We start from the raw sequence: 57,671 nt of genomic DNA, 5'->3' as shown, positions 1-57,671 counted from the left end.
ACGGCCGAAGGCTACCAAGTCGACAAACTGATTGAGCGTATTAAACGCTTTCAGGAGACCTATGGACTACAGGTATACATCGAACCTGGAGAGGCCATTGCCATCCAGACTGGTGTTTTGGTGAGTGAAGTGCTGGATGTGCTCGATTACCAGCAACCCCTGGCTATCCTGGACACTTCTGCGACCTGCCATATGCCGGATACTCTCGAGATGCCCTATCGTGCCGAGATCTTTGGTTCCGGCCAACAGGATGAGAAAGCCTACAGTTACCGCCTGGGCGGTCAAACCTGCCTCGCGGGTGATGTGATGGGAGACTACAGCTTTGATCATCCCTTGCAGACAGGGCAACGGCTAATGTTTGATGATATGTCCCACTACACGATGGTGAAAACCAGCACCTTCAATGGTATTGGTCTACCCTCGATAGCTCTGTGGAATTCAGAGACGGATGATCTGAAAATCGTTAAACAGTTTGGCTACGAAGACTTCAAACAACGTTTGTCGTAACCCGTTTTTAGACGCTTGCGAACAAACAGATTAACTAATAGACATGCTACAGGGCCAGGTCAATACCGCCTGTAGCGTTCCGTCAGCGCCCCCCAGCTCATCCAGAAAGCCAACAAAGTAGCTGAACTCCCCCTGAGGCCGAATTGTCAGGTAGACCCACCCCTCGCTGGACTCGCCCATTCTTGCACGATCAACACTGATCGCATCGCTGGAAGACACTTCTTGTAAAAGTGAATCCAGTTCGCTCACTTGGGATACGGACAAAGAATCTGAGCTTGCCGTGCAATTTTGCAATCTCGGCACAAGCGACAATTCAGGATGCCCCTCAGGAGGATCGTTGGATATCGGCACCAATATGCCTTCTGCCTGAAAACGCGGGTCAGCATCACCGGTTTTATTCCAGTAAGTGACGCCGCTCTGGGATAGCACAACAATCCCGGGTTGTTCGAGAGAATACAAACACACTTTTTTCATAATCTACCGACCGTCACTGATCCCCGGCGGGTGCCAGCCCTTGCATCAATTTGTCGTAAACACCGTTTTCCCGGATTTTCAGCAAACCTTGATCCAATAGCGCTGCGTATTTTTTTGCCTCAGGACTCTTCAGGGAAAAGGCCACATAAATATCACTGGTATGGTTAACAGCACCTCGGGTGAGAATATCCGCAGGTAAATTCATCTCGGCCAGAGTGTGTTCTACCACGCGATCAAACATAACCCCCACATCGACCCGATGGGCCAGCAGCATACGGATTACCTGCTGTTGACGGGCAACACTCACCTCATTAAAACGCTCTCGCTGAGACTCATAAGTATTGCCATATTCATAGTCGATAATGGAGGCTACCCGCGCTTCGCTGGGAATGTCCCTTGCGGTTTGATAGACCTTGGGGCGATCTGCTGCATAATAAAATGAGGCACTGGCTGTCAGGATCGGGAATTGGCCAAAGATAAACCGCTTCTCGGTAGAGGTCTGACGTGTCACATTGTAGCCACCATCCAAATGTCCGGCCTCGACATCCCTGAGCACACGGGCATACGGCATCACACTGATGGTAACCTCCTGCCCCATCACTGCAAAAGCGGCCTTGATGATGTCGGTACTTAACCCTTGCCCGCGCTCATTGGCATAGGGTGGCCAACCATCCTCGACACCAAGATGAATGACAGAATTCGGTGAAGAGTTCGTTTGAGCCATGGCTTCCGCGTGGGCTCGGTCTACTCCCACCAGAAAACACAGAGAAACTACGCCAAACAATCCGACGATAAAATCTTTAAGTGCTGAATTGCGATGAAACATGGCTGAGCATTGCGCCACTGTAGATATCCGTCCTTAAATCGTTATGACTCAGCCACTTCCAGTTACCGAAAGCTCCTGTTGTGATACATCTGACACATTTGATGAGAACTCAAACCAATTAGGATGTCAAACCTTGAAGAACTCCTGAATATTGTCTTTTTCCCACATGGCATCCTGATAACCAAGCTCCATGAGTTCATCAAGGTAGGGTTTCTCAAACAACAGATAGCTGGTTGTCGCCGCACCGCCCGCTTTGTTTGTGGCCCCCGTAGAACGTAAAAACATCCTCACACTTCTTGGCATGTGACGAATTTTTCTTCCGGCCAGCTTGTCGAGGGCTTTGCTGGGCGAAATCACCATGGTTTCCACGGGTCGCAATCGGGTTTTGTTTTCCTGCAACACTTCATCCGGGATCAGGTTTAACAGGGAGTTGACTCTCTCAAGGTGCTCAAGGTCACCTTCCAGGCTGTCAATAAAGGCACTGTTGAACAGTTGCCCAAAGACTTGCCCGATTGACGGAGAATATTTCAGTCGGCGGGAATACTGACTTCTGCTTAGGGGATCACGATTATTGGACACCCCGATCACAAAGATGCGATCGGCCCCCATATGCAATGCCGGACTGATTGGTGCTACCTGACGTAAGGCACCATCGCCGTAGTAATCCTCATTAACCTTGACGGCAGGAAATAACGCCGGAATGGCCGCTGAAGCCATCAAATGATCCAGGGTTAATTTGGCCGAGACACCAATTCGGCGGTAGCGACGCCAGCTCTCAACCGTTTTATCCCCTTGAAAAAAACTAACCGACTCCCCGGTGGAGTAATTCATCGCGGTGGTGCAAATAGCTTTCAAGTCACCCCGCTTCAACCCCATCTCCAGCTGATCAAAATCGATATATTCCGCAAGAAACTCCCGCAATGGCTCGTTATCCAACAAGGCCAGTGATTGTTTTTTGCTCACACCTTCATTGAACAGAGAGAAAAACAAACGCATTGCTCCGCCCAGCAAAGCTCTCCAGGAGGTTTTGAATACCTTATCGGTCCTTAAATCGGCCCAGATGTGATTGAGATCGGCGACCGCTTCGTAAAAACTGCCACTGTGTGAGGCCAGGGCCAAAGCATTGATGGCTCCGGCGGATGTACCACAAATAATCGGAAAAGGATTGCGAGTCGTCGCTGGTAATAATTCATTTACCGCAGATAGAACACCCACCTGATAGGCTGCTCGGGCGCCGCCGCCTGATAAGATCAGGGCATTTGTCACTTCACTAACTCCTTAAACCGTTGCTTTCCGACCGAGTGGGCGTAGACGGGATGGTATCCACCTTCTACGGTGAATACCAGAGAGCGAGTGTACTATGGGCGTGAGGTTCTATACTAGAAAGCATTGGGCAGGATAGGAAAACTTGTTAACCCCGTCTGAACAGAACGTTAACTTTCTATTTCAGACTTGATCAGAGTGACTTTTTCCATCAGTTCGGCAAGTCGCTTGACCTTCATTTTTGACATGACCCGACTGCGGTGGATCTCTACAGTTTTAATGCTGATATCTAGCTTTTCGGCAATTTCACGATTCGCCAAACCGGAAATTACCAGCTTGGCAACATCCAGCTCTCGACGGCTAAGCTGATTCCAGCACGCCAAAGCAGCATTGGCCTCTTTTTGTTGATTGAATTTTTCACCAACGTCGTCGAGGGTTTTTTGAATCAACTCCAATATGGCGGTATCTTCAAAAGGTTTCTCGATAAAGTCCACCGCCTGATTCTTCATGGCCTGTACCGCCACAGGGACATCACCATGTCCGGTAATCATAATCACCGGGATGATCTCCCCACGCTTTATCAACTCCTGCTGCAAAGCCAGGCCGCTCATGCCGGTCATTCGTACATCGAGCAACAGACAACCCGATTCCTGTCTGTATCCAAGCAAAAAGTCCTCGGCGCTTTCAAAGGCTTTCACCGTGTAACCTGCACCCTCAAGGAGCCAGGCCAAAGACTCGCGAAAGTCCTGATTGTCGTCGACGATAAAAACGGTGTGTTGGGTGCTCACAGGTGTTCCTTATTATTTTCTCTTGGTAAACGTATCGTAAATTGTGTTGATCGCGTACTGTCCGTTTCCACCAATATTTGACCACCATGGGATTCGATGATCGAACGGGAAATAGACAGACCCAACCCCAACCCAGTCTGCTTCGAGGTAACGTAGGGCTCAAAAATTGTGTCCCGCAATCCTTCCGGAATGCCTCCGGCATAGTCTTCGAGAATCAAATCGAATTGTGATTCGGAGACCTGCATCCGCACAGACACCTTGCGGGCATCTTCTTTCATGTCCTGATAGGCGTCCATGCTGTTACGAATTAAATTAAACAGAACTTGTTGGATCTGAATGCGATCGCCCACCATGTAGACTTCCTCAGGCGGTAGTTTAGATTCAATACGTACGCCATTGCTCCACAGGTCGTGTCCCAGCAACTCTTCCACTTCATCCAGAACCCGTTGAACACTGAATACACTCCGCTGATAAGGTGTTTTTTTAACCAGACTGCGAAGCCGTTTGACAATATCTGCCGCTAACTGAGTCTGCTTGACCAGAATATCGAACACCGAAAGCAGACTACTTTTCGGTAATTCCTGGCCTGATTCCAGTTTTCTCAGGGCTCCGCGGGCGTAATTAAGTGTGGTGGCCAACGGCTGATTAATTTCATGAGCCAAGCCACTGGCCATCTCTCCCAGCGTCATAAGCCTGGAGGCATGTATCAATTCAGATTGCTGATCGCGAACACGTCGCTCAATTTGCTTTTGTTCCGTGTTATCCCGCAAGATCAGAGAGAAGTAATTGCCCTCTTTACCCAACTCAGCTCGAGAATGGGTCAAAACTTCTTCCAGCAGTAAATAACGCTCTGGGGCCTGCGGCGCGCGAATCCTCAATGCGCCATTCCAACTCCCCTTCTCGGCAGCCACCGAGAAAGCTTCATCCATCATCTTTTGGTAGCTTTCTTCTCCAAACAAATCCCTAATGTGCATCCGCTCACTCATCTGTTGTACTTTCAGCACATCGCGGGTTGCCTGATTCATATGGCTTACCCTCTGGTGACGATCACAGAAAAGCATCAGGGCGAACGAAGCCTCAACCACAGAAGCCAGACGCTGATTGGCTTCTTCTGATTTGACCTGTGCGGTGATATCCCGGGTGATCGCAATCACCTCCAGTAAATTGCCATCTTCATCACGAACAGAGCTGTGAGTAGATTCCATCCATGAATAATGGCCATCTTTGTGGCGACTGCGATAACGGAATGTCCGGGCCCCGTGATGATAAATGGCCGGAATCAACTTGTTTCGCATCGCCTCCGCATCGTCGGGGTGAAAGAGTTCATAGGCCGGCATGCCCATTAATTCTTCGCGGGTATAACCAGACATTCGCTCCAGAGCGGGATTAATGGAGGTATAAGCCCAGTCGCCAGGGCGATGGGTAGTGATAATGTCACCTGAACGCTCAATCAGAAACTGATAACGGGCATCGGAAGTCTGAGGAATCCCAGTAGCGGATTTTTTCATGGGCTCTTGCGCATCGCAGGCTTTCATTTTTTCATTTTGATCAGTACCGGAGCTCTGCGTCGATACAGGAGTACCTTGCTGCATCTCTTCAGAAGCTACCTGAAAGGCTGTTTGATGTGAATCTTGCCTAGAACCCGCCATTGCTACAAAGATCCAAGTTGTCTACAAAACCTCAATCTACCCGTCTGTATGAACACATTCAATCACCATAGCCCTCCTGGACATGCGTAAATACCCCTAGAGAAGGTAAAAACTCATTCAACTAACCTTTTGCCTAGTACTCGACGCATACATACCAAAGTGCCTGTTAATCACCAGTGGGATATATTACCACCTTGGATTGTTGTAGAAATCGTTGAAACAGCCTATATCGGGATTAATCTTGGGCAAAAAAACCTTTAAAAGTGTGGAAAATCACTTTCAATCATCCCGCCACACCAAAATACGTAACAACCCCTATTTTCACTTGAACAGACCTCTTGCGCTCAATATAGTTAACAAAAACCAATAAGAGACATATACGACACCTGGTTGACCAAGGTGCCAGCACAGTCCCCTGCAATGAAAACCTCTGAGAGAGCACTCATGAGCAACACTCAATTTACCCTGACAAACCGAACAGCCCTGATCACGGGAGCTTCAAGTGGTATAGGTGCCACACTGGCCAAAGGCTTATCAACAGCCGGGGCAACCGTTGTCTTAGCTGCCAGGCGTGCAGAGCGTATAGAACAACTGGTTGACGAGATTGAATCCGAAGGTGGTAAGGCTGTTGCTGTAAATATGGACGTTACCCAGCGGGAAAGTGTGAAAAGTGCTTTTGATCTGGCTGAACGCTTCGTTGGCAAGATTGATACAGTGGTCAACAATGCCGGTGTGGCCGCGCCTAAAAACTTTGCACGAATCAATGATGAAGAGCGTGACTTTGTCATGAACACCAACTTTAACGGTGTCTGGAATGTTGCACAGGAGGCTGCTCAGCGCATGATTCAGGCCGGCAAAAGCGGCAGTATTGTAAACATTGCTTCTGTTTTGGGGCTAACTGCAAAACCAGGGCAAACTTCTTACTGTGCCTCAAAAGGTGCGGTTATACAGCTGACCAGAGCCATGGCTCTTGATCTGATCAAATACAATATTCGGGTTAACGCCATTGCACCGGGATGGTTTAAAACCGAAATGAACGAAGACTTTTTCAACTCGGCTGCAGGTCAGAAGCACATCGAGCAAATGCCTGCTCGACGTCTGGGCGACATTCAGGAGCTGGTAGGCCCTGTCATAATGCTCTGCAGTGACGCAGGCTCTTTCGTGAATGGCGCGGTTCTACCGGTGGATGGGGCCATTTCCGTTGCCGGAATATAACCATTCCGGCAACGATGTCTCAATGACAAAGCTCTTCCAACAGGCCTCGCATCCACATATTCGCCCGATCCTGATCAGCACTGGTGTGCCAGTATAGGCTCCAGTCCAGTGCCGGTAGGGAAAACGGCAGCTCCAGTATTTTCATATCGTATTTTTGAGCCATGCTCATTGGAATCGTCAATGCCAGATCCGTACTGGCAACAATCATGGGGGCCACCTGATAGTGCTGTACCCGTGTTTTGACGTTTCTGCGACGGCCTAGCCGATTCAAAGCCAAATCCACATAACTCAGGCCTTTACGACGTGAAGATACCGCAATGTGATCCAGTGCCAGGTATTCATCCATGGTCAACGTCTCCCCCACTTTCGGATGATCCTTACGGACCATACATGCGTAACGCTGTTTTATGAGGGGCTTGTTGCACACCTGGTTTCCGGAAATCAGAGGAACATCAAGCGCAAAGTCCAATGTGCCGGCTGCCAGTTCTCGCTCCACAAGCTCTCTGGGCACGTTGTAGCACTCAACGCTGACACCGGGGGCAACTTCCTGCAAATGTTCCAGCAGGCCCGGCAAAATCATGGCCTCTCCCATGTCATTCATGCTCAGTCTGAACACCTTGTCAGCCTGATCCGGACGAAAGACTTCACCTTCGGTTACACTGGTATTGAGAAGCTGAAGAGCTTCTTGCACGCGTCCGACAATATTTTCAGCCATCGGCGTAGGACTCATCCCTTGAGAAGTTCTGACAAACAAGGGGTCATTCAGTGTATTTCTGAGGCGCCCCAGTGCATTACTGACTGCGGGCTGAGTGATACACAGCACTTCGGCTGCTCGCGTCAGATTACGCTGCTGATAGATCGCATCAAAGACAATAAAAAGATTCAGATCAACCTGGCTTAATCGCATATATCTTCCTATACCTTTCCAGAACAGCTTTCTGCTGAATCGAAATGCGACTCAGACTTCAGCCTTTTCTGAGAGGTGCGTTCACTATTCAACCACCCTATTGAATGAATCATTAGCGAAACTGACACCCCAATCAACATGTCAGTGCAATAAGATACATGAATATTGCCAGATTCACATAATAAATTTTTAATATAGTAATGGCCGCACTATGCTCTGTAACCTACTTAATGACCTCGACGGACAGCAGGAGCAATCTGGATGTCAGAACTTTATCTTGTCAGGCATGGGCAAGCGTCCTTTCGATCCGACAACTACGACAAGTTATCACCACTTGGCCACCAGCAGGCTGAATGGCTCGGTGAACATTTCCGTGAGCGTGGCTTTCATTTCGACAGCATCCTGACCGGAGAACTGGTTCGCCACCGAGAAACCGCAGAAGGTATTGCCAAGGGTCTGCAATTGACCGCCCCTGAATTTAAGGTGTTTGCCGGCCTGAATGAATTTGATTTTCACAAACTGTTTGATGCCTATGTCAGACAACACCCGGAAGAAGCCCTGACCGACGATGCCCCTGCTTCTGACTTCTACAAGCTGCTGAAAAAAGGCATGCATAAATGGTCTACCGGCGAATTGACGGAAGGCGTCGGTGAAAGCTGGCAAAACTTCGAAGACCGTGTTCGCAGCGTTATTGACAACATCCAAACAGAATTTCACGGTCAAAAAGTACTGGCCGTCAGTTCGGGTGGTGCCATTGCCATGGTTCTTCGACAGATTCTACAGGCTCCCAGTCAAACTGTGATTGAGCTGAATCTACAAATCAAAAACACCGCCCTAGCCCACTGTTTCTTCAACCCTAAAGCCATTCGCATGACCAGTTTCAACCATATCCCGCATCTGGATATTCCAGAGCGTGAGCAACACATTACATACAGCTAATTAATAAACCACCTGCTGACAATGTTCAGCCGTTGAGTGGCAAGCCGACAACAAAACCAAGCACTCCGAGGGAGAATTTTATGGATTTTGAATACAGCGATAAAGTAAAAGGCCTGATTGAACAAGTCCGAGGCTTTATGGAAGAACACGTCTACCCAAATCAGGATCTGTATAACGATCAACTGTCCAAAGACCGCTGGTCTACTCCGCCCATCCTTGATGAGCTTAAAGCCAAAGCGAAAGCTCAGGGATTGTGGAACTTCTTTTTACCGCTGTCTTATGGCGAATACAGTGGTGGTCTCACCAACCTGGAATACGCTCCCCTGGCTGAAGAAATGGGCAAAGTAGGCTGGGCACCCGAAGTATTTAACTGTGCCGCACCTGATACCGGAAATATGGAAGTTCTGGCCAAATACGGTAATGAAGAGCAGAAAAAGCAATGGTTAGAGCCCCTTCTGGCGGGTGAGATCCGCTCTGCTTTCGCCATGACGGAGCCCGATGTTGCTTCCTCTGACGCCACGAACATTGAAACTCAAATCGTACGCGACGGTGATGAGTATGTAATCAATGGTCGCAAGTTCTACATCAGTGGTGCTTGTCGCAAAACCTGCGAAATTATGATCGTGATGGGTAAATCCGATCCACAAAACCCTAACCGCCACATGCAGCAGTCTCAGGTACTGGTTCCGGTCAACACCCCAGGAGTGAAAATTATTCGCCCCATGCAGGTTTTTGGGTATGACGATGCACCCGAAGGCCACGCAGAAGTTATTTTTGAGAATGTACGTGTTCCGGTTAAAAACATTATTCTTGGTGAAGGCCGTGGCTTCGAAGTAGCACAAGGCCGTCTCGGACCTGGTCGTATCCACCACTGCATGCGTTCAGTCGGTGCAGCACAACGTGCGCTGGAACTGATGTGTAAGCGTGCGAACAGCCGAGTGGTGTTTGGCCAGCCCATGTCGAAAAACCAATCTGTGCGTGAAGACATCGCCCGCTCTGCCTGCCAGATTGAACAAGCGCGCCTGATGACCCTCAAGGCTGCTCAAAAAATGGATACCGTAGGCAACAAAGAAGCCAAGGATCTTATTGCGATGATCAAGATTGTGGCTCCTAGTATGGCTCTGGACGTTATTGATCGCGCCATCCAGATTCACGGCGCTGCAGGTGTCAGTCAAGACACCAGTCTGGCCCATGCATACGCAGGACAACGCACATTGCGTCTGGCTGATGGCCCCGATCAGGTACACATGATGCAACTGGGTCGCAACCTGATGAAGCAGTTCGAAGACTGATTATTACAGTTCTCAGCTTCAGCCCTGTCTCTCTTTCGAGAGGCGGGGCTTTGGACGTTTAAAAACCGGTAAAAAATATAGTAAAACTTATGGCGATTAATGCAGAAATCACGAGTTAGGCACTTCCTCTAACCATATAAGAGACTGCAAAAACTTACGTCATACTGATTACGCAGAAATTGCTAATTTTAACGGAGACAAGAATGAGCACTGCCGTAGACACTCTCGATACAGAAGTCTTAAGCCGTTATCTAGAAGCCAATATCGAAGGTTTCAAAGGCCCGATCACCGCTGAAAAATTTGCCGGCGGGCAATCCAATCCAACCTTCAAAATTACAGCTGCTTCAGGCACCTATGTGCTGCGTCGCCAACCTCCAGGAAAACTTCTGAAGTCTGCTCACGCAGTTGATCGAGAATACCGGGTTCTGAATGCTTTAAAAGACACGGACGTTCCCGTAGCCCGGGTTTATCACCTGTGTGAAGACCGTGATGTTATTGGCTCGATGTTTTACATCATGGAATTCTGTGATGGCCATATATACTGGGGGGCCGCCCTGCCTGAAATTGAGAGTAACGAAAAGCGCGCAGCCATGTACGACGAAATGAATCGTGTTCTGGCCGCTTTGCACAGTGTTGATCTTGAAGCCACTGGTTTGTCTGACTACGGTAAACCCGGCAACTATTTTGAGCGTCAATTCGGACGTTGGTCTTCGCAATACAAAGCATCTGAATTGCAGCCCATTGCGGAGATGGATCAACTCATTGAGTGGCTGGACGCTAACCTTCCCGCAGACGACGGCAAGGTTTCACTGACTCACGGTGACTACCGCCTTGATAATGTCATGTTCTCTCAGGACAACAGCAAAATCATCGCAGTTCTTGACTGGGAGCTCTCAACTTTAGGGCATCCATATTCAGATCTTGCTTACCAGTGCATGCAATTGCGACTGCCAACCAGCAACGAAAAGAACACCATGTCTGGGCTTCTGGGCATCAATCCGACCGAACTTGGCATTCCAACTGAAGAAGAATACGTTGCGGCTTACTGCAAGCGCATGGGTATCGAAAAGATTGATAACTGGTCATTCTACCTGGCCTTCAGCTTCTTCCGTTTGGCTGCTATTTGCCAGGGTGTTGCAAAGCGTGCCGCAGACGGCAATGCGTCCAACAAAGCTGCAAATCGTGTAGGTGCCATGGTACAGCCACTGGCACAGACTGCACTCGACATTATCAAGGCATAATCCCCTAAAACCGTATTGAGGAGAGTTTTATGAAAGCGATAGTTTGCGAAAAGTTCGCTCCGGTTGAAGAACTTCTGTACAAAGATGTACCCGATCCTGTAGCCGGTAAAGGGCAAGTATTGATCGATATTACTGCGATTGGGGTGAATTACCCTGATGGTTTGCTGGTACAGGGCCTATACCAAATGAAACCGCCCTTTCCTTTCATACCCGGAATGGAAGTGGCTGGTGTTATCAGCGAAGTTGGTGAAGGTGTCGAACACCTTAAGGTGGGTCAGCGGGTAATTGGTTTGGCAGGACTTAATGGCTATGCAGAGAAAGTGGCTATCGATGCGATGACCGTTATGCCACTGCCCGATGCAATACCCGATGAGGAAGCTGCCGGTCTGATTACAGCTCACGCCACTGCCCATCATGCCCTCAAGCAACGTGCAAACCTGAAACCCGGTGAAACTCTGGTAGTTACAGGTGCTGCGGGGGGTACTGGGCTTGCTGCCGTACAAATTGGTAAAGCCATGGGTGCAACCGTGGTTGCAGTTTGCTCAACCCAGGAGAAACTGGACATTGCCAAGGCCAACGGTGCCGATATCCTGATTAACTACAGTGAATCCGACCTCAAAACCGAGCTGAAAAAACTCAACGATGGTAAAGGTGTCGATGTGGTTTACGACGTAGTTGGTGGCGATGCTTTTGATGCCTGCAGTCGTTCCATGGCCTGGAATGGTCGCCTGCTGGTGATCGGTTTTGCCTCTGGCACCATCCCGAAATTTCCAGTCAACCTGTCATTGGTTAAAGGCTACTCTGTAGTTGGTGTTTTCTGGGGAAGTTTCACCAAGCATGAGCCCAAAGCCTTTATGGAAAACATGGTTGAACTGATGGACTGGTACGTCAAGGGCAGTGTCAAAGTGATTGTCGACGAAACCTTCCCATTGGCAGACACCGCCAAAGCGCTTCATAAAGTGATGGATCGTGAGGTCAAAGGTAAAGTTATTCTAAAACCCTGATGCATAGGCCCGTGACTTCAACGGACCAATTTTCACAAGTTATGAGCATTGCGAATAGCTGATTAGACAGATTTACGAGATAAGATTATGGCTACCAAATTATTTGATTTGACCGGAAAAATTGCACTGGTTTCAGGTGCCAGCCGTGGCATTGGTGAAGAAATTGCCAAATTGCTGGCAGAACAAGGCGCACAGGTTATTGTCTCCAGCCGGAAGATTGAAGACTGCACGGCGGTTGCAGAAAGCATCCAGGCCAGTGGTGGAAAAGCAGAAGCTTTCGCCTGCAATATCGGCAACATGGATGATATCAGTGCCGTGTTTGAACACATTCGTAACACCTATGGAAAACTGGACATTCTGGTCAACAACGCTGCGGCCAACCCCTACTTCGGACACATTCTGGATACCGATCTGGGTGCATTCAATAAAACCGTTGATGTCAATATCCGCGGCTATTTCTTCATGTCCATTGAAGGTGGCAAGCTGATGCGTGAAAACGGTGGCGGCGCCATCCTGAACACGGCTTCTGTCAACGGTTTGAAACCTGGCATGGGCCAAGGCATCTATTCCATCACCAAGGCGGCTGTCATTAACATGACAAAAGCTTTCGCCAAAGAGTGTGCACAATTTGGCATCCGCTGTAACGCCCTGCTACCTGGCCTGACAAAAACAAAATTTGCCGGTGCCCTATTCACCAATGACGACATCTACAAGACTGCCGTGCAATCCATTCCAATGGGACGTCACGCTGAACCTGAAGAAATGGCAGGCACTGTGCTTTACCTGGTTTCCGAAGCCAGCAGTTACACCAACGGTGAATGCATTGTCGTCGATGGTGGTATGACCATCTAAAAAAACCAACAAATAGCACTAGTGCAGAAAGAGAGAATGGCAGAATGAACAACTACCAAAATCAGGTTGTTTTGATAACCGGTGCCAGTGGCGGTCTTGGTCAAGAGGCCGCCAGACAATTTGGCGCTCAGGGAGCAAAGCTGGCGCTTGGCGACATCAATGAAGAAAAGCTGGAACAGCTGGCCAACGAGCTTCGCCAGAAAGATATTGAGGTACTTACCCGCCTTTGTGATGTACGGGACGAAGAGCAGGTCAAAACCTTCATTGAAGATACAGTCAATCACTTTGATCGTCTGGATGCTGCGATTAACAATGCTGGAATTGATCCCGCCCACAATCTGCTTGCCGATACGCCCTTGGAAGATTATCAGCGCACCATGGACATTAATGTCCAGGGCGTTTTCCTCTGCATGAAATACCAGATCAAGCATATGCAAACTCAAGGTGGTGGCGCTATCTGTAATATTGCTTCTGTTGCAGGGGTTGGCGGAGCCCCCTTTATGTCAGCCTATGCGGCCAGCAAACACGCGGTGATTGGTTTAACCAAGAGTGCGGCATTTGAATATGGCAAATTCAATATCCGGGTTAACGCAGTTTGTCCATTTATCACGATGACCGATATGTTTGAACAAACGCTGAAAAAATTTCCGGATCGTGAAGCAGCATTAAAGCACTTTGGAAAGACCGCGGCGTTGAAACGAGTGGCTCAGCCCGAAGAAGTTATTCAGGCTGTGCTCTTTGCTTGCAGCAAAGAGAACTCTTACATGACCGGTCACGAACTGGTTGTCGATGGCGGCATGACCGCTGTTTAAGTTAATTTTTCTAGAGAGATAATAATGGATCCTTTACTCGACTTTACTGACAAAGTGGTTCTGATCACAGGCGCTGCCAGTGGTTTTGGTAAACAACTGGCCATGGATTTTTCCAGCCGTGGCGCAAAACTGGTTCTGGGTGATGTCAATGAAGAAGGCGTGCAAGCCGTAGCTGCCAGCCTCTCCGGCCCAGCCATTGCCATGAAGTGTGACGTGTCTCAGGAAGCTGAGTGTCAAGCCATGGTAGAAGCCGCCACGGAAATTTATGGCAAGCTGGATATTGCTGTAAATAACGCCGGTGTTGGCCAAGGCTTCATGGCCTTCACTGACATCACCACAGAAATTACTGACCGCCAGTTCGACATCAATGTCAAAGGTGTTATGTACGGGATGAAACACCAGCTTAAAGTCATGAAGGATCAGGGCGAAGGTATCATCCTCAACGTCAGCTCTATGGCTGGACTTGGAGGCGCCCCCAAGATTGCAGCCTACTCAGCTGCCAAGCACGCGGTCATCGGTTTGACCAAAACTGCTGCTGTAGAATTTGCAAAGAATGGTATCCGTGTTAACGCAGTGTGTCCGTTCTTCAGCCTGACTCCGCTGGTCACTGAATCTGAACTGGGTGCCGGTGGAACCGAACAACTGGAGTCATTCCTGAGTCGCGGTGCTCCCATGAAGCGACTGGGCCAGCCTGAAGAAATCACCAATGTCATGTTATTACTCTGCTCTCCGGGCAATACCTACATGACAGGCCAAACTATCGCTATTGATGGTGGTGTATCAGCGCTCTGATCCACGACTCAATGCCGGGCGGAAACCCGGCAAGTACTCAAGACTAGGCAACCTGAGATAATTGAATGACCAAGATGGAAGACTCATACCTTGTAGTTAATGGACTTCGCTATCATCTTGTCAGTTGTGGAAGCGGTCCTCTGGTTCTGTTCACGCACGGCTTTCCGGAATCCTGGTACTCCTGGAGAAATCAGCTTCCTGCTCTGGCTGAATCAGGTTTCAAAGCAGTAGCAGTAGACATGCCGGGTTATGGCGAAACCGACAAGCCAAACGAAACTGATCGCTATAATCAAGTCTCACTCAGTAATGACATGGCAGACATAGCCACTCAACTGGGATATGAAACTTTTGTCTGCGTTGGCCACGACTTTGGAGCACCAACCGCCTGGCACACCACGTTGCGTTTTCCCGACCGCGTCAGAGCCGTTATCTGCATGAGCGTTCCCTACGGAGGTCGCTCCAAGCGCCCGCCGACAGAGGGCTTTAAACGGCTTTTCACTGATCGTTTTTATTATATTTTGTACTTCCAGCAACCTGGCATCGCAGAAAAGGAACTGGAAAGTGATATACCTCGCTTTCTACGCAGTTTTTGGTGGCCCGTCAGCGCCAATGGCGACGGCAAGTTTACCCTTTCCGATTGTCCAGCGGATGCAAAATTGTTTCAGGCCATGCCTGACCCGGGGAAGCTCCCTGACTTTATGACGGAAGCAGAAGCTAATGTCTATATAGAGGCTTTTACCCGCAACGGTTTAACAGGGCCTCTGAACTACTATCGCAACATAGATCGTAACTGGGCCTTAAGTGAGAGCTATGGTAACAACACCATCACTCAACCTGCCCTATTTCTCTACGGTGATCACGATCCGGTGCCAGAGGTTGGTGGCGAGCTGGAACGCATGAAAGAAATTGTCCCCAATATAGAGATAAAAAAACTGAAAAACTGTGGCCACTGGATTCAGCAGGAAAAACCAGAACAAGTGAATACGCACTTAATACGGTTTTTAAAACAGCTATAAAACAACATCCCTTTTCAAGAGGTTTTTATTATGAGTCAGTATCAAAATCGCTCGATCATTCTCAGCAAACGCCCACAAGGTGAATTACAAGACGGTGATTTGACTCTCACGTCCACCCCGGTCAGAGAGCTGAAAGACGGAGAATACCTGATTCAAATATTGTGGCTCTCCCTGGACCCCTATATGCGCCCTCGCATGAACGATACTGAAAGTTATGTAGACCCGGTGGCGATTGGCGATGTCATGGCGGGAGAATCCGTAGGCAGAGTGATTGAATCAAAGAACGAGAACTTCAGTGTCGGCGACCTGGTGACCAGCTATTCAGGCTGGCAGGAATATTACATCGCTGATGACACTGAAACCATGATTTACAAGATTAAACCCAACGGTATCCCCCTGCAGGCGTATCTGGGTGTGGCAGGCATGCCCGGACGAACCGGTTATTGTGGCCTCACCTACGTTGGTAAACCGCAAGCCGGTGAAACCGTAGTTGTAGCCGCGGCATCGGGCCCAGTGGGCACAGTTGTTGGACAAACAGCCAAACAATTAGGTTGTCGAGCTGTAGGCATCGCCGGTGGCCCGGAGAAATGCCGCTACGTCGTTGAAGAGTTGGGTTTTGATGCCTGCGTTGACTACAAAGAAGGCGATCTTCTGGAAAAACTAAAAGCTGCTTGCCCCGATGGCATTGACGTCTATTTCGAGAACGTCGGAGGAGATGTTACTAAAGCTGTAGCTCAACTATTGAACAAAGGCTCTCGTGCTCCTATTTGCGGTTATGTCTCTGCTTACAACTCAGAGAATATTGGGCAGGTTGAAACCCCCTTCCATATTCTCGGGGCACTGCCCGAACCACCTGAGCATCGCTTTTTTGTGGTCACCGAGTGGCAGGACCAGCATCAGGAACTTACGGAACTTCTGGCAGAACAGGTTAAAAGTGGAAAACTCAAATACCGTGAGTCAGTTGCAGAGGGCCTTGATAATGCCATCGAAGCTTTTAAAGGCATGCTCAAAGGCAAAAACTTTGGCAAACAACTGGTGCATATTGCTGACTAACAGCCAGTCACAGATTCCAAAGATACAAAAAAGGCAGCGCGAGCTGCCTTTTTTGTAAACGTAGAAAAGATACTTAAACATTAAGCAGCTTTACCAGCCTGCTTCGCGGACTCTTCATCTTTCAGTTCACGACGCAGAATCTTGCCCACATTTGACTTCGGCAGGTCTTCTCTGAATTCAATCTGGCGAGGCACTTTATAAGCGGTCAACTGCTTGCGGCAGAATGCAATCACATCATCAACGGTCAATGACGCATCTTCTTTAACTATAAACAGCTTAACCGCTTCACCCGTTTTCGCATCAGGCACACCGATCGCTGCAGCTTCAAGCACACCGGGATGTTTACACACTTCATCCTCGATCTCATTTGGGTAAACATTAAACCCTGAGACAATGATCATGTCTTTCTTGCGATCAACGATCTTGATGTAGCCGTCATCAGTAATAACAGCCATATCACCAGTGTTCAACCAACCGTCTTCACTCAAAATCTCGGCTGTTGCTTCAGGACGCAGCCAATAACCTTTCATAACCTGAGGGCCACGAACCAGCAGCTCGCCAGACTCACCTTTAGCGACTTCATTGCCGTTATCATCAACCACTTTGATTTCGGTGTTCAGAACTGGAGTACCAACAGTACCAGGATGAATCGCATCTGGTGGATTGGTCGATATCACCGGTGATGTCTCAGTCATGCCATAACCTTCAGAGACCTGACAACCGGTAACCTTTTTCCACATTGCACCTACATCACTGGTAAGCGCCATCCCACCCGATGCAGTTGTTTTAAGATTGGAGAAATCCAGATCTTTAAAGGCCGGGTTATGACATAAGCCGTTGAACAATGTATTAAGCCCAACAAAACCGGTAATCTTTTGAGCCTGCATGGCCTTAACAAAACCATCCAGATCACGGGGATTGGGAATCAATATGCTGTGATTTCCCGTACATACCAACATCATGCAATGAATGGTAAACGCATAGATGTGATACAACGGTAATGGAGCAACATAGGTCTCATTACCAATTTCAGTTACGTCGCCAAGTCGATCTTCCAGCTGTTTCATGTTTGCAACGATATTGCTGTGCATCAGCATTGCACCTTTCGCTACACCCGTAGTACCACCGGTGTATTGCAAGACAGCCACATCTGACGGGTCAACAGTGACGGGCTTCGCAGAACTTCCAGCACCAAGCTTCAAAGCATGTTTGAAGGATACCTGATTTGGGAAAGAAAAGTCCGGCACCAGCTTCTTCACATGTTTAGCTACAAAATTGATCACAGGCCCCATTGGGAAACCATGCAGATCAGCAGCGTCCGTCACGATGACCTGCTCTACGCTGGTATTTTCAATTACGTTAGCTGCGGCGCTGGCAACATTAGACATAACTACCAACACTTTAGCCCCGGAGTCATTCAGTTGATGCTCAACTTCACGCTCGGTGTACATTGGATTGGTGTTAACCAGAATCATACCCGCCCGCATAATACCGAACATGGCTACCGGGTATTGAAGGATGTTTGCCAACTGAACCGCAACACGGTCGCCTGGCTGTAACTTGGTGTGGTTTTGAAGATAACTGGCGAATTGCTCACTATAGCGGTCTATTTCGCCATAGGTAAGTGTTTTACCCAGACATGTGAAAGCGGGTTTGTCTTTAAACTGTTTAAACGCTTCCAGAAAAACATCAGGTATTGTATGTAAATTGCTCGTATCCATTCTTCCTCCCAGGCAAGAACATCATCTCTCGTGGCCAGATATACAAAATGCCGACGGCTATTGTTGCCGTTTTGACAGTATGCACTGTACTTTTTGTTCTCATTCTAATACTAAAAGACCCTGGACTTTACTTATTTCGTAACAGGTAAAGTCAAGGGCTATTCAACGCTGAATTATCGCGTAATTTTATAATGGAAACAGCTCGGATAAGCGGGTGGCGTGTGAGATATTCCCCTCGGCTTTTATTCGACCAAACATAAAGGCTTGCATTCCATTCAGACTGCCGTTGAGCACGTCGATGAAGGTTTGCAGATCCATGGTTAAGGTTGCCGTAGGTGCCTCACTGACTCCTTCATACAACGAACACTGAGAGTCAGACACGACAAGATAACAATCCCCGGCGTCGGGGATTGTTATCTGTACACACGCTTCAAGCCCCTCGGCCGCTTCCTGGTCGAAACGGCCCTGGGCCTGAAGGAACACTTCTTTCAGATCAGGCATAAATAAAGCAATGCCCTACGATCAAAATGCGAAAGATTCTGCATCCATATCCATCAGGCTGTCGGCACCGGAGGTCATGGTCGTTGCCAGTGACTCGGTACGAGGAAGGATACGGGCAAAGTAGAATTTCGCAGTTTGGACTTTGGCAGTGTAGAAAGCTGCATCACCCTGACCTTCATCCAGAGCCGCCTGCGCTTTAACCGCAGCCAGAGCCCAGAAGTATGCCAAAGCAACATAACCGGAGAACATCAGATAATCCACAGATGCCGCGCCGACTTCATCAGGGTTTTCCATGGCAGCCATGCCCACTTTCATAGTGAGATCGCCCCATTGCTTGTTCGCTTCGGCCAGTTTTGCAATCAGAGGATTACCTTCGTTAGCCTGACAGAACTTATGAATTTCCTTGGTGAAAGGCTTCATAATTTCGCCCTGAGTCATCAAGACCTTACGACCCAGCAAGTCCAGCGCCTGAATACCGGTAGTGCCTTCATACAACATGGAGATACGGCAATCACGAACGTTCTGCTCTGCACCCCACTCGGAAATGAAACCGTGACCACCAAAACACTGAACACCATGGTTTGCGGATTCAAAACCTACTTCGGTCAGGAATGCCTTGGCAATTGGTGTCAGGAAGGCCAGTTTGCCATCAGCTTCTTTCGCAGACTCTTCATCACCGTTACTGATAACATCAACCAGCTTGCCACAGTAAGCCATCAGCATACGGCCACCTTCGGCGAAGGACTTCTGGGTCAACAGCATACGACGAACGTCTGGGTGAACAATGATGGGATCCGCAGGACCATCAGGGTTTTTAACGCCGCTCAGAGAGCGCATTTGCAGACGGTCGCGAGCGTAATCCAGAGACTTCTGGAAACCCAGCTCTGCGTGCGCAACGCCTTGCAATGCAGTACCCAGACGGGCTGTGTTCATAAAGGTGAACATGCAGTTCAAACCACGGTTTGGAGGTCCAATCAGGAAACCTTTGGCACCGTCAAAGTTCATTACACAGGTGGCGCTGGCTTTAATACCCATCTTGTGCTCGATAGAACCACAAACCACACCGTTGCGTTCAGCGATAGAACCGTCCTCGGCAACATTAAATTTAGGCACAATAAACAGTGAAATACCTTTGGTACCTTCAGGCGCATCCGGGAGACGAGCCAGAACAATGTGAACAATGTTCTCAGCCATATCGTGCTCGCCGGCAGAGATAAAGATCTTGGTACCGGAAATTGCGTATGAACCGTCAGCATTAGGCTCTGCCTTGGTACGCAGCATACCCAGGTCAGTACCACAGTGAGGCTCAGTCAGGCACATGGTGCCAGTCCACTCACCGCTTACCAGCTTGGTCAGGTAAACTTCTTTTTGCTCATCGGTGCCGTGCTCTTCGATGGTATTCATCGCACCGTGGGAAAGACCGGGGTACATTCCCCAGGACCAGTTAGCAGTGCCAACCATTTCGTTCAGAATCAAACCCAGTGACGGTGGCAGACCTTGACCACCATGATCAGGGCTGTGCGTCATTGACGGCCAACCGGCTTCAACGAACTGCTGATACGCTTCTTTGAAACCTTTGGGTGTAGTCACTTCACCGTCATTCCACTGACAACCTTCAGCGTCACCGGACTGGTTCAGGGGTGCGAGTACGTTTTCACAAAATTTCGCATTTTCTTCCATGATCGCATTGGCGATGTCTGCACCGGTTTCTTCGAACTTGGGGAGACTCTGCCAGTGCTGTTCGTAATCCAGCAACTCATACATGGTGAACTGCATGTCACGTAAAGGCGTTTTGTACTCAGCCATCCTGATAACCTCTGTCTTTGCTTGAAGTAATATGTCTTAGGCAGTACCTGAAGCCTGTTCCACTGAGCCACAAGGCTGAGCTTTTAGAACAATTTCAGACACTTATTTGGTTTTTCAGACCATAAATGAAACAGACGTTAGAATCCCGAATTCATCAATTTCGCTCAATGGCAAAAATGACTACATTCACTAACAAATATGACTATAGCCCAGAATAAGGACAAAAAGGACAGTAGACCCACCGGTCACAGACGCTCTGGAAATAACCGCAATGCTTGACTGACAAGTCAGGCTTTAACGCGACTCAGAGCCGCCAGCCCCCTGCTCCATGGCCATTTGTTTACGATATTCGCCCGGCGTCAGACCCGTCCACTTTTTGAATGCTCTGAAGAAAGCACTGGTTTCATCAAACCCCAGACGCTCGGAAATGACACTGTTGGTAAGGTCTTTACAACCCAGGTAATGAATGGCTGCTTCGAGACGACATTCATCTTTGATTTTCTGAAATGAGGTATTTTCCTGCTGCAAATGACGACGCAGAGTGGTCACCGACAAATTGAGCTGGGAGGCAACAGCCTCAGCGCCGGGCATAGACTCACTAACATCTTTGGACAAAATGGTACGGACTTTGGACTTTAGGGTACTGCGAGCACTGTCGCTGATCACCAGATGATAGGGTGCCATCCGGATGAACTCATCTAAAGTCTGGGGATTTTGAATCACCCTGGCATCCAGATAATCCTTATGCAATTCAAAGCCATTGTAGGGCTGGTTAAACTGAATCTGTGCGGGATAGGATTCCGCCAGAGCCCTGAAAGACTCAGGGCAAGGAAAGCTGAAGCTGATGGACACGAGAGGGATTTCCTGCCCAATCAGCCAACAGTGAAACCGATGCCAAACAGCAAGAGAGGTACGAATACTGTCCGCATTATCAACACTCATCATTTCCTGGAAGGCTTCTTCGGACAGGGATTCAATACCTGCCATACGAATCGATGCCAGTTCACCCTCACCTTCCACGAGAATGGAACGAACCCGAAACCCCCGGCAAATTTCACTGAATTCACCCGCCCGGATGATCGCCTGACGAAGGTTTTCACAGTGAATCAACGTAAGACAAAGCAGCCGGAAAGAGCCCCAGCGAACCTTGCCTCCAGACATCATGCCGAAGCATTCATCCTGCATCAGCCACATAATGCGCTGATAAAGCTGTCCATATTTTACTGCCGAAAAAAAGCGGCCATCTTCGATGTCTTCCGGGTAAATACCCAAGTCGGCCAGTAACTCCCGGGTATCACAACCCTGCTCTTCAGCAGCAGATAACAAAGCTCGCGCGTACTCAACGGGAACAGAACTGTCAAAAATGGGCATAGAAGGGCTACCGCTTAGGGAGGACTGGGACCTCAGGAATGACCATTTTGATAAATTTAGTCATCAATTTCAATCCCGATGGAAGAATCTCTGAATCAGCTTGATAAACATTACCATGACGACGGCGGCCAGAATCAACCCAAGAATCAAGACCGTTGAAATCAGAAAGAAATTACCGATGGTTTCCAGCGGCACCCCCCAACCCCATACCGCCAGCGCAAGAAACGCCAGCGAGGCCAAAATGGCAACAGAAACCGCTGAACGCGCTTTACGCCTTTTGAAAAACAACATAACAACCTTTAAGTTAAAGCTTAAAACAATGGTGCCATCATACCAAACTATTGTCCGGGAGGCGCTGAAAGCCCCGAAGCAGGTCTTCCAGCATGCACCAACTGAGACTGACTAGTCAGATATTTTGCAGAATGCTTTCCAGCACAACGGCAACGCCATCTTCCCAGACCGGTAATGTCACCAGATCCGCTACCGCTTTTACATCGTCAGCAGCATTCCCCATCGCTACACCCAGCCCTGCCCGCTCCAGAAAAACCTTATCGGACTGAGCATCTCCAAAAGCCACGACCTGCTCAGCCGTCACCTGATGATAATCCAGCAACTGCTGGAACCCCTTATGCTTGCAGGCCGTTTGCGCAATAACGCTGACAAACAGCCAATCCGGTTTGGCGGCCATTTTGGCGTATGCAAAAACCGTATCCGGAAAGAGCGCTTCGAGGTGATGCAATTTTTTTTGATCCTCTGCATTATCCACGGCAAACAAGAGCTTGATAACGGGCTCTTTATCTAAAATGTTGTCGAAAGATACCTGCTCAGGAACAGCTCGCAGATGCTCGCTGTGCAACTTTCCCAGATCATTCCAACCTTCAACAAAAAAGCGATCACGACCGCAGACTTCCGTATAAACACCGGCTTTTCGGGCCTCAACAATCAAGGACGTCACCAAACCCTTCTCCAGAGGATGTAGCTCCAAAGTTTTTTGCTGTGAAGGATCGAAAATCAAGGCGCCGGTATAGAATAAACCTGCGTCTTTTAATTGCAGTTCGTCGACCAAAAAATCAGCGGCAAACAGTGGTCTGCCAGACGCAACTGCAGTTTTGATTCCCGCACGCCGGACATTAAGAATCGCATTTTTAACCCGGCGGGTATAGTTGCCGTCCAACCCCAACAAGGTTCCATCAATATCGAAAAACGCGAGCCGAATATCGCGTTGCTGCAAGGCAGTTGCAGCAAGGGAAGTCATAGTCATACACATCTGAAATACATTAGATCACTGGAAGCAGCCAGCAATAAAGACTGGATAAGCACCAGAAACCTATTAACGTTTCCGGTGCCCCATCGGGGATGAATCCGGTTGAAAAACCATCACATTTAAATCGAAAACTCAGAGACTGAGCGAACCCTCGTGACTCCACTCACAGCGAACCTGCATATCACCAGAGCCGGGCTCATGGGAATTGCGTCCAGACTCCCAGACAAATGTGTGGGTGCCCGACAGCTCGGTTTCCAAATGAACAGTGGCTGACACCCAGTACATCTGGCTCAAGAGCTCTTCAAATTGCTGAATCCACTGTTCCCACTCGTACTCGACAGCTTTGTAGGATGCTCCGAAATGCATCACTTCGGTCTGATAATTTGCATGATCGATTTCGATCTGGGGAATTGCGAACATCTCCTGACAGAGAAAAGGCCAGCCATCCGCCTTGGGCAAATTGAGCATTGCCTGCCGGTTGACCCTGCGACGCGTCGAATCCTGCTCATAGTAGGAAGCGTCTTTGATACAGCCGTAAACTATCGATTCCTGATCCATACGTGTGTAGCCCCTAACCTTAGAAAAACCACCAGCCGTCACTTTCGAGACGTTTCTGGCAGCCTGCCAGCTGCCGTTGGTAAACCGCAGCCCGTGAAGACACTTTCTTTGCTACTTTTTTCAGCCAACCTTTGTTCCTGAAGGTTCTGCGATTAAAGCCACCCTGCCCTTCGTGGTATGCAAGGTAGAGATGATAGGTGTCGTTGAGTGCAATATTACATCGTCTGTGACTCATGTTGTTGTACCAGCCCACAAAGTCTGCAGCATCACCAAAATCGTCCCGATCCGCTCCCCAGGATCCCGCTTCGCTCTTGTACCAGTCCCAGGTATCGTCTTTGGCTTGAGAAAAGCCGTAAGCACTACTCAGCCGGGGGCCGGGGAAAATCCATAAAATCCGTGAACGAGGTGGCTTGGCCTTGGGCTGAAAGCGCGATTCCTGGTACATAAAAGCCATAATCACCGGAATGGAAACGCCCCACTTTTCCTGGGCGTCTTTGGCGTCCTCGTACCAGCCGTCTTTTTCATCAAAAATGTCACAGACATTGTGTATTTGACGCGGAGGAGAAGTCACACACCCCGACAGCAACACCACCGCAAGGACGATTATCATCCAGCGGTAAACGGGTATCCTGCGTAGGGGGGCTTGCGGGATCACGCTACAAAACCCCATGCTCTTGCAAGAGAGCAACCAGTTCTTCTTCTGTCATCGTCTGAATGCCCAGCTCCTGGGCTTTCACATACTTGGAGTTATTGGTTGCACCGCCTCCCACGACAACACAATGGGTTTTGGCTGAGACGGATCCCGCCACTTTCGCTCCAAGCTGTTGCAGCAGTTTCTTGGCTTCATCCCGTTTGATCAACGAAAACGATCCGGTGACAACGTAGGTTTGGTCCGCCAAAGGCTCATGACGCTCTTCAACGCTGATATCGTCCCAGTGAACACCAGCCTTCTGCAAGGCTTCAATGGCTTCGAGATTATGCTCCTGGCGAAGGAACTCAGCGACAAAGTGAGCAACCACCGGCCCTACGTCATCGACTTTTTGCAGAGATTCTTCATTGGCTGCAATCAATGCATCCAGATTGCCAAAATAGCGGCTCAAACCTCGGGCAGTAGCCTCACCAACTTCACGAATTCCCAGAGAATACAAAAACCGTTCGAAGGAAGTACTTTTGCTGGCCTCCAGGGCCGCGATAAGATTTTCCGCGGATTTAGGCCCCATACGTTCTAGCTCTGCGACCTGCGAGGCCTCAAGGCGATAGAGGTCTGCCACTGAATGAATCAACCCTTCATCGACCAACTGCTCAACCAGCTTGTCTCCCAAGCCATCAATGTCCATCGCTTTACGGGAGGCAAAGTGCTTGATGGCCTCTTTCCGTTGGGCACCGCAAATCAATCCACCAGTACAGCGCGCCACCGCTTCACCCGGGACGGTTTCCACAGGTGAATCACATACCGGACAGGTTTCAGGAAAAACAATCTCGCTGGCATCGGCCGGACGCTGTGATTTCACGATGGAAACCACCTGGGGAATCACATCACCCGCCCTGCGAACCACTACAGTATCCCCCACCATAACGCCCAGCCGGTTAATTTCATCGCGATTGTGCAACGTGGCGTTCGACACCGTAACGCCGCCCACAAACACAGGATTCAATCGAGCTACCGGGGTCACGGCACCTGTGCGCCCCACCTGAAATTCAACACTTAGAAGTTGGGTCATTTCTTCTTGCGCCGGGAACTTGTAAGCAATTGCCCAGCGAGGAGCACGGGACACAAATCCCAGCGTTTGCTGCAACGCAAGATTGTTGACTTTAAACACAATGCCATCGATATCGTAAGGCAGAGAATCTCGCTTCTCACCCAATCGACGGTAATATTCAAGGCAGCCGCTGATGTTGTGAACAACGGCCATTTCCGGATTGATCAGAAAACCCCATTGGTGAAGCTGCTCCAACACTTCAGTATGCCGCTCTGGTAAGGATCCTCCATCGAAACGACCGACACTGTAAGCACACATTTGCAGAGGCCGGCTCGCCGTAATACGTGCATCCAACTGACGTAAACTGCCAGCTGCCGCGTTTCGCGGATTGACGAATGTTTTTTCACCCGCTTCTCGGGCCTTCTGATTCAACCTTTCGAAACCTTGCTTGGGCATGTAGATTTCGCCACGTACCTCCAGCACTTCGGGGTAGCCCTCACCCATTAAACGCAAAGGAATCGAAGTGATCGTCCTGACATTTTGAGTAATGTCTTCCCCCGTCGTGCCATCACCACGGGTAGCTCCACGCTCCAGCTGACCATTAACATACAAAAGACTAACAGCAATACCGTCCAGTTTGGGCTCACAGGCAAACTCAATGTCGTCCGGGTTTTTGAGACGATCCTGCAATCGACGATTAAAACTTTCCAGATCTTCGTCACTGAATGCGTTGTCCAACGATAACATCGGCACTTCGTGAGCCACCTGGGAAAATGCACTCAGTGGAGCTTCGCCGACACGCTGAGTTGGGGAATCTGGAGTCACCAGCTCAGGATGTTGAGATTCAAGTTCTTTAAGCTGCTGAAACAGGCGATCGTATTCGATATCGGGGACGGTTGGGTCATCCAACACGTAATAACGGTAGTTGTGGTAGTTGAGCTGATTTTTCAGTTCATCAAATTTGGATTGGAGTTCGAGAGGGTTTGACATGGTACGGGAAGTTCCGGAAAACTGTTGTTGCTCGCCCCGACTCCAGACTTTGAAATCAGGGCGATAGACGCGGTGTATCTGCGAGATAGTTACAGCTGATCTAGGCGCGTGACAGCTGCTTCCGTTCAAATTCACGAATACGATGACGACAGTGCTCTATGGTTTGAGCTGTCATCACACTGCGGTGCTCATCTTTCAATTCACCACCCAGACGGCTTGCAATCGCTTTCGCTGTATCGGCCATAATATTAAAGGCCTCCATGCTGTTGGCGTTCATTGGCAGCGTCATAAACAGACTGACACCCGGCGTCTCAAACTGATCCATGGTATTGAGATCAAAGGTACCTGGAACAACCATATTGACCATACTGAACAACAACGGACCTTCGCCGTCCTCGCCATGATGACGGTGGAAAATCTGCATATCCCCATAGCGCATGCCACATTCAAGGAGCACATCCAGCAATTCACTACCGCGAAAACGGTCGTTACCCACGGACATGACATTTATGACCAGCACTTCTTCTGGCTCAAGTTCAGGCTCAGCCTCATCAAGATCGGCAGCTCCATCTACCCGAGGCTCGGCAAAGGATGTTCCTTGCTCATAAGCACCCCGACCATAAGATCCGGAGTCTTCAGGTTGAGTTTCAAAGGGCATAGCTTCATCAGCAATTGAAGATGGTTCTGAAGGCTCATTGTCGTCACGCAAAGATGGTTCTCTGTGACGATCCTCATCCTCAACGGAATCCATCAGCATGGGAACGTCTTCATCTAGATTCAACGCTACTTGCTCAGGGATTCTTGCTCCCAAAGTCGTCTTGGTTTGACCAAAACTTTCCTGAACATTGCGGGTCAGTTGTCTAGTGTCGTCTTCATCCCGATGACCAACCACACGGGCACCACCATTGGGTAACTCACTGCCATAACCTTCGTCAATGTCCCGGTCGGCGCCTTTATTGGCCTTCAGTGACATCTTGATGGACTGGCGTTTGGACTGGCGCATACGACGCCAGCCATCCAACAAAACGCCCAGGATCAGTAATACAATAATGACTGTCAGCCATTCACGCATTGCGAAGTCCATTCCTTAAAGCGCCCCTCTAGGTAAAGCCGGGTAAATGGATATGTCCGGGTTGTGTGTCATTCGGCAATGGAGGTCCATCGGTAAACCACTCTCTCTATTCGAGCGATAGCTCGGCGCAGAGTTCAATTTTTGATTCCTGTATGTAGAACTGCAGTATGCACTGCCTGCAGCCTTCCGATTAAACAGCATGCATCCTCTCTTAACTTGCAGCCAGTTCAGCCGCCTCTTCCACATCCACAGTCACAAGACGGGATACACCGGGCTCATGCATGGTAACGCCCAGTAACTGGTGGGCCATCTCCATGGCGATCTTGTTGTGGGTGATGTAGATAAACTGTACGTGTTCACTCATCTGCTCAACCATGCGGGCATAACGGCCAACGTTGGCATCATCCAGCGGTGCATCAACCTCATCGAGCATACAGAACGGCGCCGGATTCAAACGGAAAATCGAGAAAACCAACGCGATGGCCGTCAAAGCCTTTTCACCACCGGATAGCAGGTGGATGGTACTGTTACGCTTGCCCGGTGGGCGTGCCATAATCGCAATACCGGTATCGAGCAAATCTTCGCCGGTTAATTCCAGATAAGCGTGTCCGCCACCAAAGACTTTCGGGAACAACTCCTGCAAGCCCGAGTTAACCTGATCATAGGTCTCTTTAAAACGTGTGCGAGTTTCACGATCGATTTTTTTGATGGCGTTCTCAAGAGTTTCAAGCGCATCCTGCAATTCGTCATTCTGGGCATCGAGATAATTCTTACGCTCAGATTCCGTTTTGTACTCATCAATGGCTGCCAGGTTGATCGGCCCAAGGCGAGTGATACGACCGGCAATTTTTTCCAGCTCTTCCTGCATGGGTTGCTCTTGGGCATCTTCCGGTAACTGCTCAAGCAAGGTTTGCAGGTGGAAATTCTCTTCTTCCAGTTGCTGCTGCAGGTTTTTACGCTGCACTTCCAAGGTCTGGGCTTCGAGTCTGGCCTGCTCCAGCCTGGACCGCACAGCCTGAATATCCTGCTCGGAACGGTTGCGCTCCTGCTCAGCCTTGCGCAGGTCGTGCTCAACTTGCTCAACCGCTTTACGAGCCTGAGTCAGCTCTTCCTCAACGGCCAGACGCTTGTCCAGCAACGCCTCCAGTTCCAGTTGATGCTCCTCACCTGGATCGCGGGTCTCTTCCAGTTGATCACGCAGCATATCGCGGCGTTCCTGCAACCGCTGTGTTTGTTCCCGGAGACGGCCCAATCCCGCCTTAACGGAATCAACCTGAGTTTTAAGCGCCTGATGACGCATTGCCAGCTGATGCCCACGATCTTTATCGTGACGAGCACGCTGACGGGCGTCTTCCAGCTTGGCCCGGATATCATCGCGGCGAGCCAGTAATTCTTCACGCTGCTCAGTATCGCGACCCATAGCCTCAATGGCTTCTTCGAGAATCATCCGAGCTTCGCCAAGCCCTTCGTTCTCTTGATCCATCTGTTCACGGGCTTCGCGGATTTCATTGGCTACCCGATCGCGACGCACAGTGATCTGCTCAACACGTACCTGCTTGGCACTCAACTGTGAACGTAACTCACTGTACTTGCGGTTGTGATCTTCCGATTCGCGGCGTACCTGTTCACGCTGCTGCTCGAGCTCTTTGACTTTTGCCCGGCCTTCATCCAGCTTCAGGCTCAGCTCTTCCACCTGATTCTCGGCTTCCTCCAGCTGCTCGGTGAGCTCTTCCAGCTCTTGTTTGCGCGCCAGAACACCGGAGGTGGCATCGTTGTCACGGGCTACCCGCAACCAGTTGCTGCCGAGCCAGAGTCCATCTTTGGTGACAACCGATTCGTGGGGCTGCAGCTGGGCACGAATTGCCAGAGCTGCCGGCAAGTCTTCGACGGCGTAGACTGCACCCAGCAGCCCCGCCATATTGACCTTGGAAACCACCTTGTCCTGCAAGCGGTCCGCTACTGAACCGCTCACGGATGCAACTTCTGCGTGGGTATCCAGTAAAACCAGCTCACCCTGGGTCAGCTGACTGACAAATTCGGAAACACCGTCGAGCCCCTCTACGCAAACGGCCTGCAGTGTATTGCCAAGAACGGTTTCAACCGCCTTATCCCAGCCGTCACGAACCTCAACACCTTCAGCAAGACGTGGGTTTTCGGTTAGACTTTGCTCCTTGAGCCAATCACTGACGGCGCCACTCTTTTCACCCAAGGCCGCTTGCTGGAGGGCTTCCAGGGACGCGTGACGTCCACGCATGGACTGCAATTGGCTGCGAACCTGATCCAACTGGCCGCTAATGCCATCGTTGTCATCACGCACGCTGTTTATATCTTCACCCAGCTGCTCAACACGACTGCGTTTTTCATCCGCAGACAGATCCAGCTCGGCCAGTTGTTCGGTCAGCTCGCCAATTTCTTCTTCGGCATCGTCGGGAACAAGATTCTTCTTCTCTTCTTCCAGCTTGCGAATACGCTCCAGCAACCGGCTTTGAACCTGCTCAAGATGCTGAATACGGGATTGCTGCACTTCTGCTCGCTGACGGGGTTCTGAAGCTGTCTGATTGAAGCTGTCCCACTCTTGCTGCCAGCTTTGCATGGCATCTTCGGATTCCTGGAGTTCGTCGCCGGAGCCCTCTTCGGCCGCCTTCACCATTTCCAGCTCTGGCTCCAGCTCCATCAGTTCCTCTTCCCACTCCTCGGCCTTGGCTTTATCCGCGACCAGGTGTTCCTCGGCCTCTTTACAGTCGCGCTCGGTCTGATCCAGATCGGTTTGCAACTGGCGGCTACGTTCCTGAGAGTGTTGAATGGTTTGCTCAACTCGAGCGATATCGGCGCCAATGGAATAGAAACGACCCTGAACGTCGTTAAACTTGTCAGTTAAATCCGTGTACTGCGTGCGGTACTTTTCAATTGCCGTATCATTTTGAACCTGACCGGTGACAAATGACTCAACCTTCAGCTCCAGTTCGGTAATGGCCTCTTTTTTGACCGTTGCCTGCTCATCCAGAACCTTAAAACGTAACGCTTGCAGCTGAGCCTTCAGCTGACGCTCTTCTTTTTTGTACTCGGTGTACTTTTCGGCAGCCTGAGACTGACGATGCAAACGCGATAACTGTCGTTCCAGTTCATCACGGATATCCGTCAGTCGCTCGAGGTTTTCATGGGTGCGGCGCATGCGGTTTTCGGTGTCGCGGCGACGCTCTTTGTACTTGGAGATGCCTGCGGCTTCTTCGATATACACCCGCAGTTCTTCTGGTTTGGCTTCAATTAAGCGGGAAATCATCCCCTGCTCAATAATCGCATAGCTACGAGGCCCCAAACCGGTACCGAGGAAGATGTCGGTAATATCCCTGCGGCGACATTTGGTGCCATTCAGGTAATAGCTGTTTTGAGCGTCACGGGTTACTTTCCGTTTAATGGAGATTTCCGAGAAACCGGCGTATTCCCCCACGAGGGTGCCATCGCTGTTATCAAAGACCAGCTCAATAGAGGCTTGTCCCACAGGTTTGCGGCCACCGGACCCGTTAAAAATAACATCCGTCATGGATTCGCCACGAAGGTTCTTGGCGGAAGATTCCCCCATTACCCAGCGCACGGCATCAATAATGTTGGACTTACCACAACCGTTGGGCCCGACAACAGCCCCCAGGTTACTGGGAAAATTGACGGTCGTCGGATCGACGAACGATTTAAAACCTGCCAGCTTAATGCACTTTAGCCGCATAGAAATGCTTCACTCAGATATAACGTATTGATTTTCTTATGATTTGGGGTCGATCCAAATAGCTCAGAAACGCCACCCAATGACGTTAAATCGATATTCTTCACCCTGCCAGCCCACATCCCGTGTTTACTGTTGCCCTTACTCAAGCAATTGACCAAACAGGAATTTTACACATTTGGGAGGGCTATTACATCCACTCACCGGGGTAAAATTTCCATCGTCCAACATGCCCCGAGATGCAGTAATTGGCGCCACCCAGGACTGTACACCACTCACTCAAGTGGCGCACAAATCAATCAACAAACCTAATAGGAAAGCACCTTATGGTATCTGCTGATCAACAGACAAAGTGAGGGGGCCGTTCAGCTCAGCCAAAACCACTGGACCATAACTGCCCTGCCAATCACCGGATTGCGGAACCGGCTCACCCGTCTTCGAAATTCTCGCAACAACCTCGAGCTTGGGAACACTGTTGATGGTCATGTTTGGGGCCATAGCCATGGATTCATCCAGAGTGATCTCGGCCGGAAGATTCGCGACCGTAAATCGTTGTATGGCCAAAGGAACCCTCGCCCCCTGCCAGGCCCTCGCGTAAATGAAGACGGTATCACCGGGCGAGGCAGTAACCTTGTCGGACAAACTCACCTTAACGGTCAGGCTCCTGGACTGAGAGTCACTTGATTCTGAATCCGCAGGCGATGATTGACCTGGCTGCCTCAACACCAGAGGTGCTTGTCCAGACTCCACAGACAAAGCCCTGGCCCTCTCTATTCCCGCCAACAAGGAGCGTGCTGCCGGCGTGGATGCTCCAAGAGCCTGCACCGCTCGCTCCCAATATTGAATGGCTTGACCATAGTCCTGCCGTTCAAACTCAGCAATCCCCATTAACCCCAGTGAAGTTGTCTCGTCAGGGTTTTTGGCCAACGCCTTTTCTGCCAGCGACTGCACTTCAGGTGTCACGCGATTCCCCGATGCCAAAAAGACTGCCTGGGCCAACTCCCCCAGAATATTCGGAGGCACCTCTTCATTGTGCTGGGCAATGTACATATAAGCGCCAACCGCTTTCACATAATCATTCTTTTGCATGTAAGAGCGGGCCAGAAGATAACGATTACCCACATTATCCGGCTTTTTTTCGAGACGGCTTTCCAGGCTGGCAATCAACTCATCCAGATCTTGCTGCCCACTGACCGCATCCGTCTGCTGGAAATAAGCTTCACGCAGATCCAGAATCTTCACATCCTCAATCGAACCGTGCTGCCAGTAAAACCCCGCGGCGGCCAGCGGCAACAATGCCGCTGCCAGATACAGCCCCCAGCGGGATGTCCCCTGCCCCTGGTTTTCCGCCTCTGCGATGTCTTCCAGCAGTGACAGCTCCAGCTCCTTTTTCAATTGATCAAACTGGGACTGATCCAGCTCCCCGGAGGCCAGCTGAGACTCCAATGCCTGCAGATGTTCATTAAACAGATCGAGCACTACCCCCTTGCGATCTTCCGTTGAAGTCAAACTATCAGCCTGCTGCGACTTGGACTGACGCCATAACGGCCACAAGATGAATACTACCGATAAAGCTGACATTGCGGCGACAACCAGCCAAAAATTCCCCATGGATACCTACCTTAACTTGGGCTTATGAGTGCCCCATTCAAATAAAATGCTCAACGGTACGCTCTCGGCACCCTGTGTAAGACGAGCTCATTGTTAAACTGTGCTTTGCTAAGCCAGACCTCGATCATTCCGGGCTGTTTTTATCAGATGCCTGACTTCGCTTTTGCTCTGCGTCAGATAAAAGTTGATTCAGACGCTCCTGCTCGAGAGGGTTGAGGGATTCTTCTCCCTGGGCTTTGCTTTTTCGGCGGTGACGCAGGGTTAACCCGACCATAACCGCCCCCAGCAGAAGCAATACCGCCGGCAATGACCACAAGAGCAAGGTATTTCTCTTTAATTGAGGTCGATACAGGACATAATCACCGTACCGGTTAACCATGAAATCGACGATTTCCTTATCACTTTTGCCTTCTTGCAGCATGCGATAGAGCTCACGCCGAAGGTCAGCGGCAATCGGTGAGTCAGAGCCTTCCAGATTCTGGTTTTGACATTTGGGGCAACGCATCTCCTCCACAAACGACAGATAGCGCTGGCGAGTGACCTCATCGTCAAACTCATAGACATCAATTCCCGCCCAGGCGGAAGAAACCGTTAATGCAAACCAAACCAGCCAGACACTCAGTCGGCAGCGGGAATGTCGTGCATTCAGGCGTTTGCGCTTGTTAAGCATTATGGAGCCCCTGATCAGTCATATACTCTCTTCGAAAGAGCGAGAGAGTATAGCAATCGACTCGTCAGGGCTCTATAAGAAGTCCTGTAAAGAAAAATCTAGAAGTCTCACCAAGAAAAATCAGTAGGATTTTGAATTTTCTCGAAAAAAGTCATTGACCCGAACCAAAATATCATTATTATACGCGGCCACTGACAGCGAGGGTGGTTAGCTCAGCTGGGAGAGCATCGCCCTTACAAGGCGAGGGTCGGGGGTTCGATCCCCTCACCACCCACCAATCTTTTCGATGCGTGATGCGAAAGATTTGGAGTTGTCAGGACAATGCGGACCGGTAGTTCAGTTGGTTAGAATGCCGGCCTGTCACGCCGGAGGTCGCGGGTTCGAGTCCCGTCCGGTCCGCCATATTTCAAAAAGCTGCCCTACTCTTTTAAGGAGAGTACGGCAGCTTTTTTTATGTCTGCACATTAGTGGCAACCACCTACCTAAAAAGCTGAACCCCAAAAACCAAAAAAAGCAGCCTACCTCTTCCTCACAAAGAGATCGCTGCTTTCTGAATTTGTTACCCGCTGCCAGGACTAGTTAACAGCCCCTCAGGACTTTTTAGACTTTTCCATATCTTCTTTAATATGCCGATGTGCATACACACCCAGATACCCAACCATGACACAGGCCAATACCACTATAGCTACACCAGACAGTACATAAGCATCGATATACATAGGTCACCTTCCTTTCGGGCTGCTTGATTCTTTTCGATGGATTCATAGTACGCCCCCGCCTGTGGAAGCCTTTGATCTCGATCAATGAATAGCCAGTAACCGATTCTTTTGGTGTTCTTCCAGCTTTACTCAGCTCAGGATCAGCCGCAATCAGCCCTCCTGGACATTGAAATCAACTGACTTAAGCTTGCAGATATGTGAACTGTTATACAGTCAAAATCTTACTCTGTAGACATTTGTAGAATAATCCGCCAAATTCACCTAAGTTCTGGAAGTACAGCTATAAAGGAGCTTGCGGGTATAACGCAACGATTTCTATCTATACTTCTTTCAATTCTGCCTAAAAATCAATGTACTGAAATGCTAAAAAACACAACACAAACCTACGGCTCTGTCAGCAAGTGCCTGCATTGGGTTATCGCACTGTTCATTATCGGCATGTTTGCCCTCGGGCTGTGGATGGTTGATCTATCTTATTACGACAGTTGGTATGTTAAGGCGCCCCATTACCACAAAAGCATTGGCATGCTTCTGGGGGCAGCCATGGCATTCAGGTTAATTTGGCGCTGGGCAAACCCAAAACCTAAACACATAGTCAGCCACAAACCCTGGGAAGTAACTCTGGCCTCTACCGTGCACGGGGTACTGTATTTACTGGTTTTTGGCATCATTGCAACCGGCTATCTGATTCCCACCGCCGATGGTCGGGGCATTGATGTATTCAATTGGTTTACGGTTCCTGCGATAGGCACGCTAATGGAGAATCAGGAGGATATTGCCGGGGATGTCCACTACTGGCTTGCCATGTTTCTTATTGGCCTGGTTATTCTTCACGCTTTGGCGGCCATCAAGCATCACGTGCTCGATAAGGATGCTACCTTAAAAAGAATGTTGTAACGTAGTTAGAACCTGCAGACTAAACTACCCACTAATTTCACAGCATATTTAAAAGGAGCCTTTATGCGTGTCGCCTCCCTGATGAGTAAAACACTAATACCTCTGGTTGCCGGTCTGGCCTTGTCTGCCAGCAGCTTCGCTGCCGAGTACAAGATTGACACAAAAGGCGCCCACGCCTTTATTACGTTTAAAATTCCTCATTTGGGTTATTCATGGCTGCTGGGGCGTTTCAACAGTTTCGAAGGCAAGTTCACCTACGACCCTGAAAACCTTGAAGCTTCTACCGTTGAAGTTGTTGTCGACACTGCCAGCATCGATTCAAACCATGCAGAGAGGGATAAACATCTAAGAGGTGACGACTACCTGGATACCGACAAATTTGGTCAGGCAAAGTTTGTGAGCACTGAAGTCACAGATCAGGGCAATGGCAATTTTTTACTGACCGGCGATTTAACACTGCACGGTGTCACCAAATCCATCACCATCAAAGCCTCAAAAGTGGGTGAAGGCCCGGATCCCTGGCTAGGATACCGAGCGGGTTTTTCAGGAACCACGGTTTTGAAATTAAAAGACTTTGGTATTCCTGAAAAACTGGGGCCTGCCTCATCTCGAGTCACGATGGAACTGTATGTCGAAGGTATTCGGCAGTAATTCGATCCCCCCTTTATAAAAAAGGGGGAGCACAGCCTACTAAGAACTATTCGGATTTCTGCCCCGTTAACTCAGTCCAGAACATCATGGCCGCATTGTGACAAATGGGTTCAACTGCTGCTTCATCCACATAAATTCCGTCGATCAGCAAGCGGCTCATGCCGTGCAAGGTACTCCAGCTGACCTGAGCGTAGCGCAGCGGATCAATTGATTTCAGGATGAGTCCCTGTTCCTGCCAGTGACGAATACCATCGACATAACGCCTGAATGACGCGTGGGCCTCTCGGGTAAGAGACTCCGTAAGCAGCTGATTTTTCCAGAGATGCCCGCCAAACATCAGGTCATAGTATTCTGCATTTTCCAACGCGAAACGAACATACCCACTCACGAAACCCTGCAGCGCCTCAAATGCAATCAAACCCGTCTCAGGATCCGTGGCAACAGGGTCTTTAAACAATTGAAACCGCCGGAATCCCTCTTCCGCAATCGCGCACAATAAGGTCTGCTTATCCGCAAAGTGATGATAAGGAGCTGTTCGCGACACGCCCACTCGAGTGGCCAGTTTACGCATGGAAAAAGCGTTCTCGCCCTCGTCCCGGATCATTTTAGCCGCTTCGTCCATCAGGACCTGGCGCAAATCCCCATGATGGTATGACGCTTTTGTGTTTGTAGTGCTGGTATTCACGTTTGACGTTATCACTGATGCTCAATTACAGACAGGCGGTCAACTGGCAGCAGCTCACTGACAGTGGCGCTCAATGTATCAGCCAATCTTGACAGTGTCAAAATGAAGCTATAGATTACCCCAAACACAAACTAGACACCGTCCAGTTCAGGATAACCCGTACCCACTCAGGAGCCCGACTATGAGCTACGAAAGCCTTACCCTCACTATTTCCAACAAAATCGCTCATATCCAGCTCAATCGCCCGGATGCCCTGAACACCATGAATGCGGCACTGTGGAAAGAGCTTCCTGAGGTTGTTCAACACATCAATAATGAGGCCGCAGCACGGGTTATTGTGCTCTCTTCAACTGGCAAGCATTTCTCAGCGGGTATGGATCTGGCGGTATTTACCGGTGGCACCTTGAATCAAGAACAGGAACTCGGCCGTAAACATGAAAACTTGCGTCGTACGGTTCTGCAACTGCAAGACGCTCTTAGCCAATTCGAAAAGGTTCGCATGCCCGTGCTGGCGGCCATTCAGGGAGGCTGTGTTGGCGGCGCTGTTGATATGGTCACCGCTTGCGACATACGTTATTGCACAGAAGATGCATTTTTCAGCATCGAAGAAACAAAATTAGGGATGACCGCTGACGTCGGAACCCTGCAACGCCTGCCCCACTTGATTCCTCAGGGGCTGGTGCGGGAACTGGCCTATACCGGACGCCGCATGTTCGCTGAAGAAGCCAAAGACGCTGGTCTGGTCAACAAAGTTTATCCCTCTCAGGAAGCCATGCTGGAAGACGTGATGGCCATTGCCGAACAAATCGCTGCAAGATCACCACTGGCAGTTGCGGGCTGTAAAGAGATGATCAATTACACCCGCGATCACAGTGTCGCTGAGAGTCTCAACTATATGTCCGTCTGGCAGAGCGGCATGTTTCAACCGCAAACAGACATGATGGAAACCTTTGCCGCAAAAATGGAAAAACGTGAACCTCAGTTCGAAGAGCTGAATAAAGTGTCCTCCATTTTTGACTAAGCCGAGACTCATCGACTTGGCAAATGCGACCTGCGATTTAACACCCGGAACCACGCCATCAAGGATCTGTTATGAACGATGATCGGCTTCAACTTTGGCACAACGTTGTATTTGAAAAAGACCTGGATTTGCTGAATGAGCTTCTGGACGAAAACGTTGAGTTTCATTCACCGACAGTCTGGGCACCCAAGCAAGGTAAAGAAATCACCGCTTACATTCTGTCCATGGTGATCGATATCTTTGAAAATTTTGAGTATAACCGTGAGTGGTCGGACGATCGGAACTTTGCTCTGGAATTTTCTGCCTCCATTGATGACAAGAAGATCAAAGGTATTGACCTGATCCAGTGGAATGAGGAAGGAAAGATCATTCAGTTCGAGGTTATGTTACGCCCCATGAACGGCCTTAACCTGATGTTTGAAAAAATGACCGACCGCTTACAAAAAGCAGGGTTTCTCTGATCATCCAGGGTTAAACCACTGCTGCAACCTACCAGCCTTTTAGAAAAGTACAATCACACAGGAGATTGTTCATGAGCACCAATTTGTACCCAAACATGCTGGCCCCGCTTGACTTGGGCTTTACCACTCTGAAAAACCGTGTCCTGATGGGCTCGATGCATACCGGTCTTGAAGAGGCCCCCAACGGTCATGAGCGCATGGCTGCATTTTTCGCGGAACGTGCCCGTGGTGGTGTCGGTTTGATTGTGACCGGTGGCTTTGGTCCCAACAAACGTGCCGCGACTCATGAACATACCAAAATGTTATGGAGTGAAGAGGATTGCGCTGACCATCAAATCATTACCTCTGCGGTACACGAAGCTGGTGGCAAAATTTGTATGCAGATTCTGCACACAGGCCGTTATGCCTTTAATGAAAACCCCATAGCCCCTTCTGCGATTCAGGCTCCTATCAACCCCTTTAAACCCCAGGCAGCTACTGAAGAAGAGATTGAACAACAAATTGAAGACTTCGTCCGCACTGCGGTTCTGGCTCAAAAAAGTGGTTATGACGGTGTTGAAATCATGGGGTCAGAAGGTTACTTCCTGAATCAGTTTCTGGCCGAACGCACCAACAAACGCGATGATGACTGGGGAGGCAATTACGAAAACCGTATGCGCTTACCGGTGGAAGTTGTCCGACGTGTACGTGAAGCCGTGGGTGAAAATTTTATAATTATTTATCGTCTTTCCATGCTGGATCTGGTTGAAGGCGGCAGTACCTTTGATGAGGTTGTCATGCTCGGCAAAGCCGTTGAAAAAGCCGGTGCGACCATCATTAACACCGGGATTGGCTGGCACGAAGCCCGTATCCCCACAATCGCCACCAAAGTACCTCGTGCGGCGTTCACCTGGGTGACAGCAAAATTTAAGGATCACTTTACTATTCCGGTGATTACATCAAACCGCATTAACACCCCTGAAAAAGCCGAAGAAGTTCTCGCCAATGGTGACGCTGACATGGTATCCATGGCTCGCCCGTTCCTGGCCGATCCTGATTTTGTCAACAAGGCTGCCGAAGGTAAAAGTGATGAAATCAATACCTGTATCGGTTGTAACCAGGCCTGCCTTGATCACATTTTCAGCGGCAAGATGACCAGCTGTCTGGTCAACCCCCGCGCTTGTCACGAAACCGAACTGAACCTCCTGCCTACAACACAAGTCAAAAAACTTGCGGTTATTGGTGCTGGCCCTGCTGGCCTGGCATTTGCGACCTCTGCAGCTGAACGCGGCCATCAAGTTACTTTGTTTGATGCTGCCGGCGAAATCGGTGGGCAATTTAATATCGCTAAACAAGTGCCCGGAAAAGAAGAGTTTTACGAGACCCTCCGTTATTTTCAGCGTCGTATTGAGCTAACCGGAGTCAATTTGCAATTGAACACCCCGGTCACAACTGAACAATTAAATGACAGTGATTACGATGAAGTCATCCTTGCTACAGGGATTAATCCTCGCACCCCGTCTATACCCGGTGTCGATCACCCCAAAGTGCTGAGTTATCTGGATGTACTGCAAAGCAAACACCCTGTGGGTAAATCCGTCGCTGTGATTGGTGCCGGCGGTATCGGCTTCGATGTCTCTGAATACCTGACCCATGAAGGCCCCTCTCTCAGCCAAAATATTGATGCCTTCATGAAGGAATGGGGAGTCGATATGAGCCTTAAGGCACGGGGTGGTATTGAAGGCGTCAGCGCTGATGTGCATCCATCACCGCGCGAGGTTTACCTGTTACAACGCAAAACCGCAAAAGTCGGTGGCACCCTGGGTAAAACGACAGGCTGGATTCATCGTACAGGCCTTATCAATAAAGGTGTGAAGATGATTCCGGGTTGTGAGTACCTGAAGATTGACGACGAAGGCCTGCACCTGAAAGTCGGTGACGAAACTAAAGTTCTGAATGTCGACAATGTGATTCTGTGCGCCGGTCAGCAATCTAAGCGCGATCTGGTGGAAAATCTGACCAAGCCCTATCACCTGATTGGCGGTGCAGATCTGGCTTCGGAACTGGATGCAAAGCGTGCTATTGATCAGGGCACACGTCTGGCTGCCGAAATTTAAGTTCATAACCCAAGCACGTCACCACGACGTGCTTAAACACCCGCCAGCTCCGCCGCGCAATCAAATGTTTTCTGGATAAACAGTGCGTCGGTGCTGGCTCTGTGTCTCTGACCATCAAAATCCTTCGCCACGTTGAGCTTTGCGTCACTCCAGCAGGCCATCATTTGCTCGGTAAGTATCATTTCCAAAGGTGAGACCCAAAAGTTCATGGGGGTTCTCGCACGGTCAAACAGTTTGATTAACCAGGGTTTATCCACCACCCATCCGTCGCTATACACGGTCTGGTTTTGCAGCAAGCGATTCAGATCTTCCGCCACGACCTTACCCGGTTTCCCATATTTCTCCAGATCCTGTCGACTGATTCCATGTACAGCCTCAGCTTCTTCGGACCAGTACTCCCAATTGGGATACGGCTTAATCAATGAAGAGTAGCGCTGACCATCACTGGTCGCTATACCAACTTCTATGGGATAGCTGTGGGGATGAAATCCTGTTGCCTCCACATCAATGATTGCAGGTTTACGGATACGATTTCTCGTCGTTGAGTAATTAAGCGGCACTACAATTAACCTTTGCGTCTGGTATTCAAGCGCCTCTTACAGCCAGGCGACTTTGTTTTTCTTTTCTGAAACCCGGGGCGGCACTTGGAAATCTGTGCAGCTTATCGGTTTATCCTGACAAATTCTTCAGTAATCTCTGTAAAATTTAGGTAATTCATGTAATACCAATGTAAAACAGAACACAACTGCCCCGCCATAACATTTGTCAAAGTACTTTCCACCCCACCCAAGCGGGTTCAGTGTCTGCTATCATCCAGCGATATGCACAGCATTTTCGTGGGAACCTCAAACACACCCATATTTATGCTGGTAACTCAGGGTTAATCTCAATACAAGAAGGCTTTTTCATGGAATGGCTGGCTAACTTTATTCATTTCTTTTTTCAATTTAGCGCACTTTTGCTGATTCTGATGCTTGGATTCGGGGTCGTATGGCTCGCCTACCTCTATTGGGTTGATATACACCAGACCAAGCACGCCATACGTCGCAATTACCCCATCATTGGCCGCTTTCGTTACTTTTTTGAGCATCTGGGTGAATTCTTCCGCCAGTATTTTTTCGCTTTGGATCGGGAAGAGCTGCCTTTTAACCGTGCACAGCGCAGCTGGGTATACCGTGCAGCCAAGGATATAGACTCAACCGTGGCTTTTGGTTCCACCCGCCCGCTTAATCAAACCGGAGAGATCCTCTTTCTGAACGGCTTGTTTCCGATACTCAAAGAAGATGCCTTGCCCCCTTCAGACATTACATTTGGCGAGGGATTTGCCCGAATCCCCTACACTACAAACTCGTTTTACAATATTTCAGGTATGAGCTTTGGAGCCCTGTCAGTTCCCGCAGTCCAGGCCCTGTCTCAAGGGGCTAAAGAAGCCGGTATCTGGATGAATACCGGTGAAGGAGGCTTGTCTCCCTATCATCTACAGGGTGGCTGTGACATCGTTTTTCAGATCGGCACTGCCAAATACGGGGTCCGTACTCAGGAAGGCATGCTTGACGAGGATAAGTTGAAAACGATCGCCGAACACCCTGAAGTCAAAATGATCGAAATCAAACTCAGTCAGGGTGCCAAACCCGGCAAGGGAGGCATTTTACCAGGAGAGAAAGTGACACCTTTAATCGCCTCCACTCGGGGTATTCCGGTTGGTATGGCGTCCATCAGTCCTAATGGCCACCCCGATATCCGTTCTATTGATGAGCTGCTGACATCCATCCATCGTGTCAGACAGGTGTCTGGTAAACCAACCGGTTTTAAGGTGGTTCTGGGAGAAAGTGGCTGGCTTGATGACCTGTGTCGTGCCATTGTTCAACGGGGTCTCGAATACGCCCCGGACTTCATCACCATCGACAGTGCTGACGGCGGTACTGGTGCTGCTCCCCAGAGTCTGATGGATTATGTTGGCCTGCCGCTGAAACGCAGCCTTCCTCTCGTTATCGACAAGCTCAACGAATTTGGATTGAGACAACGTATTAAGGTGATTTGCTCAGGGAAAATGATCAATCCCTCGGATGTTGCCTGGGCCATGTGTGTCGGCGCCGATGTCGCCGTCAGCGCCCGGGGCTTTATGTTTGCCCTCGGCTGTATCCAGGCCCTTCAATGCAATAAAAACACCTGTCCAACCGGTATCACAACCCATAACCCGGATCTGCAAAAAGGACTCAACCCGGCTAACAAGACTACCCGCGTCAAGAACTTTGCCCACAACCTGATGTATGAAGTCGGTGTAATCGCCAACTCCTGCGGTGTTGCTGAACCCCGGCAATTGAAAAGACGTCACGCCCAGGTTATCAACAGTGACGGGATACCCCGTCCTCTAGATGAAATTTACCCGGACACGCCACTGGGCTGGAAACCAAAAACAAGCAAGCAGGCTGAACTGGTTGAATAACTCACCAGCTCAACTCGAGGGTTAAATAATCCGTGACTGGAGCCCCCTTTTGGGTCGGATTATTTACCCTGTCTATAGCGCATAATTCAGCGCGCTCATGCTGGTTAAAAAGAGCAAATAAGGGTTTTCCCCAAAGCCTCTCTTCTGTTATGTTCATGTGCAATATAACAATACGAATGAGAGAATTATGAGCCAAGAACGCCCCAGCTCGGCCGAGATTCCGGCCACTGAAGCCATCAGCTACAGCCCTGCCTATCGTCGCTATGTGCTGGTCATTTTAACCATTGTCTATGCCTTCAACTTTATTGACCGTCAGATTCTGGTAATTCTGCAGGAGTCGATTAAAGCCGATATGGGGCTGTCCGATACTCAGCTGGGTCTGCTCACTGGTTTCGCTTTTGCCATTTTCTATGTCAGTGTTGGTATCCCCATTGCGCGCTGGGCTGACGTGAGCAACCGACGCAATATTGTATCCCTTGCCATCACCGTCTGGAGCGGTATGACAGCGCTTTCTGGCGCCACACACAACTTCTACCAGTTGTTACTTGCCCGTATTGGTGTCGGTGTTGGTGAAGCTGGCGGCAGCCCTCCGGCTCACTCCATGATCTCTGATTATTACCCGCCGGAACAACGTGGCACAGCGCTGTCTTTTTACTCAACAGGTGTCTATTTCGGCATTTTGATGGGCTTCTTGCTGGGTGGCTGGATCAACCATACCTTCGGCTGGCGCTGGGCCTTTTTTGTTGTAGGCGTGCCAGGCATTCTGGTTGCCCTGCTGGTTCGCTTCACCATCAAAGAGCCTGTTCGGGGACAGTCCGATCCCGCCAGCCTCAAAGCCCAGCGTGACGATGAGGATAAACCCAACTTCAAGCAAACCATGTCGGCCCTCTGGCAACTTCGTTCCTTCCGCTTTTTTTCAGTCGCCGCCGGTCTGGCCGCATTCACAAGCTACGGTGTAGGTAACTTCTTGCCTTCTTTCCTTATGCGTTCTCACGGTTATGACAGCCTGCAGGCCGGTACCGCTTTAGCGCTGATTTCCGGTATTGGTGGTATGGTGGGCACTTATCTCGGCGGCTATCTGGCCGATAAGCTCGGCGCGAAGGATCAACGCTGGTATCTGTGGATCTCGGCCCTTCCAGTGTTTATCAGTTTTCCGCTGATGCTGGGGACACTCTTCTATCCTCACAGCAGCCTGATTCTGGGCTTTCTGTTTTTCTCCACCATGACCGGTGCGTTTTATCTGGGGCCAACCATTGCCATTACCCATTCTTTACTGCCGCCCATGATGCGCGCCATGGGGTCAGCGGTGCTGTTCTTTATCCTGAACCTGATTGGACTGGGGCTTGGCCCTCTGTTCGCGGGTGTTGTCAGTGATGCGCTGGCGCCGTCACTAGGCACCGATTCCTTGCGCTATTCTCTGGCCATCACTGCCTCTATCGGCATTATCGCAGCGGCAGCCTTTACCATCGCAGCCGCCCGCTTGCCCGGAGATCAGCAGCGCAGGAGCAAACTTCAGGCAGAATTGGAAGAAGCAGCCGCTCAGTTGCAGGGGTCAAAAGCTTGATCCCTGCTTACCAACATCGGCACTGTCCATAGGCCAGCCCAAAAAACAGACAACAAAAAAAGGGGAAATGATTGCCAGTCATTTCCCCCTTTTTTTATATCTGACAAAGCGTTGCCAGAAGCATCCAATACTTCAGACTTATGGTTTGGGCTTGGTATAATCAACCGTGTGATCACAACTGCCATCTTTCTCGCAGTCATTAATACCATCACCATCTGCATCCCAGCTTGGATGCATAACGGCTTTCGCCAAAGGCTTCGGCCCCTGTGGAGGCAATTGCCCACTCAATCTGATGGACAATTGGAAAGTCGCCTTCTCATCCCGTCGTGCAGCGTTGCGCATCAAATATACGAGAACTTTATAGTCTCCTGACTCAGTGAAAGTCTGTTCAAAAGTAGTCCCTCTTAAAGAGCCGATAAAAATCGCACTATTCCCTTCTTCCACCGGCGCAACATTAAAATAATTGCTTAAGTTATCTGTTTGCAAATTAATCTTAACGTGTTGCCCACTGGCTGCGCTGAAAAGGTATTCCTTGGTGGCGTACCCTTGCAAGGTATCTTGGTGCAGTATTTCTTTCGGTTTAGGCTGCAGCTCTTTAGTCGCATCCATGGCTTGCTGCTCAAGAGCAGGTGAAGTAACGGACGCAGAAGATGCAATGTCAGATGTTGTGGTCTGTGAGCAGCCAGTCAATATGACTGTTGCCCCTAAAAACATCAGAGAGAATGCCTGACCCATAAATTGAGTGTTTAGAAACTGTTGCCTAACCATTCGGTTCGATCTTGCGAGCATAATGCTTCCATCCTGATGCATAAAAACCACCTCAGTATAGACAACAAATAGCTTAACACTGTGTGACGAAGGTCAAACGTTATGGTGTAGAAGGCTTTTCGCCGACAGGATAAGCAAGTTCAGTACGGGAGTTGCCCGAGCCTTTCAGACTGGGCTCGCTTGTATACGCCTCGGCACAGGACTGACAGATACAGCTTTGTCCACGCTGACTGGAAGGCAGAGCGTTGAGCGCAGCAGGCGGAATTTTGGTATGGAAACACCAGCAATCAAACTCCTGATTCGATGATGGCGTCCGATTTATGTTTCCACACCGGTTACTTTGCTGACAAATGGGACAAAGACTTTCGTCCATAGACGATTAACCTTTTTTCAGAGCATCAACGATCGGCTTGATTTCTTCGGTCCAGACTTTGTCGTCAATGACACCCACATGCTTGTAACGAATAACGCCCTGACGATCCAGCACATAAGTTTCTGGGGCGCCAAACACTCCCAGATCAATCCCCAGTCGCCCATCTGCATCGACAATACTGTAAACATAAGGGTTATGCAGGTTCTTCAACCACTTCTGAGCTTCCTGAACATCATCCTTGTAATTGACGCCTACAATTTTAACGCCCTGCGCCGCCAATTCGACCAGATAAGGGTGCTCAACCCGACAGGAAATACACCAGGTTGCCCACACATTGAGTAAAGTGACCTCACCTTTCAAGTCACCCTCACTGACAACCCGGGTCGCGTCATTCACAGTCGGCAGACTGAAGGCAGGCATAGGCCTGTCGATCAAAGCCGAAGGCATGTCCGTAGGGTCCAGACTGAGACCGCGCCAGAAAAAAACCGCCAAAACAACAAAGATCATCAGCGGTATAAACAACTTTAGACGTGACATAGCGACCACTCGAACATAATCAAAATTCCAAACTGCGCTTTAAGAAGCTGATGGCGCTCTGGTTGTTGATGCAGATTCCAATGCAACTTTCGACGCTCGCTTCTGCGTAACTTTCTGGCGATAGCGTTTATCCAGGACTGCGAGCAAACCACCTAACCCCATCAAAATGGCACCCAGCCAGATCCAGCGGACAAATGGCTTGTAATGAATGCGCACCGCCCAGGCACCATTATCCAATGGCTCACCGAGGGCGACGTACAAATCTCGCCAAAAGCCTGCGTTAATGCCGGCTTCAGTCATCAGGTTACCACCAGAGAAATAACGACGCTTTTCTGGATGCAGAACATCGACCTGCTTGCCATCCTGATACACTTCAATAATTCCGCGACTGGCAAGATAATTGGGGCCACGCAGCTCAACCAGTTCCTTGAAGAGGTATTCATAACCGCCCTGCTCCAGACGTTCGCCCGGTGCCATTCTCAAGTCGCGGTGATCCGAATAAATCGTGTTCAGACTTGCCCCCAACAGGGTAAATGCTACACCGATATGAGCAATCAGCATGCCTTTGTAGCTCAGGGGTAGCTTGGTGAAAGCTTTCACAAACCCTTTACTATTTCGTAGCCGGTAAAACACATCGGTAACCATCGACAGAATAATCCAGCTGCCCAGAGCAATGGCAAGAGCTGCCGAAAACGAGTATTCCTCACCGATAAAGAGAGGCAGTATTCCTCCCAGAATCAGACTCATGGCAATGGGAGTTTTGAGCCACTTCCATAGTGTCGAGAGATTACTCCGTTTCCAGTTGACCAATGCAGCCACGCCCATCAATACAGCGACCAGCGCCATCAATGGTGTAAAGAAGAAATTGAAATACGGTGGGCCTACAGAAATTTTTCCCCAGTTGAGCGCATCGGCAATCAGAGGGTAAAGCGTACCCAGCAAAATGGTACCGGCCGCAACAACCAGCAGAACATTGTTTGCCAACAGGAAAGATTCACGGGAAATCCACTCAAAACTTGCAGCGGATTTTACCGATGGCGCTTTAAGGGCATAGAGCGTCAGGGAACCACCCACCACAACGGCCAGAAAGCCCAGGATGAACACCCCTCGCTCTGGATCGGCAGCAAAGGCGTGCACTGAAGTTAACACCCCGGACCGGACCAGAAAGGTACCCAGCAGACTTAACGAAAACGCAAAAATGGCCAGTAGCAAAGTCCAGCTTTTGAACACCCCTCTCTTTTCTGTAACCGCCAAGGAGTGGATCAATGCCGTCCCTACCAACCAGGGCAAAAAGGATGCATTTTCAACCGGATCCCAGAACCACCAGCCACCCCAGCCAAGCTCGTAGTACGCCCACCAACTGCCGAGAGCAATCCCCAAGGTCAGAAATACCCAGGCGATGGTCGTCCAGGGACGCGACCAGCGAGACCAGGCACTGTCGAGACGCCCAGACAGCAATGCCGCAATGGCGAAGGCGAATACAACGGAAAAGCCCACATACCCCATATAGAGCATCGGTGGGTGTATGATCAGCCCCGGATCCTGTAACAGCGGATTCAAGTCACTGCCATCGGCCGGAGCATTAGGCAACAAACGATCAAACGGGTTGGAGGTAAACAGCACAAAGGCGCAAAAGCCCACAGCAATCATGCCCATGACCGACAGGACTCGGGCCACCATATCCAGAGGCATCTGCTTGCTGAACAGAGCAACTGAGAGGGTCCAGCCTGCCAGAATCAACACCCACAACAGCAGCGAGCCTTCATGTCCTCCCCAGACTGCACTGACTTTGTATTGGACGGGCAGCAGGCTGTTGGATTGATTGGCGATATAGGCAACAGAAAAATCATCCTGCAAAAAACTGTACACCAGGCAAGCAAAAGATATTGCTACAAAGGCGAACATCCCCACTGACAGGCTGCGTCCAGTGGCCATCATGTTGCGATTGCCGGTGTGCGCTCCCCACAGGGGAACAACCGACAAGACAACGGCCAGGCAAAAGGCCAGTATTAACGCGTAATGTCCATACTCAGGAACCATAACTCATTCCTTCACAGGTCTTTTGATGTTCACCGGCGTTCTGCATGGCTTCTGCTACCTCAGGTGGGGTATAAGTTTCATCGTGTTTGGCGAGAACTTCGGTCGCCATAAAGACGCCATCGCCATTTAGTTTGCCATTAACCACAACCGCTTCCCCCTCTGCGAACAGATCCGGGAGGATGCCGGTGTAATGAACAGCAACGGTGGCTGCACCGTCTGTAATCAAGAAGTTAACATCCAGGCTATCCGAGGCGCGCTGCACTTTACCCGGCAAAACACATCCACCGGCTCGAATACGCGTATCAACCGGTGCCTCCCCTGCCGCGATTTTAGACGGCGGATAAAACAGGTTGATGTTTTCTCGCAGGGCATAAGCCATCAACCCCACCGCGACACTGGCAAAAATGACGATAAATAACACCATAATCAGGCGTTGTTTTCTAACTGGATGCATTAATACTTCTCATCTTAAAACTGGGTTAACGTCTTCAAAATCACGTTAACGTTTATTGAAACCCTGCTATGACCAACGGAAACCTGGCATTGGTCACGCCTAAACTTACTGCCTAACCGTTATCGACTTGTGCCCTGTAACTCAGCATTTCTTTCCGCAATCCGTGACTGGCGTTTAATCTCTGCCATCAGGCTACGGCGCTTTAACAGAGGTGAAACAACTAAATAGGCAAGACATACCGCGGTGATGGCATAGCTGGCCCAAACGTAAGGTCCGTGACCTGACATGGAAATAAAGTCTGCTGCACTTTCAAACTGAAACTTCATCAACCTGATAACCTCTTCAGTTACTTATTCATTCACTGAGTAGCCAGGTCTTTGACCCAGCGAGTCTTTTTCTCACGAACCAGAATTTCACTGCGGGTACTCATCAGCAAAACCAGGGCGTAAAACACATAGAAACCTGTCACCATCATCAACAGCGGATAGAGCATGGAAGGGTCTATTGTCGATTCGGAGGTGAATTTAATGGTTGCCGGCTGATGCAATGTGTACCACCAATCGACGGATTTATAGATAATCGGGATATTGACCGTACCCACCAGTGCGAGAATTGCACTGGCCTTATTGGCGGTGTCCTGATGTTGGTAGGCCTCCTGCAGTGCTATCACCCCAAGGTACAAAAAGAACAACACCAACATCGAAGTGATTCGCGCATCCCAGACCCACCAGGTTCCCCAGGTCGGTTTACCCCACACAGCTCCGGTTACCAGTGCCACGAAGGTCAGTACAGCACCGATGGGAGCGGCGCTCTTCATCACCATATCCGCGAGTTTCATTTTCCAGATCAGCCCTATAGCCCCACTGATCGCCATGGTGTAGTAACCGGCCAGCGCCAGAAAAGCTGATGGTACGTGGATATATATAATCCGGTAGCTGTTGCCTTGCTTGAAGTCTTCTGGTGCAAAAGCCAATCCCCATACAGCGCCAGTCACCAACAAACTGATGCTGATGACTGCCAACCACGGGATCCAGGCGTTGGTTTTCTCATAAAACCAACGCGGCGAACCCAATCTGTGAAACCATTGCCAACCCACGGCCTTTCCTCTCTGTAAAACCTGTTTATGTGAACCTTCTTTTTCAACGCTTGTCTGCGAGGCTCATCGCTCAAAATCCAACCAGCCTGATGCCTACAAAGCACTACTGTGTGACACCTGCTGCGGGCCTGCTCTATTCTTTGGGATTTTTGTCGCCAATAACTCGTCTAAACCGCCGACTTTGATCAGCCACAAGGCTGAATCAGACTCACCATATTTAACCGTTAACACTGATTCTTAATGCCCCGGCCGCCGCTACGGGAGCCAGCACAACCGCCATGGCCAAAAAAGCACCAAGCACTGCCATTTGCCCGCCAAACGGGAAACCGTCAATCGCGCTTGAGACCGCACTGGAACCAAAAATCAGTATGGGCACATACAGCGGCATGATAATCAGGGAGATCAATAAGCCCCCCTTTCTCAAGGCCACAGTTAAAGCAGCCCCAATCGCACCGATTAAACTCAAACACGCGGTACCTAAAAACAGTGAAAAGACCAGTGGCCAGAAGCCCGCGGCCGGCAGAGACAACATGACACCCAGCAGCGGGGCCATTATTGTCAACGGCAACCCTGTCACCAGCCAATGTACCAGCACCTTGGCCAAAACCTGAAAATAAAGCGGCTGTGGAGACATTAACAATTGCTCCAGAGCACCATCCTCATAATCTGCCCTGAACAAGCCATCCAGTGACAGCAAGGTTGCCAACAGCGCCACGACCCAAATCATGCCAGGCGCCAGCACAGATAAAACTGCTCTTTCAGGGCTGATACCTAAAGGTACCATCGTAATCACCATCAGCAGGAACATGATCGGGTTCGCCATCTCACCCCGATGCCGGAAGGCAATCAACAAATCTCGTCTGAAAGTTGCCATGAAGCCAGCCCCAATTCCCGGACTGACCAGAGGTTCCGACTTTAAACTGGTGCGCACCTGCTGTTCATGACTGCTCATTGGCCACACCCTTGTAATCTTCCAGGTTCAGGCGCCGCACGCCATCCATGATCATATCCTGATGGGTTGTCAGTAGCACACACCCGCCACCGGCGGCATGCTCTGCCATCAAAGCCTCAAGATTCTTTACACCGTGCTTATCGATAGCGGTAAAGGGCTCATCCAGGATCCATACCCTGGCTGGCGTTAAAAACAACCTTGCCAAAGCAACACGTCGCAATTGCCCTGCCGAAAGATGATGACAAGGCACATCTTCAAATCCAAACAGCCCCACTTCATCCAGTGCCGCTTCAATAGAGCAGCGTTGGTGCCCCTGATTCATTCCACAAAACCAATTGAGGTTTTCACGGGGAGTTAATGCCTTTTTTACCCCCGGCAGATGTCCAATAAACAGCAGCTGATTGAGATAATCCAAACGGCTCTTCTTAAGAGTTTCCCCCTGCCACAGTATTTGGCCTTCATAATCCGCCGAAGTTGTCGACAAAAGGCGCAATAATGTGGTCTTGCCGCTGCCATTGGGCCCCTCAACCTGCACGACATCACCCGCCATCACTTGCAGATCCAGATTTTCAAACAGCACCCTCTCATCCCGCTCACAGCGCAGTGCCTGCAGCTCTAATAGTGGATGACTCATAAAAAAGACCATTTCCGAGGGTGAATTTCAGCGACAAGCCACTGGAAAGAGGATCTACCTGCTATTCAAGAAACTATGTTGCTCTGTTTACTGCTTAAGCTGAGCCCGATGGGCTCCAGCACTGCATCATCTTTAATGGACTCAACTCAATTTGTTGCCTTAGACGCCAACTGTTTCGAAATTCGAAAAGTTTTTGGCAGACAAGCCGATAGCCTGTATCTACCAGTATCCATTTGCGAAATCTGTCCCACATGTGGGCGCAGGTGCAGTATATCGCAGAGGCAGTTAAGTAAAGTTAAGGTAAATCAATACCTTAGTTAAGTTGAGATATTGGGGCGCAATCTTACTGACAAAAGCCGCAAATTTCATCGGGAATTTACCCAAATGGTCATCGATCTACCATCCAACAGCCTGACAACACCCCGAGGCAGCCAAAACCCGGTCACACAACTCACGAACCAACGTCAGGAGACCCTTCAGGCGGCACTGAAAGCCCTTAACATCAAGGCTGGGGAGACCATCACCGCTCTCGTGAAGTCCATCCGACCGGTGGATGATCCCTTGCGAGTCAGACTGGTTCAGCAGGTGACACCGCCCTCCGAAAGTGCCGACAGCAACGGTGTCCGCAACGCAACCGCCCAGGAAAAGCTTTTGGCCTCAAGCGACCTAAAGCTGGTTGAAGTGGAAATTAAAGGAAAACCCCTACTGATCTACACGGATAAAGCCCTTCGCCCGAATCAGACCCTGACCCTGCAGCAGCAAAATGGCGTGTTGATCCAGATACCGGGAAATCCCGCACCATCTGCAACATCGCCAACGTCACAAGCGAATCTCGCCAACGATGCCCGTCCGAGTGTACTCACCTCCCAGCAACTGGCCACACTGCAACAGGCTTTGCGTACAGAATTACCTCATCTTGCCCTGACTCAGAAAAGTCAGGCGGGCGTTATCAGTGAAACTCTGTTGATCGCACAACTAATTACCAGGCTGCTTAAACAACCCGGACACCAATCGCTGCAACATCAACTACCCCGTAGCCTGCAAGAAAGCCTCCAGCAGCTGGCCAGCCACCTGAGAGACCCGCAGCAACTGTCACGAACCGAAGTGTTAAAACAGGCTATCAAAGGTAGCGGCATTCAATTGGAACAACAATTGAGCCAGCATGCTGGCAATAATCCATCTTACGGCCAGCCACCTTTTGCAAAGACTGATCTGAAAGCCGCATTGCTTCACTCACTAAAGCAAATCACCCAGTACAACCAATCACAAACCATTCAATCCCAAAACACCCCCTCCCCAAGTGGTGCAGCGACGCTACAACCTACGTTACCTGGAAGCCCTCAACCAGCTGCAGTGTCCTCACTGGCCGGCAGCTATGGAGCACTCAACACCAACCCCAATGCTACAGCCACCACCGCTCAGGGGTTGATCGCATTTCTTCAACAACTATTACCAGTACAACCCCAGAGAGCCCAAGGGCTTGTCCCTTCCAGCCCCAGGAATCTTGACGCGGGACAGCTAATGCAGATAACGCAGGCACAGATCCAACAGGCACTGGGCAAGATTCTCTGCCTGCAACTCCAATCCCTGCAACGCTCACACTCTGGAACAGAAAGCTCCAGAACATCACATGCGTACCTGGAGATCCCCATTAGCCTTGGTTTCACTGCCCAACCGCTCGCTCTGATCATCGAAGAAGAATGGGTAACGGACTATTCCGAAGACAATGACTCTCCGAAAGAAAAGGTTCGCCAATGGCTGGTAAAATTAGCGTTTGATTTACCTGAGGCCGGAGCTTTTCATGCTCATGTGACAGTGATAACCGATAAGGTAACCGTAAGTCTGTGGGCAGAAAATCCGGCCACTTATCAATCCGCCCAGGCAACACTGGGCACACTCAGAAAACAATTAGAACAGGAGGGTTGCCAGGTAAAAAACCTTGAATGCTTTCAAGGCAAGCCGGCAAACGATAACTCAACGCGCCTGAATTATGCACTTGTCGACGTAAAAACCTGATTGATGGAATGAATACCATGAATGCATCAAATAAAACCTATAGCGATCAGCAGCTGCAAAAAGCTGTGGCGTTATTTTACGATGGCCAACAAGCACCAAGAGTGACCGCCAAAGGACTCGGTGAACATGCTGATGCAATTATTGCCATCGCCAGAGACAGCGACATCCCACTCTGTGACAACTCAGCTCTGGTTGATTTGCTGATGACACTGGAACTGGGAGATGAAATCCCTGAGGCTCTCTATACCGCTATCGCACACATCATAGCTTTTGCCCACCAGCTTTTTCCCGTCCACGACCGGACCAATAACCCCGTGACCAACCCCTGAGGCATCAGAAGCAATCAACTTACATATTGAACCCTGAAAACCGTATTAGGCCATGAGTATCCTCCCCCTACCTTTAGATCTTGTTTTCGTTGTATTCTAATTAGGCTTGCAGAGGAAGATGACCACCAGGCAGACAGAAGAAAGAAAGAAAGAAACGCTATAAAGTACTTTCCAACAACTACAACGAAAATCGGGTGCTACTGATATGAGCAGTGATATGGCCAACTCTGTAATGAATGATACTCTTGTCACCGTGGACAAAATCGAAACAGAACTGGCCTCCAGTGTCATTCTCGACTGCCGCTTCTCCCTCGCAGATTCCACTGAAGGTGAACGTCTCTATCATCAAGACCACTTGCCGGGGGCACAATACTGTCATCTGGAAAAGCATCTGTCCGGCCCTGTATCAGAGCACGGCGGCCGTCATCCACTTCCCAGCCCCGAAGAGTTTTCAAAGCAATTGCAGTTATGGGGAATCCGCGAACACACCCCGGTTATTGTGTATGACGATCAACGTTTCGCCTTTGCTTCCCGTGCCTGGTGGTTATTAAAAGCAGCCGGTGTTGCCAATGTGCGCTTACTGGATGGCGGCTATTCCGCCTGGAAGAACCAGCACAAACCTTTTGACCGCCGCACACCGCCTTCGCACCCTGTCCAGAAGAGCACGGTTCGCCCAATTCAAACGAACCACCTGATTGGTTATGAACAAATTAACGACGTGTTGGGTTCGGAAGATGTGTTACTGATAGACAGCAGGGACCCCCAACGCTATAGCGGAGACTTTGAGCCTCTGGATCCTATCGGCGGACACATCCCAGGGGCCATCAACAAACCCTGGACAGAGGTTTCTGACGGTGCCGGATTTATCAAGCCCCTTGAATATCACATTCAGCGGTGGCAAAAGATGCCTGAAGCACAGCAGATTATCGTTTATTGCGGCTCCGGTGTGACTGCCTGTGTCAACTTGCTATCGGCCCACCTGGCCGGGAAAACTCCGGACCTGTACGCTGGAAGCTGGAGCGACTGGTGCACCCATGAAGGCGCGCCGATTGCCAAGGGGAATCAACCTTAACAAAACCCTTTTTCATAAAGACTCATTAACATAAACAGTCAACGTTCAGGGGCTTTAGACTCAACATGCTATAGTTTTGCCCTGAAAGCGTCGTTATAGTCCCGCTTAGAATCGACATACAAACTGACATAAAAATGAGAATGCCTCGTGACCACAGCTACTCAACAACTCGCCAACCTCATACACACTGAAGAACTGGATACCCTGCTGTTTCGCGGCACGACCCCGGCAACAGGCTTGCCACGAGTATTCGGTGGTCAGGTCTTAGGTCAGGCACTCTACTCTGCTATACGCACAGTACCTGAAACCCGCATCATGCACTCCATGCATGCCTATTTCTTACGTCCGGGTGATGTGACTCGTCCAATAATCTTCGAGGTTGATCCAATCCGTGACGGCAAATCCTTTACCACTCGTCGCGTTGTGGCCAAACAGAACGGAAAAGCCATCTTTAACACGTCAATATCGTTCAAAGAGCCTGAAGAAGGACTGGAGCATCAGACTGCAATGCCAGTCGTTCCTCAGCCCGATGAACTGATATCCGACAGTGAAAGGCTTCAGGCTTATCTGAACGCCAACCCTGATGTTCCGGCACCACCGCCCGCGGATACTCTGAATGCCTTTGAAGCTCGCAGCACCGGAGAGCTGCCTTTTTTACGGGAAGAACCCAGCGAGCCGGTACATGGCTTCTGGTTCAGATGTCGGGACAAGCTGGATTACGACTTTCCCATGCACCAGGCATTTCTTGCTTACGCTTCGGACTTTCGCCTTCTGGCATCAGCTATGCTGCCCCATGGATTAAGCTACCGGCACAATGGCAGCACTTTACAAGCAGCGACTCTGGATCACTGTATCTGGGTCCATCAACCCTTCAGAGTCGATGAGTGGATCTACTATCACATGGAGGGCCCGGTCGCTGCGGGAGGCCGGGGGCTAAACTTCGGCCGCTTTTACACACAGGATGGCAAACTGGTGGCCAGCTCAAGCCAGGAAGGCCTGATGAGACTCCACTCCAAGCCCAAGTCCTGATAATGAAATCTGCCTAAAAACACAAACCTGAAGTGACGGTAACCGGATGAAACCGTCACCATCGCCCTGATTAAATGGAACAACTCACTCCAGTACCCCCCAAACCGCAATAACCGTTCGGATTCTTGTGTAAATACTGCTGGTGGTATTCTTCCGCGTAATAAAACGGCCCGGCGGTGAGAATTTCAGTGGTAATCTCACCGATTCCCGCAGCCTGAAGAGCCTCGGCGTACCGGACTCTGGATTGTTCAGCCACAGAAGCCTGCTCTTTACTGAACGTGTAAATCCCTGAACGGTATTGAGTGCCCATGTCATTACCCTGTCTCATCCCCTGTGTCGGGTTATGGGACTCCCAAAATACCGCCAACAATTGCTGATAGCTGACGTTTTCGGGATCATATACCACCAGAACCACTTCATTGTGCCCCGTCATGCCGCTGCACACTTCCTCGTAGGTAGGGTTTTTAGTAAAACCACCACTATATCCAACAGCCGTAGAATAGACCCCTGCTAACTGCCAGAACTTCCGCTCAGCACCCCAAAAGCAACCTAACCCGAAAACTGCCTGCTGCATATGCTCCGGAAACGGTGGCAGCAAAGGCGTCCCCAGCACAGCATGCCTGTTGGACAGAGGCATCACCTCGTCCCGCCCCTTTAGTGCTTGTTCTGGTGTCACCATTTCGGCTTTTCGACTCAGGAAAGACATAACATTTCACCTTTTACGTAACCAGGAGAAGAAGGTTACTTTTTTCACCAAAGGGTTACAATCGCCTTCAGGAGCTGTTTTTCACAAGGCACATGGATACTTATGACCATATCCCACACCCTACCCACCCACTTCGCAGCCATTGATCTGGGATCCAACAGTTTTCACATGCTGATCAGCGAATGGAGCAACGGCCAACTCATCGAGGTCGCCCGCCAAAAAGTCATGGTTCAAATCGCCCGCGGTATTGATGAAGAACTCAATCTGTCTGCGGAAGCTCTCGAACGAGCAAAAGTGTGCCTGGTAGAGTTCAAAAATCTCCTGAAACAGTACCCGAACACCATCGTTCGCACGATCGGCACCCAGGCTCTCAGGCAGTGCAATAACCTGCATCATTTCCTGGAGATGGCTGAGCCCATCCTTGGTAGCCAGATCGAAATCATCAGTGGTCAACAGGAAGCCAGCTACGTGTATCAGGGGGTTCAGCACGGCCTCTCCCCGGAACAAAGGCAAAAACCCATACTGGTCGTCGACATTGGCGGAGCCAGTACCGAACTGATCATCGGTCAGGGTGCAAACATTTCACACTGGCACAGCTTCACTCTGGGGTGCGTTGACCTGGCCAATCGATTTTTCCCCAACAAAGGACAATCCCCCATCGACCCTCAATGTCTGGAGCAGGCATATCATTACAGCTGTGAACAACTGTCCCCTTTTCAATCCATATTTGCCACCTCGCAATGGCAGCAGGCCATGGGGGCTTCAGGGACCATGAGAGTCATACTGGACCTTTTACCCGCCGACTCAAACGCCGTCATCCACCGCCAGACACTGGAACAACTGCTCAGCAACCTTAATCAACGGGGGGAACTGAGTGACATTATTCCCGACTCTCTGCGCTGGGATGTCCTTCCAGCAGGGCTGGCTCTGCTAATGGCCATTTTCGACACATATTCCATGGAACAGCTCACGGTTTCGAGAGGGAGTATCAAGGAAGGCGTATTACTCAACACGATCCGCGAACAAACTCACAAAGACGCCAAAAACGCCTAATACAGGTCATAGGGGGTTCTATACTTACTTGTATAAAGATCAACTACAGGTCTAATTGAGCAAGGAACACACAAATCGCGAACATACATCGTAGGGACACGCCCCTCTATGTAACGGGAGATCTCCCATGCCAAGTATGACATTTCGTTTTACAACCGAATGTGAATTGACACTTGAAGGTCATTCCTATGAAGAGGTCTATTTAAAGTTCAAAGACCTCTGCCAACAGCAACAGCCGATTTCAGAAACCCCAATGATGAAAGTCTACCCGCCTGAAGACAGCAGTATTTATTTCGAGATTGATGAACAGAACACCTTCTGCGAAATGGGTATGATCAAAGGAGATTTCACCCAGGATATTCTCAAAAACCTGCCGGAAAACTGGCTACAACGTGTTCGATCACAGCATCGGGCTCATTGAGCCCCAGCGTCCCATCACGACCCATGACAACCCAGGCTC

Annotated in this window: 55 protein-coding genes and 2 tRNA genes (1 of these 57 cut by a window edge); 26 read left to right on the top strand and 31 right to left on the bottom strand. The window is 49.9% G+C overall.

Features of this window, described 5'->3' with window-relative positions; all coding sequences use genetic code 11:
• Positions 1–507: the 3' end of a carboxynorspermidine decarboxylase gene (nspC, locus tag KOI40_RS09255; RefSeq protein ID WP_216097221.1), read on the top strand. It extends 660 nt beyond the left edge of the window; the window shows 507 of its 1,167 coding nt (coding positions 661–1,167); its start codon lies beyond the left edge, outside the window; it ends in the stop codon at positions 505–507.
• 30 nt (positions 508–537) lie between these two features.
• On the opposite strand, the gene KOI40_RS09250 is transcribed toward nspC, so the two are convergent.
• The 5 genes from KOI40_RS09250 to KOI40_RS09230 all read right to left on the bottom strand — a co-directional run bounded on the left by KOI40_RS09250 (position 538) and on the right by KOI40_RS09230 (position 5,507).
• Entirely contained in the window at positions 538–981 is a 444-nt protein-coding gene (locus tag KOI40_RS09250; RefSeq protein ID WP_216097220.1) for a DUF6210 family protein, read from the bottom strand.
• Between the two features lie 13 nt (positions 982–994).
• Positions 995–1,807 carry a substrate-binding periplasmic protein gene (locus tag KOI40_RS09245; RefSeq protein ID WP_216097219.1) on the bottom strand — a complete coding sequence of 271 codons (813 nt, stop codon included), beginning with the start codon at positions 1,805–1,807 and terminating at the stop codon, positions 995–997.
• A 126-nt stretch (positions 1,808–1,933) separates the two neighbouring features.
• Positions 1,934–3,073: a patatin-like phospholipase family protein gene (locus tag KOI40_RS09240; RefSeq protein ID WP_216097218.1), complete on the bottom strand. Its 1,140-nt coding sequence runs from the start codon at positions 3,071–3,073 to the stop codon at positions 1,934–1,936.
• 167 nt (positions 3,074–3,240) lie between these two features.
• The gene (locus KOI40_RS18870) at positions 3,241–3,858 is read right to left on the bottom strand and encodes a response regulator transcription factor (protein WP_216097217.1); all 618 of its coding nucleotides are present in this window, start codon (positions 3,856–3,858) and stop codon (positions 3,241–3,243) included.
• Positions 3,855–5,507 carry a PAS domain-containing sensor histidine kinase gene (locus KOI40_RS09230; protein WP_216097216.1) on the bottom strand — a complete coding sequence of 551 codons (1,653 nt, stop codon included), beginning with the start codon at positions 5,505–5,507 and terminating at the stop codon, positions 3,855–3,857. Before KOI40_RS09230 ends, KOI40_RS18870 begins: the two co-directional genes overlap by 4 nt.
• 444 nt (positions 5,508–5,951) lie before the next feature.
• Here KOI40_RS09230 and KOI40_RS09225 point away from each other — a divergent pair, with 444 nt between their 5' ends.
• The gene (locus KOI40_RS09225) at positions 5,952–6,722 is read left to right on the top strand and encodes an SDR family NAD(P)-dependent oxidoreductase (RefSeq protein ID WP_216097215.1); all 771 of its coding nucleotides are present in this window, start codon (positions 5,952–5,954) and stop codon (positions 6,720–6,722) included.
• 19 nt (positions 6,723–6,741) lie between these two features.
• Here KOI40_RS09225 and KOI40_RS09220 read toward each other — a convergent pair whose 3' ends face one another.
• Positions 6,742–7,629 carry a LysR family transcriptional regulator gene (locus KOI40_RS09220; RefSeq protein ID WP_216097214.1) on the bottom strand — a complete coding sequence of 296 codons (888 nt, stop codon included), beginning with the start codon at positions 7,627–7,629 and terminating at the stop codon, positions 6,742–6,744.
• Between the two features lie 261 nt (positions 7,630–7,890).
• On the opposite strand from KOI40_RS09220, the gene KOI40_RS09215 reads away from it, so the two are divergent.
• The 9 genes from KOI40_RS09215 (at position 7,891) to KOI40_RS09175 (ending at position 16,630) form a co-directional block, all read left to right on the top strand.
• Positions 7,891–8,568, top strand: a complete 678-nt coding sequence (locus tag KOI40_RS09215) for a histidine phosphatase family protein (protein WP_216097213.1) — start codon at positions 7,891–7,893, stop codon at positions 8,566–8,568.
• Between the two features lie 80 nt (positions 8,569–8,648).
• On the top strand, positions 8,649–9,860 hold the full coding sequence (locus KOI40_RS09210; RefSeq protein ID WP_216097212.1) for an acyl-CoA dehydrogenase family protein: 1,212 nt from the start codon (positions 8,649–8,651) through the stop codon (positions 9,858–9,860).
• A gap of 203 nt (positions 9,861–10,063) precedes the next feature.
• On the top strand, positions 10,064–11,101 hold the full coding sequence (locus KOI40_RS09205) for a phosphotransferase family protein (RefSeq protein WP_216097211.1): 1,038 nt from the start codon (positions 10,064–10,066) through the stop codon (positions 11,099–11,101).
• A 29-nt stretch (positions 11,102–11,130) separates the two neighbouring features.
• Complete coding sequence (locus KOI40_RS09200) at positions 11,131–12,105, top strand: NADPH:quinone oxidoreductase family protein (protein WP_216097210.1); 975 nt, start codon at positions 11,131–11,133, stop codon at positions 12,103–12,105.
• An 87-nt stretch (positions 12,106–12,192) separates the two neighbouring features.
• A complete protein-coding gene (locus KOI40_RS09195) occupies positions 12,193–12,957 on the top strand; it encodes an SDR family oxidoreductase (protein ID WP_216097209.1) in 765 nt (254 codons plus the stop codon).
• A 44-nt stretch (positions 12,958–13,001) separates the two neighbouring features.
• Positions 13,002–13,769: an SDR family NAD(P)-dependent oxidoreductase gene (locus KOI40_RS09190; RefSeq protein WP_216097208.1), complete on the top strand. Its 768-nt coding sequence runs from the start codon at positions 13,002–13,004 to the stop codon at positions 13,767–13,769.
• Between the two features lie 24 nt (positions 13,770–13,793).
• The gene (locus KOI40_RS09185) at positions 13,794–14,561 is read left to right on the top strand and encodes an SDR family NAD(P)-dependent oxidoreductase (protein ID WP_216097207.1); all 768 of its coding nucleotides are present in this window, start codon (positions 13,794–13,796) and stop codon (positions 14,559–14,561) included.
• 65 nt (positions 14,562–14,626) lie between these two features.
• Positions 14,627–15,577 carry an alpha/beta fold hydrolase gene (locus KOI40_RS09180; protein ID WP_216097206.1) on the top strand — a complete coding sequence of 317 codons (951 nt, stop codon included), beginning with the start codon at positions 14,627–14,629 and terminating at the stop codon, positions 15,575–15,577.
• A gap of 30 nt (positions 15,578–15,607) precedes the next feature.
• Positions 15,608–16,630, top strand: coding sequence for an NADP-dependent oxidoreductase (locus KOI40_RS09175; RefSeq protein ID WP_216097205.1), 1,023 nt, complete (start codon positions 15,608–15,610; stop codon positions 16,628–16,630).
• 80 nt (positions 16,631–16,710) lie between these two features.
• Here the strand turns inward: KOI40_RS09175 and KOI40_RS09170 are convergent, their stop codons facing one another.
• The 13 genes from KOI40_RS09170 to KOI40_RS09110 form a co-directional block, all read right to left on the bottom strand.
• On the bottom strand, positions 16,711–18,351 hold the full coding sequence (locus KOI40_RS09170; RefSeq protein WP_216097204.1) for an AMP-binding protein: 1,641 nt from the start codon (positions 18,349–18,351) through the stop codon (positions 16,711–16,713).
• A 186-nt stretch (positions 18,352–18,537) separates the two neighbouring features.
• Complete coding sequence (locus KOI40_RS09165) at positions 18,538–18,852, bottom strand: SCP2 sterol-binding domain-containing protein (RefSeq protein WP_216097203.1); 315 nt, start codon at positions 18,850–18,852, stop codon at positions 18,538–18,540.
• A 21-nt stretch (positions 18,853–18,873) separates the two neighbouring features.
• A complete protein-coding gene (locus tag KOI40_RS09160; RefSeq protein ID WP_216097202.1) occupies positions 18,874–20,658 on the bottom strand; it encodes an acyl-CoA dehydrogenase C-terminal domain-containing protein in 1,785 nt (594 codons plus the stop codon).
• A 294-nt stretch (positions 20,659–20,952) separates the two neighbouring features.
• On the bottom strand, positions 20,953–22,029 hold the full coding sequence (locus tag KOI40_RS09155) for an AraC family transcriptional regulator (protein ID WP_216097201.1): 1,077 nt from the start codon (positions 22,027–22,029) through the stop codon (positions 20,953–20,955).
• Between the two features lie 69 nt (positions 22,030–22,098).
• The gene (locus tag KOI40_RS09150; RefSeq protein ID WP_216097200.1) at positions 22,099–22,320 is read right to left on the bottom strand and encodes a hypothetical protein; all 222 of its coding nucleotides are present in this window, start codon (positions 22,318–22,320) and stop codon (positions 22,099–22,101) included.
• Positions 22,321–22,435: 115 nt separating this feature from the next.
• Entirely contained in the window at positions 22,436–23,284 is an 849-nt protein-coding gene (locus KOI40_RS09145; RefSeq protein WP_216097199.1) for an HAD hydrolase family protein, read from the bottom strand.
• Positions 23,285–23,425: 141 nt separating this feature from the next.
• Positions 23,426–23,851, bottom strand: a complete 426-nt coding sequence (locus KOI40_RS09140; protein ID WP_216097198.1) for a hypothetical protein — start codon at positions 23,849–23,851, stop codon at positions 23,426–23,428.
• Between the two features lie 19 nt (positions 23,852–23,870).
• A complete protein-coding gene (locus KOI40_RS09135) occupies positions 23,871–24,461 on the bottom strand; it encodes a transglycosylase SLT domain-containing protein (RefSeq protein ID WP_233710162.1) in 591 nt (196 codons plus the stop codon).
• Positions 24,462–24,507: 46 nt separating this feature from the next.
• Positions 24,508–26,541, bottom strand: coding sequence for an NAD-dependent DNA ligase LigA (gene ligA / locus KOI40_RS09130; protein ID WP_216097196.1), 2,034 nt, complete (start codon positions 26,539–26,541; stop codon positions 24,508–24,510).
• 100 nt (positions 26,542–26,641) lie between these two features.
• Positions 26,642–27,625 (bottom strand): cell division protein ZipA, encoded by a 984-nt coding sequence (zipA, locus tag KOI40_RS09125; RefSeq protein ID WP_216097195.1) that lies wholly within the window; start codon positions 27,623–27,625, stop codon positions 26,642–26,644.
• Positions 27,626–27,824: 199 nt separating this feature from the next.
• The gene (smc, locus tag KOI40_RS09120) at positions 27,825–31,334 is read right to left on the bottom strand and encodes a chromosome segregation protein SMC (protein ID WP_216097194.1); all 3,510 of its coding nucleotides are present in this window, start codon (positions 31,332–31,334) and stop codon (positions 27,825–27,827) included.
• Positions 31,335–31,655: 321 nt separating this feature from the next.
• On the bottom strand, positions 31,656–32,942 hold the full coding sequence (gene ccmI, locus KOI40_RS09115; protein WP_216097193.1) for a c-type cytochrome biogenesis protein CcmI: 1,287 nt from the start codon (positions 32,940–32,942) through the stop codon (positions 31,656–31,658).
• 124 nt (positions 32,943–33,066) lie between these two features.
• Complete coding sequence (locus tag KOI40_RS09110) at positions 33,067–33,612, bottom strand: cytochrome c-type biogenesis protein (protein ID WP_216097192.1); 546 nt, start codon at positions 33,610–33,612, stop codon at positions 33,067–33,069.
• A 201-nt stretch (positions 33,613–33,813) separates the two neighbouring features.
• Between KOI40_RS09110 and KOI40_RS09105 the strand changes: the two genes are divergently transcribed.
• The 4 genes from KOI40_RS09105 (at position 33,814) to KOI40_RS09090 (ending at position 35,879) form a co-directional block, all read left to right on the top strand.
• A tRNA-Val gene (locus tag KOI40_RS09105) sits at positions 33,814–33,889 on the top strand.
• Positions 33,890–33,937: 48 nt separating this feature from the next.
• A tRNA-Asp gene (locus tag KOI40_RS09100) sits at positions 33,938–34,014 on the top strand.
• A gap of 677 nt (positions 34,015–34,691) precedes the next feature.
• Positions 34,692–35,228, top strand: a complete 537-nt coding sequence (locus KOI40_RS09095) for a cytochrome b (protein ID WP_216097191.1) — start codon at positions 34,692–34,694, stop codon at positions 35,226–35,228.
• Between the two features lie 63 nt (positions 35,229–35,291).
• A complete protein-coding gene (locus KOI40_RS09090) occupies positions 35,292–35,879 on the top strand; it encodes a YceI family protein (RefSeq protein WP_439653235.1) in 588 nt (195 codons plus the stop codon).
• A 46-nt stretch (positions 35,880–35,925) separates the two neighbouring features.
• Here KOI40_RS09090 and KOI40_RS09085 read toward each other — a convergent pair whose 3' ends face one another.
• Entirely contained in the window at positions 35,926–36,564 is a 639-nt protein-coding gene (locus KOI40_RS09085; protein WP_369413168.1) for a TetR/AcrR family transcriptional regulator, read from the bottom strand.
• Positions 36,565–36,745: 181 nt separating this feature from the next.
• Between KOI40_RS09085 and KOI40_RS09080 the strand changes: the two genes are divergently transcribed.
• The 3 genes from KOI40_RS09080 (at position 36,746) to KOI40_RS09070 (ending at position 40,142) form a co-directional block, all read left to right on the top strand.
• Positions 36,746–37,585, top strand: coding sequence for a crotonase/enoyl-CoA hydratase family protein (locus KOI40_RS09080; RefSeq protein ID WP_216097190.1), 840 nt, complete (start codon positions 36,746–36,748; stop codon positions 37,583–37,585).
• 71 nt (positions 37,586–37,656) lie between these two features.
• On the top strand, positions 37,657–38,046 hold the full coding sequence (locus KOI40_RS09075) for a nuclear transport factor 2 family protein (RefSeq protein WP_216097189.1): 390 nt from the start codon (positions 37,657–37,659) through the stop codon (positions 38,044–38,046).
• A 71-nt stretch (positions 38,047–38,117) separates the two neighbouring features.
• The gene (locus KOI40_RS09070) at positions 38,118–40,142 is read left to right on the top strand and encodes an oxidoreductase (RefSeq protein ID WP_216097188.1); all 2,025 of its coding nucleotides are present in this window, start codon (positions 38,118–38,120) and stop codon (positions 40,140–40,142) included.
• Between the two features lie 32 nt (positions 40,143–40,174).
• Here KOI40_RS09070 and KOI40_RS09065 read toward each other — a convergent pair whose 3' ends face one another.
• Positions 40,175–40,702 carry a 3'-5' exonuclease gene (locus tag KOI40_RS09065; protein ID WP_216097187.1) on the bottom strand — a complete coding sequence of 176 codons (528 nt, stop codon included), beginning with the start codon at positions 40,700–40,702 and terminating at the stop codon, positions 40,175–40,177.
• 347 nt (positions 40,703–41,049) lie between these two features.
• On the opposite strand from KOI40_RS09065, the gene KOI40_RS09060 reads away from it, so the two are divergent.
• Together KOI40_RS09060 and KOI40_RS09055 are read left to right on the top strand one after the other, a co-directional pair.
• Positions 41,050–42,588 (top strand): FMN-binding glutamate synthase family protein, encoded by a 1,539-nt coding sequence (locus KOI40_RS09060; RefSeq protein WP_216097186.1) that lies wholly within the window; start codon positions 41,050–41,052, stop codon positions 42,586–42,588.
• 187 nt (positions 42,589–42,775) lie between these two features.
• On the top strand, positions 42,776–44,152 hold the full coding sequence (locus tag KOI40_RS09055) for a spinster family MFS transporter (protein WP_216097185.1): 1,377 nt from the start codon (positions 42,776–42,778) through the stop codon (positions 44,150–44,152).
• Between the two features lie 138 nt (positions 44,153–44,290).
• Here KOI40_RS09055 and KOI40_RS09050 read toward each other — a convergent pair whose 3' ends face one another.
• The 9 genes from KOI40_RS09050 to ccmA all read right to left on the bottom strand — a co-directional run bounded on the left by KOI40_RS09050 (position 44,291) and on the right by ccmA (position 51,006).
• Positions 44,291–44,962, bottom strand: a complete 672-nt coding sequence (locus KOI40_RS09050; protein ID WP_216097184.1) for a hypothetical protein — start codon at positions 44,960–44,962, stop codon at positions 44,291–44,293.
• A 58-nt stretch (positions 44,963–45,020) separates the two neighbouring features.
• Positions 45,021–45,293 carry a cysteine-rich CWC family protein gene (locus KOI40_RS18865; protein WP_216097183.1) on the bottom strand — a complete coding sequence of 91 codons (273 nt, stop codon included), beginning with the start codon at positions 45,291–45,293 and terminating at the stop codon, positions 45,021–45,023.
• A 6-nt stretch (positions 45,294–45,299) separates the two neighbouring features.
• Entirely contained in the window at positions 45,300–45,830 is a 531-nt protein-coding gene (locus KOI40_RS09040) for a DsbE family thiol:disulfide interchange protein (RefSeq protein ID WP_216097182.1), read from the bottom strand.
• Positions 45,831–45,869: 39 nt separating this feature from the next.
• Positions 45,870–47,870: a heme lyase CcmF/NrfE family subunit gene (locus KOI40_RS09035; RefSeq protein WP_216097181.1), complete on the bottom strand. Its 2,001-nt coding sequence runs from the start codon at positions 47,868–47,870 to the stop codon at positions 45,870–45,872.
• Positions 47,860–48,324, bottom strand: coding sequence for a cytochrome c maturation protein CcmE (gene ccmE, locus KOI40_RS09030; protein ID WP_216097180.1), 465 nt, complete (start codon positions 48,322–48,324; stop codon positions 47,860–47,862). The genes KOI40_RS09035 and ccmE overlap by 11 nt, the downstream gene beginning before the upstream one ends.
• Positions 48,325–48,443: 119 nt before the next feature.
• A complete protein-coding gene (gene ccmD, locus KOI40_RS09025; RefSeq protein ID WP_216097179.1) occupies positions 48,444–48,650 on the bottom strand; it encodes a heme exporter protein CcmD in 207 nt (68 codons plus the stop codon).
• A gap of 32 nt (positions 48,651–48,682) precedes the next feature.
• Complete coding sequence (locus KOI40_RS09020; protein WP_216097178.1) at positions 48,683–49,420, bottom strand: heme ABC transporter permease; 738 nt, start codon at positions 49,418–49,420, stop codon at positions 48,683–48,685.
• Positions 49,421–49,637: 217 nt separating this feature from the next.
• Entirely contained in the window at positions 49,638–50,372 is a 735-nt protein-coding gene (ccmB, locus tag KOI40_RS09015; protein WP_439653234.1) for a heme exporter protein CcmB, read from the bottom strand.
• Positions 50,359–51,006 carry a cytochrome c biogenesis heme-transporting ATPase CcmA gene (ccmA, locus tag KOI40_RS09010; protein ID WP_216097177.1) on the bottom strand — a complete coding sequence of 216 codons (648 nt, stop codon included), beginning with the start codon at positions 51,004–51,006 and terminating at the stop codon, positions 50,359–50,361. Before ccmA ends, ccmB begins: the two co-directional genes overlap by 14 nt.
• A gap of 384 nt (positions 51,007–51,390) precedes the next feature.
• Between ccmA and fliK the strand changes: the two genes are divergently transcribed.
• From fliK to KOI40_RS08990, 4 genes are all read left to right on the top strand, one after another.
• Complete coding sequence (gene fliK, locus KOI40_RS09005; protein WP_216097176.1) at positions 51,391–53,022, top strand: flagellar hook-length control protein FliK; 1,632 nt, start codon at positions 51,391–51,393, stop codon at positions 53,020–53,022.
• A 17-nt stretch (positions 53,023–53,039) separates the two neighbouring features.
• Positions 53,040–53,351: an EscU/YscU/HrcU family type III secretion system export apparatus switch protein gene (locus KOI40_RS09000; RefSeq protein WP_216097175.1), complete on the top strand. Its 312-nt coding sequence runs from the start codon at positions 53,040–53,042 to the stop codon at positions 53,349–53,351.
• Between the two features lie 205 nt (positions 53,352–53,556).
• Entirely contained in the window at positions 53,557–54,423 is an 867-nt protein-coding gene (locus KOI40_RS08995; RefSeq protein ID WP_216097174.1) for a sulfurtransferase, read from the top strand.
• Positions 54,424–54,570: 147 nt separating this feature from the next.
• Positions 54,571–55,452, top strand: a complete 882-nt coding sequence (locus KOI40_RS08990; RefSeq protein WP_216097173.1) for an acyl-CoA thioesterase — start codon at positions 54,571–54,573, stop codon at positions 55,450–55,452.
• A gap of 70 nt (positions 55,453–55,522) precedes the next feature.
• On the opposite strand, the gene msrA is transcribed toward KOI40_RS08990, so the two are convergent.
• On the bottom strand, positions 55,523–56,158 hold the full coding sequence (gene msrA, locus KOI40_RS08985; protein ID WP_216097172.1) for a peptide-methionine (S)-S-oxide reductase MsrA: 636 nt from the start codon (positions 56,156–56,158) through the stop codon (positions 55,523–55,525).
• Between the two features lie 102 nt (positions 56,159–56,260).
• Here msrA and KOI40_RS08980 point away from each other — a divergent pair, with 102 nt between their 5' ends.
• A complete protein-coding gene (locus KOI40_RS08980) occupies positions 56,261–57,211 on the top strand; it encodes a Ppx/GppA phosphatase family protein (protein ID WP_216097171.1) in 951 nt (316 codons plus the stop codon).
• 127 nt (positions 57,212–57,338) lie between these two features.
• Positions 57,339–57,632, top strand: a complete 294-nt coding sequence (locus KOI40_RS08975; RefSeq protein WP_216097170.1) for a hypothetical protein — start codon at positions 57,339–57,341, stop codon at positions 57,630–57,632.
• Positions 57,633–57,671: the final 39 nt, after the last annotated feature.

The sequence above is a fragment of the Pseudomaricurvus albidus genome (assembly GCF_018863235.1).
GTDB lineage: Bacteria > Pseudomonadota > Gammaproteobacteria > Pseudomonadales > Cellvibrionaceae > Pseudomaricurvus > Pseudomaricurvus albidus.
The sequence above is the reverse complement of the archived record's forward strand: the minus strand, read 5'-3'. Positions and strand labels throughout refer to the sequence as shown.

Excerpts from the sequence above, each read along its gene's own strand:
- ccmI (WP_216097193.1), bottom strand. The coding sequence starts at position 32,942 with ATGGGGAATTTTTGGCTGGTTGTCGCCGCAATGTCAGCTTTATCGGTA.
- KOI40_RS09230 (WP_216097216.1), bottom strand. The coding sequence starts at position 5,507 with ATGGCGGGTTCTAGGCAAGATTCACATCAAACAGCCTTTCAGGTAGCT.
- KOI40_RS08980 (WP_216097171.1), top strand. The coding sequence starts at position 56,261 with ATGACCATATCCCACACCCTACCCACCCACTTCGCAGCCATTGATCTG.
- KOI40_RS09215 (WP_216097213.1), top strand. The coding sequence starts at position 7,891 with ATGTCAGAACTTTATCTTGTCAGGCATGGGCAAGCGTCCTTTCGATCC.
- KOI40_RS09190 (WP_216097208.1), top strand. The coding sequence starts at position 13,002 with ATGAACAACTACCAAAATCAGGTTGTTTTGATAACCGGTGCCAGTGGC.
- KOI40_RS09170 (WP_216097204.1), bottom strand. The coding sequence starts at position 18,351 with ATGGATACGAGCAATTTACATACAATACCTGATGTTTTTCTGGAAGCG.
- KOI40_RS09000 (WP_216097175.1), top strand. The coding sequence starts at position 53,040 with ATGAATGCATCAAATAAAACCTATAGCGATCAGCAGCTGCAAAAAGCT.
- KOI40_RS09165 (WP_216097203.1), bottom strand. The coding sequence starts at position 18,852 with ATGCCTGATCTGAAAGAAGTGTTCCTTCAGGCCCAGGGCCGTTTCGAC.
- KOI40_RS09180 (WP_216097206.1), top strand. The coding sequence starts at position 14,627 with ATGACCAAGATGGAAGACTCATACCTTGTAGTTAATGGACTTCGCTAT.
- KOI40_RS09210 (WP_216097212.1), top strand. The coding sequence starts at position 8,649 with ATGGATTTTGAATACAGCGATAAAGTAAAAGGCCTGATTGAACAAGTC.
- KOI40_RS09110 (WP_216097192.1), bottom strand. The coding sequence starts at position 33,612 with ATGCTTAACAAGCGCAAACGCCTGAATGCACGACATTCCCGCTGCCGA.
- KOI40_RS09250 (WP_216097220.1), bottom strand. The coding sequence starts at position 981 with ATGAAAAAAGTGTGTTTGTATTCTCTCGAACAACCCGGGATTGTTGTG.
- KOI40_RS09035 (WP_216097181.1), bottom strand. The coding sequence starts at position 47,870 with ATGGTTCCTGAGTATGGACATTACGCGTTAATACTGGCCTTTTGCCTG.
- KOI40_RS09185 (WP_216097207.1), top strand. The coding sequence starts at position 13,794 with ATGGATCCTTTACTCGACTTTACTGACAAAGTGGTTCTGATCACAGGC.
- KOI40_RS09040 (WP_216097182.1), bottom strand. The coding sequence starts at position 45,830 with ATGTCACGTCTAAAGTTGTTTATACCGCTGATGATCTTTGTTGTTTTG.
- KOI40_RS09155 (WP_216097201.1), bottom strand. The coding sequence starts at position 22,029 with ATGCCCATTTTTGACAGTTCTGTTCCCGTTGAGTACGCGCGAGCTTTG.
- KOI40_RS09090 (WP_439653235.1), top strand. The coding sequence starts at position 35,292 with ATGCGTGTCGCCTCCCTGATGAGTAAAACACTAATACCTCTGGTTGCC.
- KOI40_RS09225 (WP_216097215.1), top strand. The coding sequence starts at position 5,952 with ATGAGCAACACTCAATTTACCCTGACAAACCGAACAGCCCTGATCACG.
- KOI40_RS09070 (WP_216097188.1), top strand. The coding sequence starts at position 38,118 with ATGAGCACCAATTTGTACCCAAACATGCTGGCCCCGCTTGACTTGGGC.
- smc (WP_216097194.1), bottom strand. The coding sequence starts at position 31,334 with ATGCGGCTAAAGTGCATTAAGCTGGCAGGTTTTAAATCGTTCGTCGAT.
- KOI40_RS09200 (WP_216097210.1), top strand. The coding sequence starts at position 11,131 with ATGAAAGCGATAGTTTGCGAAAAGTTCGCTCCGGTTGAAGAACTTCTG.
- KOI40_RS09050 (WP_216097184.1), bottom strand. The coding sequence starts at position 44,962 with ATGCATCAGGATGGAAGCATTATGCTCGCAAGATCGAACCGAATGGTT.
- msrA (WP_216097172.1), bottom strand. The coding sequence starts at position 56,158 with ATGTCTTTCCTGAGTCGAAAAGCCGAAATGGTGACACCAGAACAAGCA.
- KOI40_RS08995 (WP_216097174.1), top strand. The coding sequence starts at position 53,557 with ATGAGCAGTGATATGGCCAACTCTGTAATGAATGATACTCTTGTCACC.
- KOI40_RS09150 (WP_216097200.1), bottom strand. The coding sequence starts at position 22,320 with ATGTTGTTTTTCAAAAGGCGTAAAGCGCGTTCAGCGGTTTCTGTTGCC.
- KOI40_RS09145 (WP_216097199.1), bottom strand. The coding sequence starts at position 23,284 with ATGACTTCCCTTGCTGCAACTGCCTTGCAGCAACGCGATATTCGGCTC.
- KOI40_RS09060 (WP_216097186.1), top strand. The coding sequence starts at position 41,050 with ATGGAATGGCTGGCTAACTTTATTCATTTCTTTTTTCAATTTAGCGCA.
- KOI40_RS09135 (WP_233710162.1), bottom strand. The coding sequence starts at position 24,461 with ATGATAATCGTCCTTGCGGTGGTGTTGCTGTCGGGGTGTGTGACTTCT.
- ccmA (WP_216097177.1), bottom strand. The coding sequence starts at position 51,006 with ATGAGTCATCCACTATTAGAGCTGCAGGCACTGCGCTGTGAGCGGGAT.
- zipA (WP_216097195.1), bottom strand. The coding sequence starts at position 27,625 with ATGGACTTCGCAATGCGTGAATGGCTGACAGTCATTATTGTATTACTG.
- KOI40_RS09205 (WP_216097211.1), top strand. The coding sequence starts at position 10,064 with ATGAGCACTGCCGTAGACACTCTCGATACAGAAGTCTTAAGCCGTTAT.
- KOI40_RS18865 (WP_216097183.1), bottom strand. The coding sequence starts at position 45,293 with ATGGACGAAAGTCTTTGTCCCATTTGTCAGCAAAGTAACCGGTGTGGA.
- ccmB (WP_439653234.1), bottom strand. The coding sequence starts at position 50,372 with ATGAGCAGTCATGAACAGCAGGTGCGCACCAGTTTAAAGTCGGAACCT.
- KOI40_RS09160 (WP_216097202.1), bottom strand. The coding sequence starts at position 20,658 with ATGGCTGAGTACAAAACGCCTTTACGTGACATGCAGTTCACCATGTAT.
- KOI40_RS09245 (WP_216097219.1), bottom strand. The coding sequence starts at position 1,807 with ATGTTTCATCGCAATTCAGCACTTAAAGATTTTATCGTCGGATTGTTT.
- KOI40_RS08975 (WP_216097170.1), top strand. The coding sequence starts at position 57,339 with ATGCCAAGTATGACATTTCGTTTTACAACCGAATGTGAATTGACACTT.
- KOI40_RS09095 (WP_216097191.1), top strand. The coding sequence starts at position 34,692 with ATGCTAAAAAACACAACACAAACCTACGGCTCTGTCAGCAAGTGCCTG.
- ccmD (WP_216097179.1), bottom strand. The coding sequence starts at position 48,650 with ATGAAGTTTCAGTTTGAAAGTGCAGCAGACTTTATTTCCATGTCAGGT.
- ccmE (WP_216097180.1), bottom strand. The coding sequence starts at position 48,324 with ATGCATCCAGTTAGAAAACAACGCCTGATTATGGTGTTATTTATCGTC.
- KOI40_RS09080 (WP_216097190.1), top strand. The coding sequence starts at position 36,746 with ATGAGCTACGAAAGCCTTACCCTCACTATTTCCAACAAAATCGCTCAT.
- fliK (WP_216097176.1), top strand. The coding sequence starts at position 51,391 with ATGGTCATCGATCTACCATCCAACAGCCTGACAACACCCCGAGGCAGC.
- KOI40_RS09175 (WP_216097205.1), top strand. The coding sequence starts at position 15,608 with ATGAGTCAGTATCAAAATCGCTCGATCATTCTCAGCAAACGCCCACAA.
- KOI40_RS09055 (WP_216097185.1), top strand. The coding sequence starts at position 42,776 with ATGAGCCAAGAACGCCCCAGCTCGGCCGAGATTCCGGCCACTGAAGCC.
- KOI40_RS09195 (WP_216097209.1), top strand. The coding sequence starts at position 12,193 with ATGGCTACCAAATTATTTGATTTGACCGGAAAAATTGCACTGGTTTCA.
- ligA (WP_216097196.1), bottom strand. The coding sequence starts at position 26,541 with ATGTCAAACCCTCTCGAACTCCAATCCAAATTTGATGAACTGAAAAAT.
- KOI40_RS09220 (WP_216097214.1), bottom strand. The coding sequence starts at position 7,629 with ATGCGATTAAGCCAGGTTGATCTGAATCTTTTTATTGTCTTTGATGCG.
- KOI40_RS09075 (WP_216097189.1), top strand. The coding sequence starts at position 37,657 with ATGAACGATGATCGGCTTCAACTTTGGCACAACGTTGTATTTGAAAAA.
- KOI40_RS09140 (WP_216097198.1), bottom strand. The coding sequence starts at position 23,851 with ATGGATCAGGAATCGATAGTTTACGGCTGTATCAAAGACGCTTCCTAC.